The sequence below is a fragment of the Paenarthrobacter sp. NPDC090520 genome, assembly GCF_044769205.1.
Lineage (GTDB): Bacteria > Actinomycetota > Actinomycetes > Actinomycetales > Micrococcaceae > Arthrobacter.
Genome location: NZ_JBIVXM010000016.1, coordinates 1 through 57532, shown reverse-complemented (window position 1 = coordinate 57532; position 57532 = coordinate 1). Strand labels below are relative to the sequence as shown.

At 64.8% G+C, this 57532-nt stretch carries 50 protein-coding genes and 1 pseudogene (1 of these 51 cut by a window edge); 25 read left to right on the top strand and 26 right to left on the bottom strand.

What is annotated here, in order from left to right:
* The 3 genes from ACIQTZ_RS17745 to ACIQTZ_RS17735 all read left to right on the top strand — a co-directional run.
* Window positions 1-1187 carry the 3' portion of an amino acid permease gene (locus tag ACIQTZ_RS17745; protein ID WP_402982588.1) on the top strand. The gene continues 268 nt to the left of window position 1, outside the view, so the window shows 1187 of its 1455 coding nt (coding positions 269-1455); the start codon falls outside the window, past its left edge; it ends in the stop codon at window positions 1185-1187.
* 84 nt (window positions 1188-1271) lie between these two features.
* The gene (locus ACIQTZ_RS17740) at window positions 1272-1505 is read left to right on the top strand and encodes an antitoxin (protein WP_402945904.1); all 234 of its coding nucleotides are present in this window, start codon (window positions 1272-1274) and stop codon (window positions 1503-1505) included.
* A gap of 119 nt (window positions 1506-1624) precedes the next feature.
* Window positions 1625-2839, top strand: coding sequence for a benzoate/H(+) symporter BenE family transporter (locus tag ACIQTZ_RS17735; protein WP_402945902.1), 1215 nt, complete (start codon window positions 1625-1627; stop codon window positions 2837-2839).
* A 66-nt stretch (window positions 2840-2905) separates the two neighbouring features.
* On the opposite strand, the gene zapE is transcribed toward ACIQTZ_RS17735, so the two are convergent.
* Entirely contained in the window at window positions 2906-3943 is a 1038-nt protein-coding gene (gene zapE / locus ACIQTZ_RS17730) for a cell division protein ZapE (RefSeq protein WP_400334745.1), read from the bottom strand.
* Between the two features lie 212 nt (window positions 3944-4155).
* Between zapE and ACIQTZ_RS17725 the strand changes: the two genes are divergently transcribed.
* The 3 genes from ACIQTZ_RS17725 to ybaK are packed head-to-tail and all read left to right on the top strand — an operon-like array spanning window position 4156 to window position 6088.
* Entirely contained in the window at window positions 4156-5082 is a 927-nt protein-coding gene (locus ACIQTZ_RS17725) for a sulfurtransferase (protein ID WP_402945901.1), read from the top strand.
* 37 nt (window positions 5083-5119) lie between these two features.
* Window positions 5120-5587 carry a SufE family protein gene (locus tag ACIQTZ_RS17720; RefSeq protein WP_400334501.1) on the top strand — a complete coding sequence of 156 codons (468 nt, stop codon included), beginning with the start codon at window positions 5120-5122 and terminating at the stop codon, window positions 5585-5587.
* Window positions 5588-5590: 3 nt separating this feature from the next.
* Window positions 5591-6088, top strand: coding sequence for a Cys-tRNA(Pro) deacylase (gene ybaK / locus ACIQTZ_RS17715; RefSeq protein WP_402982586.1), 498 nt, complete (start codon window positions 5591-5593; stop codon window positions 6086-6088).
* Here the strand turns inward: ybaK and ACIQTZ_RS17710 are convergent.
* Window positions 6078-7358, bottom strand: coding sequence for an alpha/beta hydrolase family protein (locus tag ACIQTZ_RS17710; protein ID WP_402945897.1), 1281 nt, complete (start codon window positions 7356-7358; stop codon window positions 6078-6080). The two genes, ybaK and ACIQTZ_RS17710, sit on opposite strands and share 11 nt — an antisense overlap.
* Window positions 7359-7470: 112 nt before the next feature.
* Between ACIQTZ_RS17710 and ACIQTZ_RS17705 the strand changes: the two genes are divergently transcribed.
* The 9 genes from ACIQTZ_RS17705 (at window position 7471) to ACIQTZ_RS17665 (ending at window position 17469) form a co-directional block, all read left to right on the top strand.
* Entirely contained in the window at window positions 7471-7962 is a 492-nt protein-coding gene (locus ACIQTZ_RS17705; RefSeq protein ID WP_400334507.1) for a hypothetical protein, read from the top strand.
* Between the two features lie 14 nt (window positions 7963-7976).
* Window positions 7977-8405: a peptide-methionine (R)-S-oxide reductase MsrB gene (gene msrB / locus ACIQTZ_RS17700; RefSeq protein WP_400334509.1), complete on the top strand. Its 429-nt coding sequence runs from the start codon at window positions 7977-7979 to the stop codon at window positions 8403-8405.
* A gap of 185 nt (window positions 8406-8590) precedes the next feature.
* Window positions 8591-9958 carry a DUF6421 family protein gene (locus ACIQTZ_RS17695; protein ID WP_402945895.1) on the top strand — a complete coding sequence of 456 codons (1368 nt, stop codon included), beginning with the start codon at window positions 8591-8593 and terminating at the stop codon, window positions 9956-9958.
* Complete coding sequence (locus ACIQTZ_RS17690; protein ID WP_402982584.1) at window positions 9958-10686, top strand: SDR family NAD(P)-dependent oxidoreductase; 729 nt, start codon at window positions 9958-9960, stop codon at window positions 10684-10686. The genes ACIQTZ_RS17695 and ACIQTZ_RS17690 overlap by 1 nt, the downstream gene beginning before the upstream one ends.
* A gap of 43 nt (window positions 10687-10729) precedes the next feature.
* Window positions 10730-11809, top strand: a complete 1080-nt coding sequence (locus tag ACIQTZ_RS17685; RefSeq protein ID WP_402982643.1) for a threonine aldolase family protein — start codon at window positions 10730-10732, stop codon at window positions 11807-11809.
* A gap of 59 nt (window positions 11810-11868) precedes the next feature.
* On the top strand, window positions 11869-12528 hold the full coding sequence (locus ACIQTZ_RS17680) for a DUF3000 domain-containing protein (RefSeq protein WP_400334517.1): 660 nt from the start codon (window positions 11869-11871) through the stop codon (window positions 12526-12528).
* Window positions 12529-12587: 59 nt separating this feature from the next.
* Window positions 12588-13913, top strand: a complete 1326-nt coding sequence (locus ACIQTZ_RS17675; RefSeq protein WP_402982583.1) for an HRDC domain-containing protein — start codon at window positions 12588-12590, stop codon at window positions 13911-13913.
* A 161-nt stretch (window positions 13914-14074) separates the two neighbouring features.
* Entirely contained in the window at window positions 14075-15328 is a 1254-nt protein-coding gene (locus ACIQTZ_RS17670) for a thiolase family protein (RefSeq protein WP_402982581.1), read from the top strand.
* Entirely contained in the window at window positions 15325-17469 is a 2145-nt protein-coding gene (locus tag ACIQTZ_RS17665) for a 3-hydroxyacyl-CoA dehydrogenase NAD-binding domain-containing protein (protein ID WP_402982579.1), read from the top strand. Before ACIQTZ_RS17670 ends, ACIQTZ_RS17665 begins: the two co-directional genes overlap by 4 nt.
* Before the next feature lie 148 nt (window positions 17470-17617).
* Here the strand turns inward: ACIQTZ_RS17665 and ACIQTZ_RS17660 are convergent, their stop codons facing one another.
* The 8 genes from ACIQTZ_RS17660 to ACIQTZ_RS17625 form a co-directional block, all read right to left on the bottom strand.
* Window positions 17618-18595, bottom strand: coding sequence for an aldo/keto reductase (locus ACIQTZ_RS17660; RefSeq protein ID WP_402945882.1), 978 nt, complete (start codon window positions 18593-18595; stop codon window positions 17618-17620).
* Window positions 18596-18648: 53 nt separating this feature from the next.
* Entirely contained in the window at window positions 18649-18882 is a 234-nt protein-coding gene (locus ACIQTZ_RS17655) for a hypothetical protein (protein WP_402945880.1), read from the bottom strand.
* 44 nt (window positions 18883-18926) lie between these two features.
* Window positions 18927-19487: a hypothetical protein gene (locus ACIQTZ_RS17650; RefSeq protein ID WP_402982578.1), complete on the bottom strand. Its 561-nt coding sequence runs from the start codon at window positions 19485-19487 to the stop codon at window positions 18927-18929.
* Window positions 19484-20053 (bottom strand): DUF402 domain-containing protein, encoded by a 570-nt coding sequence (locus ACIQTZ_RS17645; RefSeq protein ID WP_402982576.1) that lies wholly within the window; start codon window positions 20051-20053, stop codon window positions 19484-19486. The genes ACIQTZ_RS17650 and ACIQTZ_RS17645 overlap by 4 nt, the downstream gene beginning before the upstream one ends.
* Complete coding sequence (dxs, locus tag ACIQTZ_RS17640) at window positions 20050-22023, bottom strand: 1-deoxy-D-xylulose-5-phosphate synthase (RefSeq protein WP_402982574.1); 1974 nt, start codon at window positions 22021-22023, stop codon at window positions 20050-20052. Before dxs ends, ACIQTZ_RS17645 begins: the two co-directional genes overlap by 4 nt.
* 187 nt (window positions 22024-22210) lie before the next feature.
* On the bottom strand, window positions 22211-25018 hold the full coding sequence (gene acnA / locus ACIQTZ_RS17635; RefSeq protein ID WP_402982573.1) for an aconitate hydratase AcnA: 2808 nt from the start codon (window positions 25016-25018) through the stop codon (window positions 22211-22213).
* A gap of 189 nt (window positions 25019-25207) precedes the next feature.
* Window positions 25208-26575 (bottom strand): class I SAM-dependent RNA methyltransferase, encoded by a 1368-nt coding sequence (locus tag ACIQTZ_RS17630; protein ID WP_402982571.1) that lies wholly within the window; start codon window positions 26573-26575, stop codon window positions 25208-25210.
* Window positions 26572-28548 carry an APC family permease gene (locus ACIQTZ_RS17625; protein WP_402982569.1) on the bottom strand — a complete coding sequence of 659 codons (1977 nt, stop codon included), beginning with the start codon at window positions 28546-28548 and terminating at the stop codon, window positions 26572-26574. The genes ACIQTZ_RS17630 and ACIQTZ_RS17625 overlap by 4 nt, the downstream gene beginning before the upstream one ends.
* Before the next feature lie 113 nt (window positions 28549-28661).
* Between ACIQTZ_RS17625 and ACIQTZ_RS17620 the strand changes: the two genes are divergently transcribed.
* Together ACIQTZ_RS17620 and ACIQTZ_RS17615 are read left to right on the top strand one after the other, a co-directional pair.
* Window positions 28662-29333, top strand: a complete 672-nt coding sequence (locus ACIQTZ_RS17620; RefSeq protein ID WP_400334539.1) for a potassium channel family protein — start codon at window positions 28662-28664, stop codon at window positions 29331-29333.
* Entirely contained in the window at window positions 29333-30070 is a 738-nt protein-coding gene (locus ACIQTZ_RS17615) for a potassium channel family protein (protein ID WP_397322803.1), read from the top strand. Before ACIQTZ_RS17620 ends, ACIQTZ_RS17615 begins: the two co-directional genes overlap by 1 nt.
* Here the strand turns inward: ACIQTZ_RS17615 and ACIQTZ_RS17610 are convergent.
* The 4 genes from ACIQTZ_RS17610 to dut all read right to left on the bottom strand — a co-directional run bounded on the left by ACIQTZ_RS17610 (window position 30037) and on the right by dut (window position 32551).
* Window positions 30037-30804 carry a DUF3159 domain-containing protein gene (locus ACIQTZ_RS17610; protein WP_402982568.1) on the bottom strand — a complete coding sequence of 256 codons (768 nt, stop codon included), beginning with the start codon at window positions 30802-30804 and terminating at the stop codon, window positions 30037-30039. The genes ACIQTZ_RS17615 and ACIQTZ_RS17610 overlap by 34 nt on opposite strands.
* Window positions 30801-31178, bottom strand: coding sequence for a hypothetical protein (locus ACIQTZ_RS17605; protein WP_400334543.1), 378 nt, complete (start codon window positions 31176-31178; stop codon window positions 30801-30803). Before ACIQTZ_RS17605 ends, ACIQTZ_RS17610 begins: the two co-directional genes overlap by 4 nt.
* The gene (locus ACIQTZ_RS17600; RefSeq protein ID WP_400334544.1) at window positions 31171-31905 is read right to left on the bottom strand and encodes a DUF3710 domain-containing protein; all 735 of its coding nucleotides are present in this window, start codon (window positions 31903-31905) and stop codon (window positions 31171-31173) included. Before ACIQTZ_RS17600 ends, ACIQTZ_RS17605 begins: the two co-directional genes overlap by 8 nt.
* Before the next feature lie 109 nt (window positions 31906-32014).
* A complete protein-coding gene (gene dut, locus ACIQTZ_RS17595; RefSeq protein ID WP_402982566.1) occupies window positions 32015-32551 on the bottom strand; it encodes a dUTP diphosphatase in 537 nt (178 codons plus the stop codon).
* A gap of 54 nt (window positions 32552-32605) precedes the next feature.
* Here dut and ACIQTZ_RS17590 point away from each other — a divergent pair, with 54 nt between their 5' ends.
* Window positions 32606-33106 (top strand): DUF3093 domain-containing protein, encoded by a 501-nt coding sequence (locus ACIQTZ_RS17590; protein ID WP_400334547.1) that lies wholly within the window; start codon window positions 32606-32608, stop codon window positions 33104-33106.
* On the opposite strand, the gene ACIQTZ_RS17585 is transcribed toward ACIQTZ_RS17590, so the two are convergent.
* The gene (locus tag ACIQTZ_RS17585; RefSeq protein ID WP_397322811.1) at window positions 33103-33402 is read right to left on the bottom strand and encodes a DUF4193 domain-containing protein; all 300 of its coding nucleotides are present in this window, start codon (window positions 33400-33402) and stop codon (window positions 33103-33105) included. The two genes, ACIQTZ_RS17590 and ACIQTZ_RS17585, sit on opposite strands and share 4 nt — an antisense overlap.
* Window positions 33403-33690: 288 nt before the next feature.
* On the opposite strand from ACIQTZ_RS17585, the gene sepH reads away from it, so the two are divergent.
* Entirely contained in the window at window positions 33691-35070 is a 1380-nt protein-coding gene (gene sepH, locus ACIQTZ_RS17580; protein ID WP_402982565.1) for a septation protein SepH, read from the top strand.
* On the opposite strand, the gene ACIQTZ_RS17575 is transcribed toward sepH, so the two are convergent.
* The 4 genes from ACIQTZ_RS17575 to ACIQTZ_RS17560 form a co-directional block, all read right to left on the bottom strand.
* Window positions 35067-35789: a thymidine kinase gene (locus tag ACIQTZ_RS17575; RefSeq protein WP_402982563.1), complete on the bottom strand. Its 723-nt coding sequence runs from the start codon at window positions 35787-35789 to the stop codon at window positions 35067-35069. The genes sepH and ACIQTZ_RS17575 overlap by 4 nt on opposite strands.
* The gene (locus ACIQTZ_RS17570) at window positions 35782-36960 is read right to left on the bottom strand and encodes an alkaline phosphatase family protein (RefSeq protein ID WP_402982561.1); all 1179 of its coding nucleotides are present in this window, start codon (window positions 36958-36960) and stop codon (window positions 35782-35784) included. The genes ACIQTZ_RS17575 and ACIQTZ_RS17570 overlap by 8 nt, the downstream gene beginning before the upstream one ends.
* A 29-nt stretch (window positions 36961-36989) precedes the next feature.
* Complete coding sequence (locus tag ACIQTZ_RS17565) at window positions 36990-37715, bottom strand: DUF5998 family protein (RefSeq protein WP_400334554.1); 726 nt, start codon at window positions 37713-37715, stop codon at window positions 36990-36992.
* A gap of 78 nt (window positions 37716-37793) precedes the next feature.
* Window positions 37794-40481 carry a GNAT family N-acetyltransferase gene (locus ACIQTZ_RS17560; protein WP_402982560.1) on the bottom strand — a complete coding sequence of 896 codons (2688 nt, stop codon included), beginning with the start codon at window positions 40479-40481 and terminating at the stop codon, window positions 37794-37796.
* Window positions 40482-40536: 55 nt separating this feature from the next.
* On the opposite strand from ACIQTZ_RS17560, the gene ACIQTZ_RS17555 reads away from it, so the two are divergent.
* Window positions 40537-43062, top strand: coding sequence for a DNA topoisomerase (ATP-hydrolyzing) subunit A (locus tag ACIQTZ_RS17555; protein WP_402982558.1), 2526 nt, complete (start codon window positions 40537-40539; stop codon window positions 43060-43062).
* 57 nt (window positions 43063-43119) lie between these two features.
* Here ACIQTZ_RS17555 and ACIQTZ_RS17550 read toward each other — a convergent pair whose 3' ends face one another.
* Window positions 43120-43512, bottom strand: coding sequence for a VOC family protein (locus ACIQTZ_RS17550; RefSeq protein ID WP_400334560.1), 393 nt, complete (start codon window positions 43510-43512; stop codon window positions 43120-43122).
* A gap of 126 nt (window positions 43513-43638) precedes the next feature.
* Here ACIQTZ_RS17550 and ACIQTZ_RS17545 point away from each other — a divergent pair, with 126 nt between their 5' ends.
* Window positions 43639-44157 carry a DinB family protein gene (locus ACIQTZ_RS17545; protein ID WP_402982557.1) on the top strand — a complete coding sequence of 173 codons (519 nt, stop codon included), beginning with the start codon at window positions 43639-43641 and terminating at the stop codon, window positions 44155-44157.
* Window positions 44158-44166: 9 nt separating this feature from the next.
* Here ACIQTZ_RS17545 and ACIQTZ_RS17540 read toward each other — a convergent pair whose 3' ends face one another.
* The 4 genes from ACIQTZ_RS17540 to ACIQTZ_RS17525 are packed head-to-tail and all read right to left on the bottom strand — an operon-like array spanning window position 44167 to window position 51267.
* Window positions 44167-45192 carry a GNAT family N-acetyltransferase gene (locus tag ACIQTZ_RS17540; RefSeq protein WP_402982556.1) on the bottom strand — a complete coding sequence of 342 codons (1026 nt, stop codon included), beginning with the start codon at window positions 45190-45192 and terminating at the stop codon, window positions 44167-44169.
* Window positions 45193-45201: 9 nt separating this feature from the next.
* Window positions 45202-48561 carry a thiol reductant ABC exporter subunit CydD gene (cydD, locus tag ACIQTZ_RS17535; RefSeq protein WP_402982555.1) on the bottom strand — a complete coding sequence of 1120 codons (3360 nt, stop codon included), beginning with the start codon at window positions 48559-48561 and terminating at the stop codon, window positions 45202-45204.
* 6 nt (window positions 48562-48567) lie between these two features.
* Complete coding sequence (cydB, locus tag ACIQTZ_RS17530; protein WP_400334568.1) at window positions 48568-49665, bottom strand: cytochrome d ubiquinol oxidase subunit II; 1098 nt, start codon at window positions 49663-49665, stop codon at window positions 48568-48570.
* Between the two features lie 18 nt (window positions 49666-49683).
* On the bottom strand, window positions 49684-51267 hold the full coding sequence (locus ACIQTZ_RS17525; RefSeq protein WP_402982554.1) for a cytochrome ubiquinol oxidase subunit I: 1584 nt from the start codon (window positions 51265-51267) through the stop codon (window positions 49684-49686).
* 296 nt (window positions 51268-51563) lie between these two features.
* On the opposite strand from ACIQTZ_RS17525, the gene ACIQTZ_RS17520 reads away from it, so the two are divergent.
* Together ACIQTZ_RS17520 and ACIQTZ_RS17515 are read left to right on the top strand one after the other, a co-directional pair.
* Complete coding sequence (locus ACIQTZ_RS17520; protein WP_397322825.1) at window positions 51564-51950, top strand: BlaI/MecI/CopY family transcriptional regulator; 387 nt, start codon at window positions 51564-51566, stop codon at window positions 51948-51950.
* A gap of 5 nt (window positions 51951-51955) precedes the next feature.
* Window positions 51956-52945 (top strand): M56 family metallopeptidase, encoded by a 990-nt coding sequence (locus ACIQTZ_RS17515; protein WP_402982552.1) that lies wholly within the window; start codon window positions 51956-51958, stop codon window positions 52943-52945.
* Between the two features lie 28 nt (window positions 52946-52973).
* Here the strand turns inward: ACIQTZ_RS17515 and ACIQTZ_RS17510 are convergent, their stop codons facing one another.
* On the bottom strand, window positions 52974-53513 hold the full coding sequence (locus tag ACIQTZ_RS17510) for a Chromate resistance protein ChrB (protein ID WP_402982551.1): 540 nt from the start codon (window positions 53511-53513) through the stop codon (window positions 52974-52976).
* A 34-nt stretch (window positions 53514-53547) separates the two neighbouring features.
* On the opposite strand from ACIQTZ_RS17510, the pseudogene ACIQTZ_RS17505 reads away from it, so the two are divergent.
* A pseudogene (locus ACIQTZ_RS17505) lies at window positions 53548-54738 on the top strand (MFS transporter).
* Here ACIQTZ_RS17505 and ACIQTZ_RS17500 read toward each other — a convergent pair.
* Entirely contained in the window at window positions 54735-56843 is a 2109-nt protein-coding gene (locus ACIQTZ_RS17500) for a type IIA DNA topoisomerase subunit B (RefSeq protein ID WP_402945840.1), read from the bottom strand. The pseudogene ACIQTZ_RS17505 and the gene ACIQTZ_RS17500 overlap by 4 nt on opposite strands.
* A gap of 255 nt (window positions 56844-57098) precedes the next feature.
* Between ACIQTZ_RS17500 and ACIQTZ_RS17495 the strand changes: the two genes are divergently transcribed.
* Window positions 57099-57320, top strand: coding sequence for a hypothetical protein (locus ACIQTZ_RS17495; protein WP_021473125.1), 222 nt, complete (start codon window positions 57099-57101; stop codon window positions 57318-57320).
* The last annotated feature ends 212 nt before the right edge of the window (window positions 57321-57532 follow it).

The window sequence follows — 57532 nt, the reverse complement described above, 5'->3', positions numbered from 1 at the left end:
CCGAATTCGCGGGAATGATTCCGCGGGCCGGTTCTGCCTACACCTACGGGTACGTCGCCCTCGGGGAGATCATCGGCTGGTTCATTGGCTGGGACCTCCTGCTGGAGTACATCGCGATCGTTGCCGTCGTCGCCATCGGCATCTCCGGCTACTTCGACGCCTTCCTGTCAGGCATTGGCATTCACATGCCCACGTGGATGACTTCCACTGCGGATGAAGGCAAAGGCGGCGTCATCAACCTGCCCGCCATCCTCGTGTGCCTCCTGGTCACCTGGATCCTCAGCCGGGGAACCAAGGCCTTCGGCCGTTTTGAACTCGTGGCGGTAGCCATCAAGGTGGTCCTGATCCTGTTCATCATTGGACTGGGCATCTTCTACATCAACACCGAGAACTTCAACCCGTTCATGCCCAGCGGCTTCGGTCCGGTCCTGGCCGGCGCAGCCACGGTCTTCTTCGCCGTGTTCGGCTACGACGCCATGAGTACGGCCGCCGAGGAAGCCAAGGATGGCAAGAAGCACATGCCCAAGGCAATCGTGCTGTCACTGATCATCGCCATGTTGCTCTACGTGGCCGCCACCCTGGTGCTGACAGGAATGCAGAATTACAAGGACATCGATCCCAAGGCCGGCTTCGCTTCGGCCTTCGCAGGAGTAGGCCTGCCCGTGATCGCCACGATCATCTCGGTGTTCGCCGTCCTTTCCATCCTCACGGTAATGCTCACGTTCCTTCTGGGCGTCACGCGCGTCTGGTTCTCCATGAGCCGGGACGGGCTCCTGCCGGGTTGGTTCGCAAAGACGGACAAACACGGTACCCCGCAGCGCGTCACCTGGATCGCCGGCATCGGTTCAGCCTTCCTTGCCGGGGTCTTCCCCATCAAGGAAGTCGCGGACCTGACCAACATCGGCATCCTTGCGGCCTTCGTGGTGGTCTGTGTCTCGGTGATCGTCTTCCGCTACACCAAACCCAATGCACCCCGGACCTTCCGGCTTCCCCTCATGCCCGTGGTCCCCGCGTTCGGTGTCTTGGCGTCGGCCTTCCTGATGGCCCAACTGCACTGGCAGACGTGGCTCCGCTTCGGCGCATGGCTCATCATCGGTTTGATCATCTACTTCTTCTACGGCAAAAAGCACTCCTTGATGAACCCGGACAGTCCACGTCATCTGGAGTCCAGTAAGCCCTTGGCGTAGCGGACTACCGGATCCTTGGCACCCCCGCCGACTGGTGTTAGGGTCACTCTCGGAGGAGCGAACTGGCTCCGCGACGGAAAGGAGGTGCCCGTGGGATTAATTGACGACCTGAAGGGCAAGGCTCAGGGTCTCATTCAGGGCAACGAAGAAGCCATCCAGAATGGCATCGAAAAGGCCGGAGACTTCATCGACGAAAAGACCGGCGGCAAGTTCGCCAACCAGGTCGATGCTGTCCAGAACGCCGCTTCCGATTTCGTGGCCAAGTCAGATGGGGACGCCGGACAGGCTCCCGTCGCGGATGAGCCAAAGCAGCCATAGCTGCCTGAGCCGCCACACCAGATACGTCAAGGGGGCACCGGTCCCGCCGAGAGGCGCCGCCGGTGCCCTTGGCGTTTAACGAACCGCACCAGGGCAGGCCCTCGGGTAGTTTGGAGAGTATGCCTTCACCCTCTTCAGCGGTCCAACGCCCCACCAGCAAAGAGGGACTCGGCCCACCCCTTTCCGCCGGCATCGTGACGGCGCTGGTCGGATTCACCTCCTCCTTCGCCGTGGTCCTCGCAGGCCTGCGCGCTGTGGGCGCCAACCAAGAGCAGGCCTCCAGTGGCCTCCTGGCGCTGACCCTGACCTTTGGACTTGGCATCCTATGGCTGTCGTGGCGGTCCAGGCTCCCCATAACCCTTGCGTGGTCCACCCCTGGCGCGGCGCTCCTCGCCTCTGCAGGAATGGTCGACGGCGGCTGGCCCGCGGCAGTAGGAGCCTTCCTGGTCGTCGGGGTGCTGATCCTCCTGACAGGCCTGCTTCCCGTGCTCGGACGGCTGATGACCAGGATTCCCACAACCCTCGCCCAGGCCATGCTTGCCGGCGTCCTGCTCCCGTTGTGCCTTGCCCCGTTCAAATCACTGGGCTCCGCTCCCCTCCTGGTTGGCCCCGTGGCGCTGTGCTGGTTGCTGATGATGAAGTTCGCGGCACGCTGGGCGGTCCCTGCTTCCCTGCTCGTGGCACTGGGGGTCATCGGCATCCATATGGGGTTGAATGGCGTCCAACTCCCCCTCGATTCACTGATGCCACGGCTTGAATGGACCACACCGGCTTTCACGGTGGAAGCCGCAGTCGGCATTGCCCTGCCTCTGTTCATCGTCACCATGGCGTCGCAGAACATTCCCGGCGTTGCGGTCCTGAAGTCGTTTGGATTCACCACCCCGTGGCGGCCGTCCATGCTGGTGACGGGAGCCGGAACACTTGTGGGTGCGCCCTTTGGCGGCCACGCCATCAACCTTGCTGCCCTCAGTGCCGCCTTGGCGGCTGGGGAGGAAGCCGGACGGGACCAGGGCAGGCGCTGGATCGCCGCCTTCACCTCCGGCGTGGCCTATCTGCTTCTGGCAGTCTTTTCCGCGGCCCTTGTCACGGTGGTGGCCGCCGCGCCTTCGGGCCTCCTCGAGGCGGTTGCGGGCCTGGCACTGCTCGGCACCCTGGCCTCCTCCATCTCTTCGGCACTGGCCGTTGCCGAAGACCGCATTCCCGCATCGGTGACCTTCCTCCTCGCTGCCTCCGGGCTCAGCTTCGCCGGAATCGGTGCGGCTTTCTGGGCGTTGGCCGGCGGCATCCTCATCCGCTTGTTGCTGAAGTCAAGGGAACCACTGCAACCGCGGTAACGGTGGCCAATGAAATGACCGCCCGGGCAAAGCCCGGGCGGTCATTTTGAGTCAGGTCCTGAGGGATCAGGCGGGCTCGTGGTTCTGCCCCTCACGGGCCAGCGCGGTCAACCTGGAGACCGCCCGGAAGTACTTCTTCATGTAGCCGCCACCCATCATTTCTTCGGTGAAGAGCTTGTCGAACGGGACACCGCTGGCGAGGATGGGCACATCCTTGTCATACAGGCGGTCGGCAAGGACAACGAACCGCAGGGCGACGGCCTGCTCCGTAATTGTTTCCACATCCCGCCAGACCACGGCCTCGATCCCGGAAATCAACTGGCGGTAGCGGCTCGGGTGCACGCCGGCGAGGTGGTCCACCAAGGTGCGGAAATCGTCCACCGCCACGGTCTTGCCGTCGAACTCTGCCTGCATGCGGTGCTTGAGTTCTTCGGTCTTGAGTGGCGCAGGAGCGGCGGGCAGGCCGCGGTGCCTGAAGTCTTCGCCATCGATCCTCACCACATCGAATTGGTCGGCGAGGACCTGGATTTCCCGCTGGAAGTCAACAGCCGCGAAACGGCCTTCACCCAGGGAACCCGGCAGCGTGTTGGACGTAGCAGCGAGCTTCACGCCGGCGTCGGCCAGTTCCCGCATGAGGCGGGACATCAGGACGGTGTCACCGGGGTCGTCCAGTTCGAATTCGTCAATGCACACCAGTTTGTAGCTGCTGAGCGCCTCCACCGTCTTCCGGAAGGACAACGCGCCAACCAGGTTGGTGTACTCAACGAACGTACCAAAAGCCTTCGGACCCGGGGACCTGTGCCACAAGGAGGCCAAAAGGTGGGTCTTGCCCACACCGAAGCCGCCGTCGAGGTAGATTCCAGCCCGGGTGGCAGCTTTCTTGGCAAACAACTTCTTGAAGAGCCCGCCGTTGTCATCGGCTCCGACGCTGTCGGCAAATGCCGAGAGCAGCTTGACCGCGTTGGCCTGGCTGGGCTGCGAAGGGTCCGGTCGGTAGCTGTCGAACGAAACCTCGCCGAACCGCGGAGAGGGGTAGAACCCTTTAAGGAGCTCTTCCACTGAGACTGCCGGTGTGCGGGCAGCCAATTGTTCGATCTGTACCACGGTGGTCCGTTCTTCAGGTTGTGGGTCCCCAGCAAGAATACCGGCATCGGGGGCTCCACGAACGGGCACGTGACCAAAGCCATGTTTCACCATGTGAACAGCCGGGAAGCATTGGCTGCGGCCCGTGGTTAGTGTTGGGAGCAAGCCGGGCAGGCAAGTGCAGCACCATCGAAGTGCCTGGCTCCGTCCAATGTCAGTGAAAGGCCACCAGCATGTCCTACCCCGTTGAACAGAACGAAAAGTTCGCCGCTTACGCGAACCCCGAACGACTCGTATCCACCGAATGGCTCGCCGCAGCACTGGCAGAGGGCGCCCTCGCCGACGGCAAGCTGGTGGTCGTGGAGTCCGATGAGGACGTCCTCCTGTACGAAACCGGGCACATCCCCGGCGCCGTCAAGATCGACTGGCACACCGACTTGAATGATGAAGTCACCCGCGACTACGTGGACGGCGCAGCGTTCGCGGCGTTGGTTGCCGCCAAGGGCATCTCCCGCGACAGCACGGTGGTTATCTACGGCGACAAGTCCAACTGGTGGGCCGCGTATGCCCTGTGGGTCTTCACACTGTTCGGCCACGAGGACGTGCGCCTCCTCGACGGTGGCCGCGACAAGTGGATCGCCGAGGGCCGCGAACTCACCACCGACGTCCCTGCCCCGGCTGCCGGAAGCTACCCGGAAATCGAGCGCAACGACGCCCCCATCCGCGCCTTCAAGGAAGACGTCCTGGCCCACCTCGGCAGCCCGCTGATCGATGTCCGCTCCCCCGAGGAGTACACGGGCCAGCGCACCCACATGCCCGCGTACCCCGAGGAAGGCGCCCTCCGTGGCGGCCACATCCCCACTGCCGCATCCGTTCCCTGGGCCAAGGCAGCAGCCGAGGACGGCACCTACCGCACCCGTGAAGAGCTCGAAGCCCTTTACCTCGGCGACGCCGGACTGCAGGCGGGCGACGACGTCGTGGCCTACTGCCGCATCGGTGAACGCTCCAGCCACACCTGGTTCGCACTGAAGTACTTGCTGGGCTTCGACTCCGTACGCAACTACGACGGTTCCTGGACCGAATGGGGCAACGCGGTCCGCGTTCCGATCGTCAAGGGCGCGGAACGCGGTTCTGTTCCTGCAGCCCTGGTCCGTAACTAGCGCGTCATCCGGCGGAGCAGTGCGTAAGCTGGAAGTGATGAGTACCAACACTTTGCCCGCCGCGTTGGCGGAAATCGTCGATGACTTCCAGGCACTGTCCGAGCCGGAGCGCCTGCAGTTGCTGCTTGAGTTTTCCCGTGGACTGCCGGAACTGCCGGAGCGCCTCACCAACCATCCGGAATTGCTGGAGCAGGTTGTCGAGTGCCAGTCCCCGCTGTTCCTGACCATCGAGTCCGAGAAAAACGGGACGGACCCGGCTGGTGCCCGTGCCTACCGGTTGTTCTTCAAGGCACCACCGGAGGCTCCCACTACGCGTGGGTTCGCCGGTGTCCTGCATGAGGGACTCGATGGCCTGACGGCACAAGAGATCCTTGCGGTTCCGGACGACATGCCGGAACTGCTGGGATTGACCCGGGCCATCACTCCCCTGCGCATGCGCGGAATGACGGCCATGCTGGGACGCATCAAGCGGAAAGTGGCAGCGGCCAGCAGGCTGGAACGCTAGGCCATGGCCAAGAAAACGGCTTCACAGGGAACGCCGGCCACAGCAGCTTTGACTGCGGCCGGCGTTCCTTTCGTTGCGCACCCCTACGCCCACGATCCCTCGGCCGCCAGCTACGGGCTGGAAGCCGCGGAAGTCCTGGGCATGGACCCTGCCAGGGTCTTCAAGACGCTCATGGTGGAAGTCGAAGGCCGGCTCGCTGTGGGCATCGTTCCCGTGTCCGGCAACCTGGACCTCAAGGCCGTGGCGGGTGCGCTCGGCTCCAAGAAAGCCGCCATGGCCGATCCCAAGGCCGCCGAGCGTCGCACGGGCTATGTCCTCGGTGGGATCTCCCCCTTGGGGCAGCGCCAGCCTTCCCCCACGGTGCTGGATGAGTCGGCGTTCGCCTTCGACACGATCCTCGTTTCAGGTGGCCGCCGCGGCCTGGACCTTGAACTGTCTCCGGCCGACCTCGTCCGCCTGACCCAAGCCGTCACGGCAAGGATCGGTACCGTCAAGAACTGAGGTCCCCCGATCCCGGCCGCGGTGCGGGGTCTCCCGGGTTGTTGCGGGGAGCCAGTTGCCGTTGCAGCCAGGACGCGACAAGGCGTTCCCACTTGCCCGGGTCGACGTTCCATTCCTTGGTGTGGCGCGCCCCGTGGAAGGGTTCGAACGTCACCATTTCCGGGTTCTTCTCCGCCAGGCTCGCTGAGGGTTCAAAGGGCACATAATCGTCGTCGACGCTGTGGATCACCAGTGTGGGCGTTCGCAGCTCAACTGCCCTGGCTTCCCAGTCCATCGCTTTGAGGTCAACGGGTGCGGCGAGGCCGGTCAGTCTGCGTCCCAGCGGATGGGTGAGCATCAGCTGACCGTACCTGCCCACGTTGTAGGGAATCTTGTTCATCTCGGCGTGGTGGGCCATGACATTGACCCAGTTGATGACCGGGGCATCGAGCACCAGCGCACGGATCAGGTGCCTGTGCTTGGCAAGGTCTGCTGCCTGAAGGCTGATGGCTCCGCCCATTGACCATCCAAACAGAACCACTTCTTCGGCCCCATGTTCCAGGGCGTACTCGATCGCGGCTTCCACATCGCGCCATTCCGTAGAGCCAAGGCCGTACCTGCCGTCCAGGGCGGAGGGCGCCAGGCCGTCGTTCCGGTAGGAAACCAGCAGGCTGTCCAGGCCCAATGCCTTGGCCGTCCGCACCGCCCGCAGTCCCTCAAGCCGGTTGGCACCCCGGCCATGCACCATGATCGCCCAGACTTTCGCGGGTGCCGCCGCGTCCGCCCTGACCAGCCAGGCCGGAGCCTTGCCGCCGTCCACTGCAATGTCCACGTCCTCGGCAGCCAGCCCGATCGCTGCCGGGTCAGGATAGACGGCACCGCTCCACCAACCGCGCCTTGCCCCGGAAAGGTCTCCACTGTAGACCTGCTCCACCTCGCGGAGCACGGTCTGCTCGGCCGGCGAATAGGACACGATCCTGCCGATCCTGGCATGCCCCCTGCCGCCGTCGAAGAAGAGGCTGAAGACGCCGTCGATCGTCGTGTCCGGCGTGGCGGCGAGGATAACCTGTGGCCCCTTGTCCCCCCGGATCACCGCCAGGACCTCCTGGTCCTCGTTACGTGCCGCCGGCGTAATGACCCGGCGCGCGAAATAGACCGCGAGCGCCGAAGACCCTGCTCCCACCAAGGCCGCGAGGGACCCTCCGGTGAGGATTCCCGCGATGGCCCATTTGGCGCGAAGGGAGAGGGTGGAGTCTGCAGAGTCGCCCGCTGGCGTGTTCTTCGATGCCATGGCTCCATTCTCTCTGCTCGGTCGCCCTGGTGCGCACACGCCTGCGTCGGGCGGAGGAGAATTGCTGGTCAAAAGCCTGCGGTGTGGAGTTCGGCGGGTCTACGCTGTAGCCATGAGCGATCCCATCGTCATCCTGACAGAAGAGCCCCTGGGGCACGACGACCGTGCGAACATTGCCAAACTGCTCGACGACGGCGACGCGCCGATCGTCGTCCTGGTTCCGGCCAACACTGAGCGGCATCTCCTGGTGGACTTCCTGGAGAACCTTTCATTGCTTGATATCGCCAAGGCGTTCAAGGAACTTGGCGCGAAGTCGCCGGACCCGCAGGTTGAGCGGGCGGAGGCTTCGGAGGCGCTGGCAACGTCGTTGGCTGCCCTCGCCGGCTTGGGCAGCGGCGTCACCGGCGAGATCGTGGACGGCGGTGCCGTGGCCGGCCTGGTGTCCAAGGTAAGGTCCCTTGAGGCCGCCCAGGCGGTAGTGGTCACCCGTCCGCATGCCATTGCCGACACTTTCCATACGGACTGGGCCAACAAGGCCCAGGACCAGCTGGGACTCCCGGTGCTGCATCTGTATGCCGGTTCGGGATTTATCGGCGACTCGTGAGCGTTGCATAAGACATGACGTCATCTGAGAACACCAGCGCGCCCGTGGAGAAGTCCGATGCCCAGTGGCGCGAGGAACTGACCCCTGACGAGTACCGTGTGCTGCGGCAGGCCGGAACCGAGCGTCCCTACACGGGCGAGTACTGGGACACCCACACAAAGGGCGTCTACCAGTGCCGTGCCTGTGGCGCCCAACTGTTTACCAGCGGCGAGAAATTTGATTCCCACTGTGGCTGGCCCTCCTTCTGGGCGCCGCTGGCCGAGGGAACTGTCCGCTATTTGCACGACCGGACCCTTGGCATGGAACGCATCGAGGTGCGGTGCGCCAACTGCGATTCCCATCTTGGCCACGTCTTTGAGGGCGAAGGCTATGACACCCCCACCGACCAGCGGTTCTGCATCAATTCAATTTCGCTTCGCCTGGTGGAGACCGACGCCTCCTGATCGCTCCGGTGCGGGCTCCGGTCGGGAGCCCGCACCTTTCAGTGGCTTCCGCTGGAGCTTGAGGGTCCACCGTCTACGTTTTGCAACAGTATCTCTTATGCTCCACCCGATTTTGAATAAGCGATGCTTCTCCCGTTGCTACGCTCGCCTCAGAAGCATTACCTACTTCGAAAGGGCTGAGTTCCATGACAACCATCGCTACCTCCACCCTTCCGCTTGTCACTGCCGACAACGCGGACTGGAAAGCACTCAAGGCCGCTGCCACGGCCCTCCAGTCGTACCAGGAGCAGGACGGTTCCATCGCCGATCCCGCGGTCCACGCCGAAGCTGCTGCCCTCGTGGCCGCCCTCACCGAGGCAATCACCAATCTGGCACCCAGCTTCCCGCACGACGCCCTCTACCTGGAGCTCCTCGTTGCCGACTTCGCACGCTGGGCCAAGGACGGCTTCGGCGTTCCGGACTTCCTCGACTCGCTCCAGGCCTTCCAGCCGCAGCAGCAGCGCATCGACGGCCTGCAGCACCTGGTGGTGTTCCCCATGTACACCCAGAACGGCAGCACCAACCGTCTGGTGGAGGCCGTCCTGATCGAGGTCATCTGGCCGGAGTTCATTGGCGGCCTGGAAGCCGGCGAGTACTCCAACAAGCTCTTCGTACCGATCCGGTTCGTCGATTTCACCGCCGGTTACGACACCAACTCCGCCGTACTCTTCCCGGAAACGGTCGCAGTCCGGGAGACCCCGACGTTCACGTGGGGTGCCATTTTTGCCGACCGCGAAGCGGCCCGTTTCCGGCGCGTCCTGAAGGCAGCTGCCGCAACCACCTCCCTGGAACTGCCTGAGGACGCCGCCCAGCTCCTCGAAGACCAGGAGCTGACCCAGCGAACCTTTGTCATGTGGGACCTCATCCACGACCGCACCCACATGCGCGGCGACCTGCCGTTCGATCCGTTCATGATCAAGCAGCGGATGCCCTTCTTCCTCTACTCCCTCGAGGAACTCCGCTGCGACCTGACCGCCTTCCGCGAAGCGGTCCGGATCGAAAAGGACGAAGAGGCCGACGCGGACGCACGCAAGCACGCGAAGCTGGTCCAGTACGCAGTGATCTTTGACCGGATCTTCCGGTTCGCCATCACCGGCAACCGCGTCCGGAACTACGACGGCCTGGGCGGCCAGCTGCTGTTTGCGTGGATGCACCAGCACCGCGTGCTCCACTGGACCGACAGCAAACTCAGCATCGACTGGGAGGAAGCTGCCGCCGTCGTGGTTGAACTGGGTGCCCGCATCGAGGACCTGTACTGGCGCTCCATCGACCGGCCGAAGGCCGCACACTGGATTGCCGCCTACCAGCTCATCTCCGAGACCGTCACCCCGCACCCAGCCTCGGTATGGGCCAAGGGCCCCGACGCGCTCCCCCTCGCCGGACCGCCGCGGGCACTGACCGACCAGGTCCTCGACGACGAATTCCCGCTGTCCATGTTCTACGAGGCACTGGAGAAGAAGATGCGCCCCGTCATCGAGTCCACCACCGGCATCACAGGTGCGATGGCGGCCTGATGCCACCACTGACAGTCCTTGTGACCGGCGGTAGCAGCGCTTCGGGTGTAGCCACCGCGCGGGCGTTGGCGGCCGCCGGCCACAAGGTATTCACTGTCGGCTCAGACTCCGCCAGGATCGGCGCGGCCGCCCACGACGCCGGACACGGCGTAACGCCGCTGACATGCGACCTGGCGAGTTTGGCGGCCGTCCGCGAGCTTGACGCGACCCTTCGCGGACTGGGCGTGGAACGTGTGGATGGACTCATCCACCTGGTGGGAGGCTGGCGGAGCGCCACCGGCATCGAAGACCAGGGCGACGACGATTGGGCGGACCTGGAATCCAGCGCCATCACCACCGTGCGCAACGTCTCCCGCGTCTTCTACCGGCAGCTGGCATCCTCACCCACCGGGCGGTTTGCCATGGTGTCATCGACGACGGCGGCAGCTCCCACCGCGGCAACGGCAAGTTACGCCGCAGCCAAGGCAGCGGCCGAGGCGTGGACCCTGGCGGTTGCGGAAGGGTTCGCGCGGGACCAACAAGGCGACGGCACCGGCCCGGCGGAGCAACGGAGCGCAGCGGTGGTCTTCGTGGTGAAATCCCTCGTGGACGCCGGCATGCGGCGTGCCAATCCCGGCCGGGAGTTTCCCGGCTATACCGACGTCGAAGACCTGGCGACCGCCGCCGTCGGGCTCTTTGACCAGCCCGCCGACTCCCTGAACGGCCAACGGATCCTCCTGGCGAAATAGACTTGAAAGCGTGAATGAACAAGTGACGAGCACAACAGAAGCTATCCACTCCGCAGGCAGCACAACGGATAACGGCCGGCTGCACAACCCCGCGGTCCGCGGATTCGCATCGGACAACTACTCCGGCGTCCACCCCGAAATCCTCACGGCCTTGGCAGGAGCCAACGGCGGACACCAGGTTTCCTACGGCGAGGACGTTTACACTGCCCGCCTGCAGGAGGTCATGGAACAGCAGTTCGGTCCCGGCATTGAATGTTTCCCGGTCTTTAACGGCACGGGCGCCAACGTCCTGTCCCTGCAATCGCTCCTGCCCCGCTGGGGAGCCGTGGTGTGTGCGTCAACGGCGCACATCAACATGGACGAAAACGGTGCGCCCGAACGCATCGGCGGCATGAAGCTCCTCCATGTTCCTACCCCCGACGGCAAGCTCACCCCGGAGCTCATTGACCGCGAAGCTTGGGGCTGGGGTGACGAACACCGGGCACAGCCATTGGCCGTTTCCATCACGCAGACCACGGAACTGGGTACCTGCTACTCCCCGGAGGAAGTCCGCGCCATCGCCGACCATGCCCACGCCAAGGGCATGAAACTGCACATGGACGGCGCCCGGCTGGCGAATGCGGCGGCGCACCTGGGTGTCCCCCTGCGCGCGTTTACCCGCGATGCCGGTGTAGACATCCTGTCCTTCGGCGGGACCAAGAACGGCCTGCTGTTCGGCGAAGTGGTGGTTGCCTTGAACCCGGATGCTGCGCACGGCCTGAAGTACCTGCGCAAAATGAACATGCAACTGGCCTCGAAGATGCGCTTTATCTCCGCTCAGTTCATCGCCCTGCTGGAGGACGGACTCTGGCTGCGCTCCGCCGGCCACGCGAACGCCATGGCGTCGCGTTTGCGTACCGCCATCAACAGCATTGACGGCGTGGAGCCCACCCAGGAGACCCAGTCGAACGGCGTCTTTGCTGTCCTTCCGGAAGGCGTTGCGGACCGGCTCCGAACCTCGTTTGCCTTCTACGACTGGGACGCAGCCCGGCGCGAGGTGAGGTGGATGTGCTCTTTCGACACCACCGAAGATGACATCGACGCGTTCGTCTCTGCCATCAAACGGGAGCTGGCCGCCGGATAATGCCGTATTCCGGGGCGGCGAGCCTGCACAGGATCGCCGCCCCGGGCACATAATCTGCGATGGTGAACGCCCTCGCACAGGTTCCCGCGGATTTTCTCTTTGCCTTGGGAACGCTTCGAAAAGCACAGTGCCGCAGCGAATTGCGGCTGGACGAGATCCCCGCTCCCGCCCGGTTGGCGCCGTATGCCGTTGCCCTTGGCGCAGAGGTCTTCCGGCCCACCGCCGCCACGCGCCGCGTCCCCGTCCACGGACCAGCCGCCAAGGCCTTCGTCGACAACACCGGCGGGAGCCCGTCTGACGACGAAGACGACGAACTGGCTACCGGCCGCTTCATCCTGCTCCATGATCCGGACGGCTCTGCGGTCTGGGAAGGCGAGTTCCGGATCGTTACCTACATCCGCGCCCAGATGGATGCGGAAATGGGCAATGACGCGATGTTGGGCTCGGTCGCCTGGACCTGGCTGGTTGAAGCCCTTGAGAACCACGCCGCACCATACCGGGCGGCGGGCGGCACTGCCACCCGCATCCTGTCGGAAAGCTTCGGCACCCTGGCCGAACGCCCGGACACCATCGACATAGAACTCAGGGCGTCCTGGACGCCCGCAAACTCCAACGTCCAGGCTCACCTGGAAGCGTGGTCGGACATGGTTTGTACCTTCGCAGGCCTTCCCCCCTTGCCTCCCGGGGTGACCGGCCTGCCCAACAGGAGGCTCAATTGACCCCTGCCGCCACCCCTGTCCCGGCCGTCTCCGGCGGGTATCGGTAAGCTTAAGCAATCATGACCCCTGAAAACCTGGAAAAAACCACTGCCGGCGACCCGGTTGCTGATCCCACAACACACATCAAGGTTGAAGGCTTCGACGGCCACGTACCTGTTGTCATTGAGCTGGACACGCCTCGAGAGGGCGTGCCGTTGGTCATTGACACCCCGTCCGGCCTGGAGCGCTGCGCAGCTGCCATCGCGGCAGGGACCGGACCGGCCGGCGTCGATGCAGAACGGGCGTCCGGTTTCCGCTACGGCCAGCGCGCCTTCCTGGTGCAGATCCGCCGGGAAGGAGCCGGAACCTGGCTCATCGACCCCGAACCCTTCGACAACCTGGACATCGTCAACGACGCCCTCCGCGGTGTTGAGTGGATCCTCCACGCGGCCACACAGGACTTGCCGTGCCTGTCTGAACTGGGGATGTGGCCGGACAAGCTGTTCGATACCGAATTGGCCGCCCGTCTGGCGGGACTCCCCCGCGTAGGACTCGCCGCAGTCATCGAGCAATTGCTTGGCTTCGGCCTGGCCAAGGAACACTCTGCGGCAGACTGGTCCACCCGGCCCCTCCCTGAGCCGTGGCTGCGGTACGCGGCCCTCGACGTGGAAGTCCTCGCCGAACTCCGGGAGGAATTGATCGAACTCCTCGAAGCCGACGGTAAGCTCGACTTCGCCGAGCAGGAGTTCGCCGGAATCCTCGCCGCAGGCATCGCCCCGCCGCGGGTGGATCCCTGGCGCAAGACCTCAGGCCTCCACCAGATCCGCGACCGACGTCAACTGGCCGCGGTCAGGGAACTCTGGCTGGAAAGGGACCAATTGGCGCGCAAACGCGATGTTGCCCCCGGCCGCCTCATCCCCGATTCCGCATTGGTTGCCGCAGCCAAAGCCCTGCCCACCACGGTTCCCCAGTTGCTGGCCACCAAGGGCTTCCACGGCAGGTCCGCACAGCGCGAGGCCCCCAGATGGCTGCGCTGCATCAGTGCAGCACGCACCCTGACCGATTTGCCGCCCCTGCACCTGCCCACCAATGCTCCGCCACCCCCGCGTGTCTGGGTTGACCGGGATCCCGAAGCCGCAGCACGCCTGGCCACGGCCAGGCCAGCCCTGCAGGCAAAAGCGGACACGCTGAAGCTGCCCGTCGAGAACCTGCTCACCCCGGACTACCTCCGCCGCGTCATGTGGCGGCCGCCGTCGGATGCCTCACTCGAAACAGTGTCCACGGAATTGCGGACACTGGGTGCACGCGAGTGGCAGATCGCCCTGACCGCGCCCATCCTGGCCGAGGCCTGCCTCAACCCGCAGCCGCTTCCACCCAAGGAGCCAAAAACCAAGGACGCATCCTGACTCCATGCCAAAGGGAGGCCCGCTTCCGAACCCCGGTTCGGAAGCGGGCCTCCTGCGTTTTCCCAGCCTTGCATGCTAAGTTACTGATGAGTAACATAGCAGCAATGCCACCCGGTAACCGCCCCGCGGTCCCGGCACCATGTCTCGATGAGGAGTACCGCATGAGTCCCACCCGCACCGCTACACGGAACATCCGCGACGTCGTCTTCGTGGACGGCGTCCGCACGCCCTTCGGCAAGGCCGGAGAGAAGGGCATCTATGCCGGAACGCGCGCCGACGACCTCGTGGTGAAATGCATCCGGGAGTTGCTCCGCCGCAACCCCTCCCTCCCGGCCGGCCGTGTTGACGAGGTAGCCATCGCGGCTACTACCCAGACCGGAGACCAAGGCCTGACCATCGGCCGCACCGCCGCCCTCCTCGCGGGGCTTCCGCGAACGGTTCCGGGCTTCGCGATCGACCGCATGTGCGCGGGCGCCATGACCGCAGTCACGACGACGGCGAGCGGCATTGGTTTTGGCGCGTACGACGTCGTCATCGCCGGTGGCGTGGAGCACATGGGCAACCACCCCATGGGCGCCGGAGCCGATCCCAACCCCCGGTTCATGTCCGAACGGCTGGTGGATCCGGCAGCGCTCAACATGGGCAACACAGCTGAGAACCTGCACGACCGCTTTCCCGCGATCACCAAGGACCGGACGGATGCCTATGCGGCCGCCTCGCAGGCCAAGCTGGCCGCAGCCTACGGCAAGGAACAGATCCAGGGCGACCTGGTGCCCGTGGCCACCCTCAAGCCCGGCCAAGGCTGGTCCCTCCACACTGTGGACGAGCCACCGCGTCCAGGCACCACTGTTGAGGATCTGGCCGGGCTGCGGACACCGTTCCGTTCCCACGGCCGGGTCACCGCCGGCAACGCCGCCGGATTGAACGATGGCGCCACCGCCGCGCTGCTCGCCGCCTCCGACACTGCCGAAGAGCTCGGCCTGCCGGTCAAGATGCGGTTGGTCTCCTACGCATTCGCAGGGGTCGAGCCGGAAGTGATGGGCATCGGACCCGTTCCGGCCACCGAAAAGGCCCTCAAGAACGCCGGACTTGGCATCGACGACATCGGGCTGTTCGAAATCAACGAGGCCTTCGCCGTCCAGGTCCTGAGCTTCCTGGATCATTTCGGGATCGCGGACGACGATCCCCGCGTCAACCGCTATGGCGGGGCGATCGCCGTCGGGCATCCCCTGGCCTCCTCGGGAGTCCGCCTCATGAACCAGTTGGCACGCCAGTTCGAAGAAGATCCATCGGTGCGGTTCGGCATCACCACCATGTGCATCGGCCTCGGCATGGGAGCCACTGTCATTTGGGAGAATCCGCACCACGCCGACTACGGAACCAGCACGCACACCACAGAAGGAGCCGCCGCATGAGCGCCAACGACTTCCGGAAACTAGCCGCCCTGTTCCCGGACGAGGTAGTGACACACTCCTACGTGCAGGACATCGCTCTGCCCGGTGGTGCCGGAACCTTTGCCCTCGTCACCTTGGACAACGGGATGGACCACTCCAAGCCCACCACGCTGGGCCCCAACACCCTGGTGGAGCTCGGCAACGTCCTGGAGGCACTCCGGGAACGCGCCGGCCGCGGCGAGATCGTGGGCGTTGGCGTCACCGGCAAACCCTACTTCCTTGTGGCGGGCGCGGACCTCTCGGCAGTGAAGAACCTCAAGGAACAGGACCACGGCCTCTGGATGGCGCAACTGGGCCACGATGTCTATGCGACCCTGGCCAACCTCGGGGTGCCGAGCTTCGCGTTCATCAACGGCCTGGCCTTGGGCGGCGGTCTGGAAATCGCGCTGCAGTCGAACTACCGGACGGTGTCAACCGGAGCAGGCGCACTGGCCCTGCCCGAAGCTTTCCTCGGACTGGTTCCCGGCTGGGGTGGCGTCTACATCCTCCCCCGCCTGATCGGTCCGGAGAACGCCGTCAAGGTGATGATAGAAAACCCACTGAGCAACAACCGCACCTTGACCGGACCCCAGGCTTTCGAGCTGGGAATCGCCGATGCCATGTTCGAACCGGCCGATTTCCTGGAGCAGTCCCTCGCATGGGCTGCGAGCGTTATCACCGGCCACACCACACCCGTGCGGAAGAACGCCATCGACCCTTCCGAAGAAGCCGTGGCCGGCCGTTGGGCCTCCGCAGTGGAGGCAGGACGGGCGTTCGTGGAGTCCAAGACCTCCAACGCTTCCCCGGCACCGGCAAAGGTCCTGGACATCATGGAAGCCAACCGGACCATGAGCCAATCCGAATCGGCCGCCCTTGAGTGCGAAACGCTGGCGTACCTGATGCAGACGGATGAGTTCCGTTCCACCGTCTATGCCTTCCTTGACCTCGTCCAGAAGAGGTCAAAGCGCCCGGCAGGCGCTCCCGACCGGAAACTTGCCCGGCCCGTCACGAAGGTGGGCGTAGTGGGCGCCGGCCTCATGGCGAGCCAACTTGCCCTCCTCTTCGCCCGGCAACTCAAGGTGCCCGTGGTCATGACGGATATCGACCAGGCCCGCGTGGACAAAGGCGTGGCCTACGTGCACGCCGAAGTGGATAAACTGCTGGCCAAGAAGCGCATCAAGCCCGACGCCGCCAACCGCACCAAGGCGCTGGTCACCGGTTCGGTCTCGAAAGCAGCCTTCAGTGACGCCGACTTCGTGATCGAGGCCGTGTTCGAGGAACTGAACGTCAAGAAGCAGGTCTTCGCCGAAGTGGAAGCCATCGTTTCCCCCGAATGCATCCTGGCCACGAACACCTCTTCGTTGTCCGTCACCGCCATGGCGGAGGACCTTCAGCATCCGGAACGCCTTGTGGGATTCCATTTCTTCAACCCCGTGGCCGTCATGCCGCTCCTGGAAATCGTCAAAGCCCCCGCAACGGACGACGCCGTCCTGGCAACGGCCTTCGAGCTCGCCAAGGGCCTGAAGAAGACTGCGGTACTGGTAAAGGACGCGGCTGCCTTCGTGGTGAACCGTGTCCTCCTCCGCCTCATGGGCGAAGTCATCGCAGCCTTCGACGAAGGCACACCTGCCGATGTGGCAGACACCGCACTGCGCCCCATGGGCCTGCCCATGACACCGTTCACCCTGAGCGCCATGGTGGGCCTCCCCGTCGCCCAGCACGTCCAGGAATCGCTCCATGCAGCTTTCGGCGACCGGTTCCCCGTGTCCCAGAACCTGCAGAAGCTGATCGACAACGGGATCACCACGTTGTGGGTTCCGGACGCCGCCGGAACGCCCGCCATCCCCGCGGAGACCCTCGCCATCCTTTCCTTTGGAAGCACCCCGTCCACCGGCGCAGACGTCCTGCGCCGGACGCAGGATGCGCTGGCGGAAGAGATCGGGCTGATGCTCACCGAGGGTGTGGTTGCTGGACCGGAAGACATCGATCTTTGCATGATCATGGGCGCCGGCTGGCCGATGTTCCTGGGCGGGATCACGCCGTACCTGGACCGCGTGGGCGCCTCGGAAAGAGTGAACGGCAAGCGGTTCCTGGCCCCCGGGGTGGCCTCCGCGGCGGTCTAGTGGCGCGGCGGCGGCCTGGCGGCAGCGCAGGGTCCGCCACAGACGCCGGAAGGGCCGGGGAACGGATTTTCCGTTCCCCGGCCCTTCGCTGCCTACGAGGCGCTTCTGCATCGCTCCGCCGGGTGGCCGTCCACCACCTGACTGTCCGCTAAAACAAGGCCACCTTCGGAGACTTCGGGAAGATCCCATCCAGTTCTTCGCGTTCCTCCTGCGTGGGCACCCACCGCACGGCTTCGGCATTCTGGCGAATCTGCTCCGGCTTGGTGGCGCCTGCGATGACACTGGCCACGCCCGGCTGCGCGGCAAGCCAGGAGAAGGCAAGCTCCAGTTCGCTGAGGTCACGTTCCTTGGCAAACTGGCCGAAACGGCCCAACTGCTCCCAGTCGGCGTCGTTCACCAGGTTGGTCCGGGTGTGGCTCAACCGCGAACCTTCCGGTGCCTTGCCTGCCGAATACTTGCCCGTCAGCAGACCGTTGGCCAGGGGAAAGTAGGGCAGGACGCCCAAGGAGAACTCCACCGCCGCGGGCAGGACTTCCAGTTCGGCCCGGCGGTCCAGCAGGTTGTAGTGGTTTTGCGTGGAGATAAACCGTGCTCCGCCCAGCTCCCTTGCGACGTACTCGGCCTGTGCGATCTGCCATCCCGCGAAGTTGGAGTGGCCTATGTACCGGACCTTGCCGCTGCGCACCAGGTCGTCCAGCGCGGCCAGCGTCTCCTCGATGGGCGTGGCGGCATCCGGGGTGTGGAACTGGTAGAGATCGATCCAATCGGTGCCGAGGCGCCGGAGGGAAGCCTCCACGGCCTGGACGATGTACCGGCGGGACCCCCGGGCGCCGAAGTCGTTCCCGTTGGCACCGCGCATGTCCATGCCGAATTTGGTTCCGATCACCACGTCGTCCCGGCGGCCCTTCAGCGCCTTTCCGAGCATGGTTTCGCTCAGGCCCGCCTCCCGGCCGTAGACATCGGCGACGTCGAAGAAGGTCACGCCAGCGTCGATCGCGGCATGGACTACCCCGTCCGTGCCTTCCTGGGACTCCGTGGGAGTATTGGCCCGGCCCAGGTTGTTGCAGCCCAGCCCAACAGCTGAGACGGTCAGTCCTGAGTGGCCAAGGCGTCGGTATTCAGTCATGAAGCCAGCCTATAACGCACACCCCGGACACATAGTCACCCGAGGCAACAATGTCAGGTGCCAGGGGTGCCAGGCGTTCCGTAGCCGATCCCGGACTCCTCCATGGCATCCTCCAGTTGGGCAATGGCCACTGGTCCCATGCCATGCAGCTTCGAGGTCTCCAGCTCGCCGAACTCGGCCAACTGCTCCAGGGTTTCAATGCCTTGGTGGGCCAGCGCACGTCTGGCAGGAGCCGCCAGGCCCTTGGGAAGCGGTGTGTGTCCTGGCCAGTTGCTCTTGTGCGGCATGGGAGATCCCTCTTTGTACGGTTGCGGCCTGCGATGGCTGGTACTTAGAGCGTAAAGCCAGCGCCTTGCTTGGGCGAGTGCTTCACCTTGAATGCAGTGGGATCACCGTGCGGAGCCGCCGCGATGCTGAGCTTGGTGAAGTCCAGATCCTCGTTGCGGATGCAGACCTTGATGGCGTTGACCGCTTTGGTGACATCCGGGCACAGGCAGAAAACGTTCAGGCGGGAATTGCCGATGTCCGTGCGGTCAACAACCCCGAGACCCCGCCAGGCAAGCTCGCCCGTCAGCGCAGCCTTCACCTTGCGTTCCAGATACCTGTCCCGCTCGGTCCCGTCCTTGCTCTTCAACGCGAACTGCGCCACCACCCAGAACTGTTCGGCTTCGGGAATCACGGCGTAGCCGTCTTCCGCGCACTGGGCCGCGAACGCCGCCATGAGCCCTTCCGGGGACGTCTCGCCGTCGATCCCCGATTCTTCGGTGCGGCTCTGGTGGCCCACCACGCCGTAGTTGACCACGAAGTGCTGATCGTCCTCGTCGTACCAGGCCTCACGAAAATGCAGGACGGCGTCCTCGTCCCGCTTGTAGGTGCGGATGATGCCGCTCATGCCCGTCCTTTCCTGAACCACTCCGCGCTGGCGCTCTCCGGCGCCGAAACGTCGAAGGGGGCTTCCATCGTGCTTACTGCGGCCACAAGGGCCGCACATTCGTCCCGCATTACCGCCACTGTTTCAACGGGGTAGTCCATCCGTACCAAGTGGTCCTCGAACTCATCCTCGTCGTCAACGAAGACTCCGCGGGTAGCTGAGCGGATCACATCGAGATCCATGTCCACCATGTGAAATTCCGTGACGCCGGGCCGGATGGTTTTCCAGTGGTGGGCTGTAGCAAGATCCACATAGATCCTGAAGTCCCCCGGATAGGTGTCGTCGTAGAACGTTGCCACATACTCCCCTGCGCGGGGCACCAGCAGGACGGCATCGGATGCCGTGTAGGAGGCAGCCCCTGGCCGGGAACAGAACTCCCCTTGGCCCTGGAAGATCCACCAGCCGTGGATGTCCTCGCCAAGGTACCGGCCCGGCACTACCCAATGGGCCGTGCCGTCCCATTTTCGGTTGCGCGCCACCACGAGGTCGCCCGGCTGCAACGCACCCGGTTCGCGTCCGGCGGTCACAGCGTGGGCAGGCTTCCCGTGGTGGGGTGTTCCTGCCCCGGGAGGGGCCTGGCAAACGGAACCTTCGTCCCCAAAACCTGCGCAACGACGTCGTGGGCTATCTTTTGGGCCGTCAGCCCAACCCTCTCCAGCACCTGGCTGCGGGAGCCATGGACCAGGAATTCCACGGGCAGGCCTACCTCGTTGAGGGCCGTGTCCACGCCGGCAGCGCGCATTTCCTGCCGGATGCGGGAACCCACGCCGCCGGCACGGACACCGTCTTCGATGCAGATCACCAGGCGGTGGCGGGCAGCCAGGGCAATGATCGACTTCCGCACCGGGAGGACCCATCGCGGGTCGACCACAGTGGAACTGATGCCTTGAGCGCCCAAGCGGCCTGCCACATCCAGGGCGAGCTCGGACATGGCTCCGACGCTGACGATCAGGACGTCGTTTTCGGTTGAGCCCTCGGGCCGGCGGGCAAGGATGTCCACGCCGTCCTTCAAGCGTTCGATCGCTTCAATTTCCGTTCCGACGCTCCCCTTGGAGAAACGCACCACCGTGGGGGCATCGTTCACGGCAACGGCTTCCCGGAGTTCCTCGCGAAGGCGCGTGGCGTCGCGTGGCGCGGCAAGATGCAGGCCGGGAACAATCTGGACCATGGCCATGTCCCACATGCCATGGTGGCTGGGACCATCGGGGCCCGTCACGCCGGCCCGGTCAAGCACCACAGTGACGCCCGCCTTGTGGAGGGCCACGTCCATGAGCAATTGGTCGAAGGCGCGGTTGAGGAACGTAGCGTATACCGCCACTACCGGATGCAGCCCGCCGTAGGCCATCCCGGCCGCGGAGGTCAGTGCGTGCTGCTCGGCTATGCCGACATCGATCACGCGCTCCGGGTGCCGCTCGGCAAACTTGTGCAGGCCGACAGGAATGAGCATGGCGCCAGTGATACCGACGATGTCCTTCCGCTCATCGGCAATGTCGGCGATTTCCTCAGCGAAGACCGACGTCCACGAACGCGCACCCGGAGTCTCGGCCGGCTCGCCCGTTTCGGGATCGATGATGCCCACGGCGTGGAACTGGTCGGCCTCGTTGGCCAGGGCAGGAGCGTAGCCGTGGCCCTTCTCCGTCATGGCGTGGACGATCACCGGTCCCCCGTACGCCTTGGCCGTGCTCAGGGCATTCTCCAGGGCCTGCAGGTTGTGGCCGTCCACCGGCCCGATGTACTTCATGCCGAGGTCCTCAAACATGCCCTGGGGCGCCCACCAGTCCTTGACGCCCTTCTTCATGGCATGGAGGCTCTTGTAGGTGAACTGCCCCACCGGGCCGCCGTTCTGGAGCCGCTTCTTCCACCAGTCGAGCATGCGCTCATACGCCGGGGCCGTCCGCAGGGAATCGATGGTGGGCCGCAGGGACGCCAGGTAATCGGCCAGGCCGCCTACCGTCGGCGCGTAGGAACGGCCGTTGTCATTGACCACGATCACCACGCGGCGGCGCTTGTCCGCGGCAATGTTGTTGATGGCTTCCCAGGTCATGCCGCCGGTCAGGGCACCGTCGCCGACAACGGCGACGACGAAACGGTCACCTTCTCCAGTCAACTGGCGGGCACGCGAAATGCCGTCGGCCCAGGACAACGACGACGACGCGTGGGAGCTTTCCACAATGTCGTGTTCGGATTCCGCGCGGTCAGGGTAACCGGAGAGGCCGCCTTGCTGCCGGAGAGTACTGAAGTCCTGCCGTCCGGTCAGCAGTTTGTGGACATACGACTGGTGGCCGGTGTCGAAAACGATGCTGTCCCGCGGCGATTCGAAAATCCTGTGCACGGCCATGGTCAATTCCACAACGCCCAGGTTGGGCCCCAGATGTCCGCCGGTCGCGGCCACGTTGGTAATCAGGAAGTCCCTAATCTCTCCTGCCAGCTGGTCCAGCTCGGAACTGGACAATTCAGCCAGATCCTGTGGATCCTTGATGGTTTCCAAGAGTCCCAAGGGCCCTCCTTACGGTCAATGACGTGCTTGTTAACTTTAGCGCGTTGCCGGTGGCCCAGTGTTTAGTGCCAGGGCGCGCCTCCTGGCTTCCCTTTATCCCCGCTTTATCCCCGCAAACGCAGCGAGCCCCGGCTGGTCTGGTGACCAGCCGGGGCTGCCATGCGGAATCAGCTGTGCAGCCGGTTCCTTATGCCGAGATCTGGCGCAGGACGTACTGCAGGATGCCGCCGTTGCGGTAGTAATCCGCTTCACCCGGGGTATCGATGCGCAGGACAGCGTCGAAGGACTTGGTGGAACCGTCCTCTGCCGTTGCCGTCACCTTGAGCGTCTTGGGCGTGGTGCCGTTGTTCAGTTCGGTCACGCCTTCCACAGCGAACGTCTCCGTGCCGGTGAGGCCGAGGGTTGCTGCGGACTCGCCCGCCGGGAACTGCAGGGGAAGGACGCCCATGCCGATCAGGTTGGAGCGGTGGATGCGCTCGTAGCTCTCGGCGATGACGGCCTTGACACCCAGGAGGGCCGTGCCCTTGGCTGCCCAGTCACGGGAGGAGCCGGAACCGTACTCCTTGCCTGCCAGCACAACCAGCGGCGTTCCTGCAGCCTGGTAGTTCTGGGCGGCATCGTAGACGTAGGCCTGCGGGGCACCTTCCTGGCTGAAGTCGCGGGTGAAGCCACCTTCGACGCCGTCCAGGAGCTGGTTCTTGATGCGGATGTTGGCGAAGGTACCGCGGATCATGACCTCGTGGTTGCCACGGCGGGAACCGTAGGAGTTGAAGTCCTTGCGCTCAACACCGTTGGCCAGGAGGTACTGTCCGGCCGGGGTGTCCGACTTGAACGAGCCGGCCGGGGAGATGTGGTCCGTAGTGACGGAATCGCCAAGCTTCAGGAGCACGCGGGCACCCTGGATGTCCTGGACCGGATCCGGCTGCGCCTTCATGCCCTCGAAGTATGGGGGCTTACGCACGTAGGTGGAGTCCTCAGCCCAAGCGAAGGTGTCGCCCGCGGGGGTGTCGAGGGCCTTCCAGCGCTCGTCGCCCTCGAAGACGCCCTCGTAGCCCTTGGCGAACATGCCCTCGTCGATCGAGGAGTCGATGACTTCCTGCACCTCGGTGGGGTTCGGCCAGATGTCCTTCAGGAACACTTCGTTGCCGTCGGAATCGGTGCCCAGGGCATCGGCGTCGAAGTCGAAGTCCATGGAGCCTGCCAGGGCGTAAGCGATGACCAGCGGCGGGGAGGCCAGGTAGTTCATCTTGACGTCCGGGTTGATACGGCCTTCGAAGTTGCGGTTGCCGGAGAGGACTGCCGTCACGGAGAGGTCGTTCTTCTGGATGGCCTCGGAGATTTCGGGCTCCAGCGGGCCGGAGTTACCGATGCAGGTGGCGCAGCCGTAGCCGACGATGTAGAAGCCGAGCTTCTCCAGGTACGGGGTCAGTCCGGACTTCTCGTAGTAGTCGGTGACCACCTTGGAGCCGGGAGCAACGGAGGTCTTGACCCACGGCTTGGCGGTCAGGCCCTTGTTGACGGCGTTGCGGGCCAGGAGGGCCGCTGCCAGCATGACGGACGGGTTGGACGTGTTGGTGCAGGACGTGATCGACGCGATCGACACAGCACCGTGGTCCAGCTCGAATTCGCGGCCGTCAGCAGTGGTGACGTGCACCGGCGAGGACGGGCGGCCGTGCGCACCGTTAGCGGCGGATGCAACACGTGCCGTGTCCGTGGTGTGGGAATCGGCGTGCGTGAAGGACGGGGCGTCCGAGGCCGGGAAGGACTCATCCAGGGACTCATCCACGCTGCCGTCTTCGATGGCGACGTAGTTGTGGATGTCCTTGCGGAACTGCTCCTTGGCATCGCTGAGCTCGATGCGGTCCTGCGGACGCTTCGGGCCGGAGATGGACGGGACAACAGTGGAGAGGTCCAGCTCAAGGAACTCGGAGAAACGCAGTTCGCGGGAAGGGTCGTGCCAGAGGCCCTGTTCCTTGGTGTACGCCTCCACCAGGGCAACGTTCTCCTCGGAGCGGCCGGTCAGGCGCAGGTAATCGAGGGTGACGTCGTCAATCGGGAACATGGCAGCCGTGGAACCGAACTCCGGGCTCATGTTGCCGATGGTTGCGCGGTTCGCCAGCGGCACCGCGGCGACGCCTTCACCGTAGAACTCGACGAACTTGCCCACCACGCCGTGCTTGCGCAGCATTTCGGTGATGGTCAGGACGACGTCGGTAGCGGTGGCACCGGCCGGGATGCTGCCGTTGAGCTTGAAGCCAACAACGCGGGGAATCAGCATGGATACGGGCTGGCCGAGCATGGCTGCCTCGGCTTCGATGCCGCCAACGCCCCAACCAAGGATGCCAAGGCCGTTGACCATGGTGGTGTGCGAGTCGGTACCCACACAGGTGTCCGGGTAGGCACGGACGACGCCGTCCACTTCGCGGGTCATGACGGTGCGTGCCAGGTATTCGATGTTGACCTGGTGGACGATTCCGGTTCCCGGAGGAACAACCTTGAAATCGTCGAAGGCGGTCTGTCCCCAGCGCAGGAACTGGTAACGCTCGCCATTGCGCTGGTACTCGATCTCCATGTTGCGCTCCAGCGCGCCGGCGTTGCCGAAGGCGTCGATCTGGACGGAGTGGTCGATGACCATTTCTGCAGGTGCCAGCGGGTTGACGCGCTTGGGGTCCCCGCCGAGTTCCTTGACTGCTTCGCGCATGGTGGCGAGGTCAACCACGCAGGGAACACCGGTGAAGTCCTGCATGATGACTCGGGCCGGGGTGAACTGGATTTCGGTATCGGGTTCCGCATTGGGGTCCCAACCGGCCAGGGCGCGGACGTGGTCAGCCGTAATATTGGCGCCATCCTCAGTCCGCAGGAGGTTTTCAAGCAATACCTTGAGGCTGAACGGAAGGCTGTCTGCGCCCTCTACGGAGTTCAACCGGAAAATTTCATAATCGGTGCCGGCTACATTCAGTACGCCTTTGGAACCGAAGCTGTCCACAGTGCTCATGGCAGGACTCCTCTCGCAACAGGTTTTATCTTTGTCGCGTGGTTGGCCGCTAGCCAGTTAGGCGCACCTTACTTAGCCCGGCGGCACTTTCTCTTGGTCACCCCGGTCCGGAGGCGCAGTGCGGCAGTGGACCGGGGCTACTACGCCCATCGTAGTGGCATGCATCCCGTTTGCCGCACTGTTCCCTGCCTAGCTGGCCGGAACCAGGAGCCCCACCGTCTCAAGGTGGTGCGTGTGCGGGTAGAGGTCGAAGGCCCGCAGGCTTTCCAACCGCCAGCCCCCCTGGTGGAAGTAACCCAAATCACGGGCGAACGATGCCGGATCGCATGACACATAAGCGATCGCGCGGGGTCCGGTTTCCATCAACTGCCGCACAACGGCCTTGCCGGCACCGGCCCTCGGCGGATCGAGCACCAGCGAATCGAAGCTCCTGGCCCTCTGGTGGAGAACGCGCTCAACCCTGCCCTGGACAATCTCCACCTGCGGTTCGCCGTGCAGGTTCTTGCGGGCATCGCGGCTGGTCCCCGGGGCGCCTTCCACCGAAAGAACGGATCCGGTCACGCCGACGGCGTCCGCCAGTGGTGCCGTAAAGAGGCCTGCCCCGGCATACAGGTCCGCCACCGAGGCACCCGGCTGCAGGTACCCGCCACCGCTGAGGTAGCCGGTTACTGCGTTCACCAGGGTTTCCGGAGCATCTTTGTGGATCTGCCAGAAACCCTCCCCCGTCACACGGTATTCGTGCCCCGCTGCCGACTCCTGCACCCAGGTGCGTCCGCGAAGTTGCAACACATGGCCCTTGGTGGTGTCGAAGCTCGCCACGGAAATGTCCTGCGGCAGCCGCGTCAGGATGCCATGCAGGCGCTTGGGGCTGGTTCCTTCCTCCGGAGCAAGCAGGACCAGGGGCCGGGAGCCGTTTGCCGGAACAGCGACTTCCACCCGGGCGATTCCCGTCAGGTCCAGGTCCCACAGCCGGAGGTCATTGATTCCAGGATGGGCCAACGGCATTTCGTGGACCGGGATTACGGCGTCGGAGCGGTGGGCATGCATGCCCAGGCGGCCCTTGGCCGTGACGGCGAAACTGGCGCGCGTACGCCAGCCGAGTCCGGCGTCGTCCGCATCTCCAACCGGTTCCACCTCGGTGGCGAGGTCGAGGCCGGCAAGCCGCTTGAGTTGCTCCGCCAACACTTCGGCCTTCAGCGATCGTTGCCGACCGAGGGAGACGTGGCCGAGTTCGGCGCCGCCCACGGGCGGGCCGCCACGGCGCCAGGATCCTGGCGAGTCGGCTGGCTTCCAGAAGTGCTGCACCCGGTCAGGGGAAGCTTCCAGGACGTCGACGACGTCGGCCCGCCAGAAACGCGACGAGTCGCCGGAGTCGGTGAGCCGGATCCGCACTTTCTCGCCGGGAATGCCGTGGCGGACGAAAATAACCCGTCCCTCGTGGCGGGCGACGAAGTGGCCGCCGTGGGCGATCGGACCAACGTCCACCACCAGCTCAGTGCCGGGCCCCTCGTGCTTGCCCGTGGCTGCGGAGTGGGGGGAAACGCTGTTGGAACTCATTGGGTATCCTGCAATGCCTTTGCTTCTTCGGAGGACTTCAGCTGCCACGGAACGCTGGCGACCATGACGCCGGGTTCGAAGTGGAGCCGCGTCTTGATTCTGAGTGCGGTTTGGTTGTGGACCAGTTGTTCCCACCATTTGCCCACGACATATTCGGGGATATAAACAACGATCAGGTCGCGGGGCGAGTCGCGCCGCATGTTCTTGACGTACTCCATGATGGGCGTGACCGTCTCACGGTAGGGACTGGCCAGAACAGTCAAGGGTACGGGAATTTCCAGCTTCTCCCAGTCACGGACGGTGTGTTCGGTCTCTTCTGCGTTGATGTCCACCGTGATGGCGTCCAGGCGGGACGGCCTGGACGCACGGGCGTAAGCCAGTGCCCGGAGGACAGGCTTGCGCACATGGGAGACCAGGAGCACAGCGTGGACGCGCGTGGGCAGGGCCCGCGGCGAGGAGTCCTCGTCCACGGCCAGTTCCTTGGCCACATTGTCGTAGTGGGCCCGGATGCTCCACATGATGAGGAACAACACGAACATGGCCAGCAGGGCGATCCAGGCGCCCTGCTCGAACTTGGTGATCAGGACGATCACCAGCACCAGCGCGGTCATGCCGAAGCCCACCATGTTGATGGTGCGGGACTTGATGATCCTGCGGCGGATGGCCTTGTCCCGGGCCAGCTTGAGTTCGCGGCCCCAGTGCCGGACCATGCCAAGCTGGCTGGCGGTGAAGGAAATGAAGACACCCACGATGTACAGCTGGATCAGCTTGGTGACGTCGGCGTTGAAGGACAGGATGAGCACCAACGCGCCTGCGGCGAGGGCCAGGACACCGTTGCTGTAAGCCAACCTGTCGCCACGGGTCCTCAACTGGCGAGGGAGGTAGCCGTCCTGGGCCAGGATGGAGCCCAGCACCGGAAAGCCGTTGAATGCCGTGTTGGAAGCGAACACCAGGATGATGCCCGTTGCCGCCACCACGACGTAGAACGGAATCGAGCCCGCACCAAAGATGGTGTCGGCGATCTGGCTGATGGCAGGGTTCTGGATGTACCCTTCCGGCAGCGGCTTGCCGTCCACCAGGAACTCGGTGGCCGGGTCCAGGACGATGTGGACCTTCGTGGCGTTGGCCAGGTACAGGATGCCGGCAAGCATGGCCGCTGCAATCGCGCCGAGGAGCAGCAAAGTGGTGGCGGCGTTCTTGCTCTTGGGCTTCTGGAAGTTCGGGACACCGTTGCTGATGGCCTCGACGCCGGTCAGCGCCGCGGCGCCGGATGAGAATGCCCGGAGCAGGAGGAAGGCGCCGGCCAGGCCTACGAGGCCTTGGTCGAAACCGGCTTCCGGAACGATCGTGAAGTTGGCTGACGGAGCTTCGCCGAGTTGGCCGGTGAGGGCCTGGAAGATGCCCACCACGGTCATGCCCAGGATGGAGGCCATGAAGATGTACGTCGGAACAGCAAACACCGTTCCCGCTTCCTTGATGCCGCGGAGGTTGACCAGGGCCAGGATCACCACGCCAATTGTGGCGATGAGGGCCTGTTCGCCGTGCAGTGCAGGAATGGCCGTGGTGAGGTAGGCGGCCGCCGAGGACATGGACACGGCCACGGTCAGGACGTAGTCCACCAGGAGGGCCGACGCCACGGTCAGGCCGGCGTATTTTCCGAGGTTCACGTTGGCGATCTCATAGTCGCCGCCACCGGAGGGATAGGCGTGCACGTTCTGCCGGTAGGAGGCCACCACTGTGAGCAAGACCACCATGACGGCCAAGCCAACCAACGGGGAGAATGCCACGGCGCTGACGCCTGCCAACGCCAGTGTCAGGAGGATTTCGTCGGGTGCGTAGGCCACGGACGACAGGGCATCCGAAGCGAAGATCGGCAAGGCGATGCGTTTAGGCAACAGGGTGTGGGACAAGCGGTCGTTCCGGAAGGGTCGGCCCACCAACACCCGCTTCACCGCATTCAGTATTGTCAGCACTCCGCAAAGCTACTCTGAATCCCCCGCGATGTCATGACGGCGGTCGCCTGCTTACGCCCGTCGCACCGGTAAAGTCATACGCAGCGGCACGGACAAGGACAAAAGGAGACACGGTGGCTCACTTCGTGATCATGGGTTGTGGCCGCGTTGGCGCAACCCTGGCACACACTTTGGAGGATTCAGGGCATTCCGTAGCCATCATCGACCAGGATGAGCGCGCGTTCCGCCGGCTGCGCAACACCTTTACGGGACGCAAGGTAACTGGCGTCGGCTTCGACCGGGACACCCTGAAGCAGGCGGGCGTCGAAGAGGCCTACGCCTTCGCCGCAGTCTCCAGCGGCGACAATTCGAATATCCTGGCCACGCGCGTAGCCCGGGAAACCTTCCACGTGGCCCACGTCGTGGCGCGTATCTACGACCCCGGCCGGGCCGAAATCTACCAACGTCTCGGCATCCCCACCGTTGCCGCCGTGCGTTGGAGCGCGGACCAGGTGTTGCGGCGCATCCTTCCGGAACAGCACCTCTCAGGCGATTACCGCGAGCCGTCGGGCCGGCTGGTGCTGGCCGAAGTGGACCTTCACGAGGGGTGGATCGGCCACAGCCTGGACTCCATCGAGGCCGCGGCCGGCATCCGCATTGCGTTCCTCACCCGCTTCGGCGAAGGCCTGCTGCCCCAGGCCGGTACGGCCTACCAGGAAGGCGATACCGTGCACGCCATGCTAAGCCTGGACCGGTCCTCGGATATCAGCCGGATCCTCGCCAAAGCCCCCGCCAAGGAGAATTAGTGAAAGTCGTCATCGTTGGAGCAGGCAGCGTCGGCTCGTCGATCGCCCGTGAACTGCTGGCCCACAACCACCAGATCCTCCTCATCGACCTCAAACCGGAAGTCATCGGGCGCAGCGGGCTGCGCGGTGCACGCTGGTTGGTGGGCGATGCCTGCGAACTGAGCACGCTGCAGGACGCCAAGCTGGAGGACGCCGACGTCGTGGTTTCAGCCACGGGAGACGACAAGGTCAACCTGGTGGTCTCGCTCCTGGCCAAGACCGAGTTCGGCGTGGGCCGAACGGTTGGCCGGGTCAACAACCCCAAGAACGACTGGATGTTCAACGACTCCTGGGGCGTCGACGTCGCGGTCAACACGCCCCAGCTCATGACCGCCCTGGTGGAGGAGGCGGTGGAAATCGGTGACATCGTCCGCTTGCTGACCTTGCAAACCGGTGTGGCGTCCATCGTCGAGTTCACCGTTCCCCATGACTCGCACGTCATCGGGAGCACAGTGGGTGACATCGAATGGCCCGAGGATTCAACGCTTGTGGCCATCCTGCGCGACCAAGCACCCATTACGCCCAGCAGGGATGATGTCCTGGACGGTGGCGACGAGTTGTTCTTCGTCACCACCATCGCCGCGGAGGACGGCCTCCGGGCGCTCCTGTCTCCGGACTCAATGGCCGGGCAGGGACCACGCGACGGGTCGGCGGAAGTTTCGGATCAGTCCGCGGACGACGACGGCTTCGACGGCTGAGGCGCGGGCTTGGTCACAAGCCAAGCCACCCACAGCCCCAGGATGTACAACGGCGCTCCCATGATGAGGCGGGTAGTAGCGAGGGCCGTCAGTCCCGCCTCACCCATGAAGTACAGCGGAACCTGGACAACCAACCGCAAAGCCAGCACGGCCACCACAATCCAGGTGCCCAGGCGGTAGGCCCGCAGCCGCTCGGGGTCCTTGCGCCAGTCCAGACCCTCGTTGCGCACAAAGCCGAACAGGAGTCCGGCGATGGGCCACTTCAGGACAATCGAAAGCACCATGCCTGCGATGTAGGCGATGTTCGTGAAGAAGCCCAGGACATAGAAATCTTCAGCCTTGCCCGTGGTGTTGGCGAGCCAGGCGGAAATTCCGACGCCGACCACTCCGGCCAGTGCTTGGGTCAACGGCCGCTTCTGGATCAGCCTGGCCACCGTAAAAACGGCGGCAACCGCCAAGGCGGCAACCAGGGAGGCTGTCAGGTCCCGCGTAATGGTGAAAGCCACCAGGAACACCAGGCCAGGAAGGATGCTCTCCGCGATGCCCTGCACACCCCCGGCTGATTTGAGCAGGTCCACGTGTCCGGAGCTGTTACGGTGCAGTCCTGCTTTCTCCGCATAACCCGCGGCAAGGCCGGCCATCGTCTGCGCTTCCGGCGACGGTGGCTGCGCGGGATCGGCGGCAGGGTTTGCCCCGGCAGGGTCCTTGGGGTCCGGTCCATTGGCGGAGGTCATCGGTGCTCCTGACGGGAAAGTATTTCGTAGCGTGGATTGAACATGGCCGGCAAGCCGTCGACTTCGGTTACCATGCCGTTCAGCCGCAACTGGACGCCGGCCTCGATGCCGGGAACCCGGTTCCTGCCGAGCCAGATGACCCGAAGCCGCTCATAGGGCTTCCTGGCGCTCCCACTGAGCGTGGACAGCGAGCTGTGTTCCAAGGCGTCAACCACGATTGCCGAAAAGAACGGCTGTTCGCTGGGCGGCTGATGGGTTACCGATTCGATAAAGCCTGTGCACACGGCCCGGCCACGGACGGGGAGGTCCCTGACGCCCGGCGGGGTGCCCTGCCGTTGGGTGCCCTGAACGGGCTGTCCTGCGGTTTCAGCCAATCTGGGTGATCTCCGGACCCCGCTCCGGCCGTTGCACGGAGGGTTCGTCGTGCGGGGCGGCCGGCTGTCCCGAAGCAGTGGCGTCCTTCGGCAGCCGCAGCTGCAGGAGTTCGCGCGGAGGCATGGGGTTGTCCCCGCGAACCACCACAACCTGGCGGAACAATTCTTCCAGCCCGGCCGCGGCCTCCTTCTCCAGCGCGGCGGCGCCGCCAAGGACACCGCGAAGGAACCAGCGCGGACCGTCCACGCCCATGAAACGGGCCGCCCGGAAGCCCCGGCTGCCATCGGCAGCTTCGGCCGGAAGCTTGGCGACAAGCTCGGTGCCGAACGTACCGGAGACTTCCTCTGTCTCGCCGCCTTGGCTGGCCACGGATTGGCTGATCTGCTCGCGGATCTCCTCCCACAGACCTTCCGAACGGGGAGCCGCAAAGGCCTGCAACTGAAGGCTGGAGCCTGCCAGGTCCATGGTCACGGCCACCACGCGCTGGGTGGCTTCCTCGACTTCGAGCCGGAGCTGCAGACCTTCGGCAGGGGCGATCAGCAAGGCTCCGAGATCGACGTAACCGTCCCGGTCCTCGATCTCGTCGCTGTCCCAGGGACCCTTGGACAGCCGAAGGTCGCCCTTGGCGGGCTCGGCGCCTGCCTGCCCCGGGGCTGCGTTCTCCTCGTCGATGACAGCCGCTTCCGGCCGCTCAGTCTTGGACTTCTTGCCGCGCCCAAAAACCATTGGGTTTTCTCCTTAGTAGTGGTCTATCCCCAAGTAAACCGCACCCATGCCGAAGTACGGCAATGCGGCGGGCAACAGCCTGCGCACCTGCCTGGTTGGGTGTGGATGGTCAGGCCACCGGGGCGTTGAAGCCTCCGGTGGAACCGAAGCCGCCGGTCCCGCGGACAGAATCGGAAAGCTCGTCAACGGCGACGAAGCGGGCATATTCCACGCGCTGGATCACCATTTGGGCAATCCTATCCCCGCGCTTGAGCTCAATTGCCTGGCTCTGGTCGGTGTTGAGCAAAGTGACGGCGATTTCGCCCCGGTACCCGGCGTCGACCGTTCCCGGAGCATTCACCACCGTCAGTCCGTGCTTGGTTGCCAGGCCGGAACGGGGGTGGATCAGCGCAACAAAGCCGTTGGGGAGGGCGATCGAGACACCGGTGGGAACAAGTTTCCGCTCCCCCGGAGCCAGGAACACGTCTACGCGGGCCCGCAAGTCAGCACCCGCATCACCCGGGTGGGCATATGAGGGCGCTTCCAAGCCCGCGTCGAGCATTTTCAGCTGTACCTCGAGGGTTGGCGCGCCGTAGGAGGCGGTGTCACCGCTTTCGGCTTCCGGGGAAAGGGAGTCATTACTGAATACTGCGGTCTCGTTGCTCACAGTGGTCCATTCTACGTGGAGCGACCTCCCCTCGACGGCGGATAAGCTGGACCCATGCCTACGCCTGACCAGTCCGCCCCTTTGCCTGCCCGGAACTCCTCCACCCCAGGAGAGGTCCTGTTCAAGGAAAAGCTGTGGCCCACCATCTGGATCTGGATTGTGGTGGTTGGCCTCTCAAGCGCAGGAATCCTGATGTTCGCTCCCATCAGCCCTGCTGCAGGCGTCATCGCCGCACTGGTGCTCCTGGCGATCATGACCACGTTGCTGGTGCTCTCCACCCCCACGATTTCCGTCACCAAGGACACCCTTCGGGTGGGCCGGGCCAGCATTGACCGGAAGTTCGTCGGATCCGTTGAGGCGTTTACCAAGGCCGAAGCAACCGCGGAACGCGGTCCGCGCCTCAATGGCCTGGCCTACATGTGCTTCCGGGGCTGGATCGATCCCGTGGTCAAGATCGAAATCACCGATCCTGCCGACCGCACGCCTTACTGGATTGCTTCGTCCCGCAGGCCACAGGAACTGGTTGCCGCACTGGACCGGCAGCAGGTTTCCTAGCTTTCGCACTCCGTGCAGTACAGGTGGCCGTTCCGCTCCGCAGCGATCTGCGAACGGTGCTTCACCAGGAAGCAGTTGAAGCAGGTGAACTCGTCGGCTTGGGCCGGCATGACCTGGATGAGCAGCTCTTCGCCTGAAAGATCGGCTCCCGGCAGTTCGAAGCCGTCGGCCAGTTCCGTTTCATCCACGTCCACAGCCGAGGATTGCTTTCCCGACTGGCGCGTCTTGAGTTCCTCGATGGAGTCCTCGCTGACGTCTTCCTCGGTCTTCCGAGGGGCATCGTAGTCCGTGGCCATGGTCTTTCTTATCCTCGATGCTTGATGCGGTTGGGATCCCGCGGTGGGTTTCGCGGCCCGCAGCGGTTGTAGGGATGTAACGTCGGACTCCCCGGATTTGTGCCCGGTATCGGCCAGATTTTCCTCCCCTGACCCACGATTGTCCATAGCTCCGCCAGCGGCCCCTCCCACGAACTGAGAAGGCTGTTTTCGCCGGAATATCACGGCACGCCCTTTCTCCTAGTAGGAAAAGGGCACCGTGGGTGGCAGAGTTTCGAATGTCAGTTATGCCATGTGGTGGAGGGTGTTATGCAGGATCTACGGCTGGTAGGCGTCCACGACGACGGCGGGCATCTCCTCTTGAGCGGTCCCGGCGGTGCCATGTTCCAGCTTCCGATCGACGAGGCCTTGCGGGCCGCGGCGAGCCGGACCCCTGCCCAGGTCGCAGCACGCGCCTCCATCACTCCCGTGGCCATGTCGCCGAGGGATATCCAGGCAAGGATCCGCAGCGGTTCAACCGCCGCGGAAGTGGCCGAGCTGTCCGGCCTGCCCCTCGCGAACGTCCAGCGCTACGAAGGACCGGTCCTCGCCGAACGCGAGTACGTGGCACAGCAGGCACGCAACGTGGAAGTGGCTGCTCCCTCCCCTGGCCATGACGTCCACCGTTCGGCCTTCGGGGACAACCCCGCCACCCTGGGCGAGATGGTAGCCCACAGGTTGTCGGCCCACGGCATTGACCCTGCCACTGTCGAATGGGATTCCTGGCGCCGCACCGACGGCACCTGGACCGTCGTCGCGCGCTTTGAAACCGTACCCGGCTCCGACGGGACCATCGGCGAAGAACCGCCTGCCATGTGGACCTTCAGTCCACAACGGAAGTCCCTGCACAACGCCAACCGCTGGGCCCAGCAGTTAAGCGAACTTGAGCCGCTGGACGGCCCTGTTCCGGCGCGCCGGCTGGCTGCCGTCTCGGACCGGCCTTTCGACGTCGAAGCAGACGGCGGCGCTTCCGTGCGGGCGTCTGCGAAGGACTCGGACAACCTCCTGGAGATGCTTCGCTCGCGGCGTGGACAGCGCCTCGGAGTGGACGAAGACGCAGACGACGCCTTGGCCGTCCTGTTGAGCAACGTCCCGGCGGCGCACCCCCGCCCCGACGACGAAGGCCAGGACCAGCGCGACGAACCCAGCGGGGATCACACCGCACCCGATACCCAGCCGGCAACCGAACCTGCGGCTCGGGACGGCCGCCCGTCCATCCTGTCACGGCTCAGCCTCGCACCCCGGCACGTTGAATCCGACGACGCCGACGATTCCCTCCGGCTGCACGACGGCGTCAGTACTGAAACACGGGAGATTACCGTCGTCGCCGGCCCCCTGCGCCCGGTTCCCGCGCTTGACGAACTGCCGACGGCGGCCGATACACCCGTCGCGGACGACGAGACAGACGGCACAGGTGACATTCCAGGCCAGGGCCCCGTCCAGAGGGCAGGCCTCGATGAGTTGCTGGGTGGTCCAGCCTCGGCCGGATCCCGGCGCCACCCCGCGCCGACCGATGGCTCCGCTGCCGGATCCAAGGAACGCCCCGCGCCGAAGGCAGACGAAGCACCGGCCGAACGCCAGCCTTCGCGGCCCAAGCGGTCCAGCATCCCCAGTTGGGACGAGATCGTCTTCGGGGCCCGGGGAGACTAACTCCGGCGCAGTTCCCCTGCCCCCGGCCACAGGCAGGCTTCGATGTCGAACGGCAATGTCTGGTCGGAACCTGCCATGAGGTTGGCACCATGGGCCGTGACGCGGCGCATGTAGTGCCTCCTGCAGAGCGTCTCGTACTCCACCACTCCCGCTGTCGGCACGGCGTCATCCATCAGTGCGTCATCCCCCGGCGCGACGTCGCCAACCATGACCTGTTCGCCCTCCACCACCATGATGCCGTCCAGGGTCCGGGCATTTTGGGTGGCGCGGCGGCCGCACCAGCACAGGGCCTCGACCTGCAGGACCTGGACTTTGTCCGCGAGTTCAATCAAGCGCTGCGAACCGGGAAAGAGCCTGGTACGGAAGTCCGAGGTAATTCCGAAGGCGAAGACATCAACATCCATCTCGTCCACCAGGCGGGCCAGTTGCTCCACTTGGGCCGCGGAATAGAACTGGGCTTCGTCGCAAATCAGGTAGTCCACCCGGAGTCCGCCGGTCCGCCGGACCACCACCTCATCCCAAAAATCGGTGGAGCCGTGCACCTCCACGGCGTCGGTCTGCAGCCCAAGCCTGCTGGAAATAATGGATTCCCCTGCCCGGTCATTACAGCTGAAACGCACGCCACCCCGGCCCCGTGCCCGGTGGTTGTGGTCCATCTGCAGCGCGAGCGTCGATTTCCCGCAGTCCATGGTGCCGGAGAAGAAGACCAGCTCAGCCACGGGCACCCTTCTTGCCGGTGGCGGAAAAGCAGAGGAACGGTACTTCGCGTTCGGCCTTGGTCAGGGAGCCGTGCTGACCCACTACTTCGAGGGATGTCGGCCGGACACGCCTGGTGTCATACAGCGCGAGCGTGTCCCGCGCCGCCACCATGATGTCGCCGATGCGGGCAGACACCTGCGCCTCGACGTCGCCGAACAAACCGGCCGAGACGGCCTGTTCGCGGGTGAACAACCAGATCCGCTCCCCGAACCGTTTACGCCACGCTGCCAGGAGTGACTCCCGCGTGGTCGGGCCTGCGTCAGGTTCAAGGTACAGATGAACCATGCGCGGCTCGCCGGCCGTGTGGCGGACGCCGGCCACCAAGGACGCATCTGCCGCATAATCGATGCGCTGGGACTCGGGAACGTCGAGCATTCCGTGATCTCCCGTGACCAGGATAGTGGTGCCCGCGGGGAGGGACATGGACAACCGCTTCACTGTGGCGTCGAGCTCTTCGAGTTGGTGCTCCCAGCGCTCGGACTGGCAGCCGTGGCGGTGGCCCGCCTTGTCCAGCTCATTGACGTAGAAGTACATCAACGACGGGCCGCCGGACGCCATCGCCTCGGCAGCAGCAGCCGTCCGTGCATGGAGTGTTGTGCCACCGACAAAGCGGCTGCCCCGAAGTGCGGCCTGTGTCATGGGCGAGTTGCCGAACTGCGGGAGGCTTACCGTCACGACGTCCACCTCGGCGGACACCCGCTCAAAGATTGTGGGGTGGGGCTGCCAAAGGGCGGGATCCACGTGGGCATCCCAGTTGCCGAGCAGGTTGACCACTTTGTCCTGGGCGGGATCCAGGACGTCGTAGCCCACCATGCCGTGGCTTCCGGCCGGCAAGCCCGTCCCCAGGCTGGAGAGGGATGCCGCGGTGGTGCTCGGAAAAGCCGAGTCGATCCACGTGGGGACCCGGCCCTGGCCTGCTGCGAGGACCGAGCGAAGGAACGGTGTGTGCGATGCCTTTTGTTTCAGCAGCGCACGGCCCAAGCCGTCAGCCAGGACCACGCAAACCCGCTTGCTGGCCGGAAGCTGGAGCTTGTTGGCAAACCCCTGGACGCCCAGGCTGGCGGCTGCGCTGGTCAGGACCTCAGCAATCGACTTGTCGCCGAACAGCGGCGGTGAGGGTACGTCGGACACGGCGTTGGTGCTGTTTGGCCCCGCTATCCTCAACGCTGGTGTCCGCGACCCAGGCGGTTGCTGAAGACACCTGAGCGCGGCCGTGGCGCAGGTATGCCGGCATGCGGAACGGGTGTGGGAACACCCGTATTCACGGCGCGTAAAGCCCGGGCGAAGACCTTGGCGTCCTGGACTGCCTGAAGCCCGTCCGCCTCGGCACTGATGCGCAGCACAATGTCCTCCTGGGCAATGGTTCCCGTATAGCCGTGGTCCGCCTCGCACTGCGGATCGCCGCAACTGGCCGGGCCCATGTCCAGCCTCTGTCCACCGGACCAGGCGATGGAGAGCGTCAGCTCGCGGACAGGATCGGACGGTTTGTAGTCCTGGGGTTGGGAGTACATGTAGCTCAGCACGACGGAACGGATCTGGGCCACAGGCACCGACTCCGTGGAAATCTGCGCGACAATCTGCTCGCCGGCCTCATCCAATTGCTGGTCGTCCACGTGGGTGATGACCAGCATGTCCTCCGTCAGTACCAGCACGGTGATGTGGCGCCGGACCTCAGCCCGGTCGAAATGGGTTTCCAGGTGCACCAGGTGGGACAGGCAATCACGGCCGTCCAAGGCATCATCGACGACGTCGGCCACCAGGCGCGGGTAGAAACCTGCCTGCTGCAGGGCCTGGTCCAGGCTCTGTGCTTGGGAGCTGTGGTTGCGCGCGGTGTGGTGCCCGGTGTTTGACGGGCGGGATTGAGGCGTCGGAGACTGGGTGCTCATTCCCCCATTTTCACAGATCGCTTGGTGACTTCCTAACCGCATCGCACGGCACAAACGCATGCCGTGCGTGGTCAGGGGCTAGTTCCGCATGGCCCGGCGCGCGCTGTCCGTCCGTTGCGCCGCATTGCCGATCCACACTTCGGCCCCCAGGATGGTTGCCCCCTTGGGGCCCGCCAGCACGGGGTTGAACTCGATCAGGGCGATTCCCGGGTGGTCGTCCTTGAGTTTTGCCAACCGGGCCGCCACGTCTTCCAAGGCCGGGACGTCCACCGCCGGCAGGCCCTGGTATCCGAACAGCTTCCGGGATGCCCGGGGCGACCGGATGACGTCGTGCACGTCGGCTGCGGACAGGGGCGGAACCCGGTGCGCCCAATCGTCCAGGAGGTTCACGGCGTCCCCTGCCAGGCCGAAGGACACTACCGGCCCCAGCAGGGGGTCCTCCATGGCCCTGAAGGTGCAGGCCTGGCCTACTGGAGCCATGGCCTGGACTTCCAGCGACGAGGATCCATACGGTTCCAGCGCCCGGCGCATTTGTTCGATGTTCTGGCGAAGCGATGCAGCGTCCTGGATGTCCAGGCGCACCCCGCCCAGGTCCAGCCGGTGCCTCAGCGCAGGGTCCGTGGTCTTCAGCACCACCGGCCATCCAATCGATTCGGCTGCCTTGACAGCCTCATCGGGCGTGCCGAAGCCGATCGCCGGCACCACCCCGATTCCGTAACCGGCCAGCAACGCCGCGGCAGCACCGGCGTCGAGCTTTCGCAGTTTCTCCCCTGTCACCCCGGACAGCATCGACGCCAACGCCGCCCTGGTGCCCTCGACGTCGCATCCGTCCGGTTCGACGAACAGACCCTGGTCGCGATCGCGCCATTGCGCGTAACGGACGATCGCGGACAATGCGGCCACAGCGGACCCCGCATTGGAGTAGCACGGCAGTTGCGGCGTGCCGTCCTGCCCCACCATGCCCTCAACCTGCACGGAAGGATCCAGGATTCCCGTAAACGCAGCCACCACTGGTTTGCCGGCCTCCGCAGCACACTCGGCAAGGACTTCTGCGAGCGCCGCCACCGTCACCCCCCGCGCCGGCAGGAGCGCGGCAATGAGCGCCTGTACCGATTCGTCGGCGAGGATGTCCCGCAGGCTCCTCCGGAAAGCCGGCAGCGCAAGCGACATCCCGGCGTCGAGGTCAACGTCAGTGATGGTTCGCCTGACGTCGAGTCCGGCGGGGGCCGCGGCGTCCGCCACCACCGTGGCAAGAGCCACCGAATTGGCGAAGACCGCCACTCCGGGTCCGGCCGGGAGCGACTGTGTGGAGACGATCTGGGCGATGTCCATGAGCTGCTCTATGGTGTCCACGCGGATCACGCCGGCTTGGCGCATCATGGCATCCACGGCCGCCGCGGGCGCCTGGGTGGTCCGGACTTCGTGCCCGGGCGGAAGCCGGAGGCCGGTGACGTCGGACTTCGCGACGATCACGGGCTTGCTGCGGGACAACCTTCGGGCAAGACGCGAGAACTTGCGCGGGTTGCCAATGGATTCAAGGTAAAGCCCGACGGCGGAGGTGTCCGCGTCGTCTTCCCAGAACTGCATGGCATCGTTGCCGGAGACGTCGGCCCGGTTGCCTGCCGAAAGGAACGATGACAACCCGAGGCGGCGCCGGCTTGCGGCCGCATAGACTGCCACCCCCACTGCTGCGGACTGGCTGAAGAGGCCAAGCCCTCCCCTGGGCGGCATGGTGGGAGCCATGGAGGCATTGAGGGAAATGTCCGGGTGGGTGTTCAGGATGCCCAGCGACTCAGGCCCGATCACGCGCATGCCGTTGGCGCGGGCACGCCTGACCAGTTCGTGCTGGCGGGCGAGGCCCCGCTCGCCGTCGTCCGCGAAGCCCGCCGTGGCCACCACGAGTCCCTTGACGCCGGCGGCCGCGCACTCGTCCACCACTCCGGGGACTTCCTCGTAGGGAACCGCGATGATGGCGAGTTGCACCGGTCCTGGTATCTCCGAGAGGCGGGCGAAGGAGATCATGCCCGCCAGTTCGAACGCCTCCGGGTTGACGGCGTAGACGGGGCCCTTGAAGCCACCTTCGATCACGTGTTCGAGGAGTTGGTAGCCGATGGTTCCCCATTTGCGGCTGGCACCGATGACGGCAATGGACGACGGCGCCAGCAGGTCGCGCACGCTGCGCGCCTCTGCGCGGTGCTCGCGCGCCTCCATGACAGCCCGCGACTTCTCGGTGGGGTCGATGTTGAATTCGACGCTGACGACGCCGTCGTCGAACTGGCGGGTGAGGTCGTAACCGGCGTCCGCGAAGACCATGAGCATTTTCCGGTTCTCCGGCAGGACTTCCGCGGTGAAGCGCCGGATGCCGTTTTCGCGGGCAGCAACGGCCAGGTGCTCCAGCAGGATGGAGCCAATGCCGCGGCCTTGATGGGCATCGGAGATGTTGAAGGCGACTTCCGCCTCGGCGGGGTCGTCCAGGCGGTCGTAGCGCCCGACGCCCACGATCTCGCCACCGATGGTGATGACGAACGCGACCCGGTTGACGTGGTCCACTTCGGTAAAGCGACGGACTTCCTTGCCGGAGAGCTTGGCCTTGAAGGAGAAGAACCGCATGTAGATGGAGGCTTGTGACTGGCCTGCGTGGAAGGCCTGCAGCGCGTCCGCGTCCTCCGGGCGGATGGGGCGAAGGTGGGCGGTCCCGCCGTCGCGCAGGACGACATCGGCCTCCCAATATTCCGGATAAATGCCGACCCCGGGCTGATCCACCATAGGCTTAGCCTAGCTAAAACATCCGCAGTACAACTTTCAAGGATCCACCACACCCATGGCCCGCAGCCAAACTTCAGCACGCAAAGGCGAGCCCCTCGGCGATTTCACCGAGACGATCGTCGACATTGACGTCACTTCCGAGATGGAGGGCTCCTTCCTGGAGTACGCCTATTCGGTGATCTATTCGCGTGCCCTTCCCGACGCACGTGATGGCCTCAAGCCTGTCCAACGCCGCATCCTCTACATGATGGCCGATATGGGCCTCCGCCCCGACCGAGGCCACGTCAAGAGTGCCCGCGTGGTGGGCGAAGTGATGGGCAAGCTCCACCCGCATGGTGACGCCGCGATCTACGACGCCATGGTGCGCATGGCGCAGGATTTCTCCCTTCGCCTGCCGTTGATCGACGGCCACGGCAACTTCGGTTCGCTGGACGATGGTCCGGCCGCGCCCCGGTACACGGAGGCCCGGCTGGCCGCCGCAGCCCTGACCATGACCGACCACCTCGACGAAGACGTGGTGGACTTCGTTCCGAACTACGACAACCAACTGACCCAACCCGAAGTCCTGCCGGCCGCGTTCCCCAACCTCCTGGTGAACGGAACCACTGGCATCGCCGTGGGCATGGCCACCAATATGGCTCCGCACAACCTGGTGGAAGTCATCGCGGCCGCACGCCATCTGATCGCCAACCCCGAGGCGACGCTGGATGACATCATGAGGTTCATCCCGGGGCCGGACCTGCCCACGGGTGGGCGGATCGTCGGCTTGGACGGCATCCGCGACGCGTACGCCGGAGGACGCGGTTCCTTCAAGACCCGGGCCAAGGTGGAGGTGGAGCAGCTCACTGCCCGGCGCACCGGCCTGGTGGTCACGGAGCTTCCGTACATGGTTGGCCCGGAAAAGGTGATCGAGCGCATCAAGGATGCGGTCAACGCCAAGAAGCTGACCGGCATCAGCGACGTCGTGGACCTGACGGACCGCAACCACGGCCTGCGCCTGGTGATCGAACTGAAGAACGGCTTCAATCCCAACGCCGTCCTCCAGCAGCTCTACCGGTTCTCGCCGATGGAAGATTCCTTCGGCATCAACAACGTCACCCTGGTTGACGGCCAGCCGCAGACGCTTGGGCTCCTGCAGCTCCTGCAGGTGTACGTGGACCACCGCCTTGACGTGGTCCGCCGGCGGACGGCGTTCCGCTTGGGCAAGAAGAAGGACCGCCTCCACTTGGTGGAGGGCCTTCTGATCGCCATCGTGGACATTGACGAAGTCATCCAGATCATCCGGTCTTCCGATGAGGCTTCCGCGGCCCGCGAACGCCTGATGTCCATCTACGACCTCACCGAGATCCAGGCCAATTACATCCTGGAGCTCCGCCTTCGCCAGCTCACCAAGTACTCCCGCATCGAGCTGGAGAAAGAGCAGGACGAACTGCGCAGGGAAATCGAAGCCCTCGAGGCGATCCTGGGCAGCGACCAGTTGCTTCGCGAGCTGGTTTCCGGCGAGCTGGCCGAGATCGCGGAGAAGTACGGAACTCCGCGCCGGACAGTCCTGTTGGAATCCGAGGCTGTGTCTCCTACGGTCGCCGCCGCCCTGGCGTCTGCCGCTCCGGGCCCCAAGGGCAAGGCCGCCGCGCTTCCCTTGGAAATTCCGGACGACCCCTGCTGGGCGTTGCTCAGCATGTCCGGCCAGATCGCCCGGACCTCCAACCAGGAACCCCTCGCCGAATCGGGTCCGCGCGCAAAACACGATGTGTTCCGTTCGGTGGTCAAGACCACGGCCCGCGGCGAAATCGGCGCCGTGACCTCCACCGGCCGGATGCTCCGGCTCCAAGTGATGGACATGCCTGTGCTTCCGCCGGTGAGCGGTTTGCCCAACCTGGCCGGCGGTGTGCCGGCCAGGGAATTCATCACGCTGCTCAAGGGCGAGGCCCTGGTGGCCTTCGTCCCGCTGGACCAGATCCTGGCGATCGGCACAGTGCAGGGCGTGGTGAAGCGCGTCCAGCCCGACTATCCGTTGAACCGCGAGGACTGGGAGATCATCTCGCTCAAGGACAAGGACACCGTCCTCGCCGTGGAACCGGCGCAGGAGGACGACGTCGATCTCGTCTTCCTGACCAAGCAAGCCCAGTTGCTGCGGTTCAGTGCGTCCAACGTCCGGCCGCAGGGCCGCACGGCAGGGGGCATGGCGGGCATCAAGTTGGCAGCGGGAGACGAAGTGATCCACTTCGGTGCCGTGCGCCCGAACGATCCGGCCGCCGTCGTGGTCACCATCGCCGGAACCGTTGGCGCCTTGCCCGGAACGGCGCCGGGCACGGCGAAAGTGACGGCGTTCGACGAGTACCCGGCCAAGGGCCGCGCCACCGGCGGTGTCCGCGCCCACCGTTTCCTCAAGGGCGAAGACACGCTCCTGCTGGCGTGGGCGGGGCATGGCCCGGCCAAGGCGTCGACCAGCGCTGGCGTTGCCCGGGCCCTTCCGCATGAACACGGCCGAAGGGATGGGTCCGGCGTGCCGTTGTCCCAACCGGTGGAGGCGATCGGTCCGAGCATGGCGTGGCCCGAAGCCGCTCCGGACGGCGCGTAGGCGAGGCAAAGGAAAGGCCGGCGGCCTCAGGAAGCCGCCGGCCCGTCCCGTTGGGCGTCAGCCGTTCCGGCCCATCTGGTTCAGGCTGAGGATGTTTCCCTCGGTATCGAGGAACCAGGCCGCTGCGGTGCCATCGGGCATGGTGGCGATGCCATCCTCTGTCTTCAGCCCGGGGAAGTCGTAGTCTTCGAAAACCACGCCCTTTCCGCGGAGTTCGGCTACTGTGGCGGCAAGATCATCCACATTCCAGCCCATCTGGGTGTTCTTGGCCGTTCCGGCGTTCGGCGTTTCGTAGAGCAGGAACGCCGTTCCGCTGCCACAGCTGTACTGCAGGTTGTCGGCAGCATCCGGATTGTCGGGTTCAAGACCGAGTTTCTCGCTGTAGAACCCGCGGGCCCTGGCCAGATCCTGTGCCGGCAGAACGGCAGCTACTTGCTGATCTTTGAGCATGATTCTCTCTTTCCGGCTCTCCTCCCGGAACGAACTCTACTCCTGCGCCGACGCGAAGCAATCGGCAAACGGGACCTGTTTAACCGCCTGCGCAGTACAAGGCAAGGAGCCGCATAGACTGGCGGTATGCCGATCATTCCTGAGGACAAAGACTGGACGTGGGTGCTCACCGAGCCCTGCCCCGAATGTGGATTCGATGCTTCGACGGTCACGCCGACGACCGTACCCGGAAGCGTCCTGAGCATGCTTCCCCGGTGGCGTTCGGTCCTCAAGCGCGAAGATGCAACAACCCGGCCCAATGACCACACGTGGTCCCCCGTGGAATACGCGTGCCACGTCAGGGATGTCTTCGAGCTGTTCGGCCAACGCTTGAACCTGATGCTCACGCAGGAAAATGCAGCCTTCGACAACTGGGACCAGGACCAGGCAGCCATCGATGGCGACTACGGATCCTCCGACCCCAGCCAGGTCGCCGACGAACTGGTCACCGAAGGCGAACAGGTGGCTGAGTCGTTCGCACGCGTAGTCCAGGATGAATGGGAACGGACCGGCACGCGAAGCAACGGCTCGGCCTTCACGGTCCTGACGTTTTCGCAGTACTTCCTGCACGACGTCGTCCATCATCTGCACGACGTCGACGGCTGAACGACAGCGCTACAATAACTTCTCCCACGTGATGCTCCGGTTTACCGGCGTGTAACCCATGCCCACGTACAAACCGAGCGCTCCCGTGGGATTCGCCGAGTCCACATCCAGCGAGGCCATGTCCATGCCGGCCGCCGCGAACCTGCGCATGGCATCGGCCAGCAGGGCCTGGGCGATCCCCCTGCCGCGGAATTCGCGCCGTACACCGAGCAGTTCCGTGTAGCCCTCGGTGAAACCGCGATCGGCGGCGGCGTCGGGGTCGAAGCTGGCCAGCTGGTATCCCGCCACCGTCCCCGAGGCCGTATCGATCGCCACCGTGCTCCAGTCGTGCCGGGCCGTGGGCTCTTCCATGGTGAATCGCCATGATTCCCGATCCCTCGGTTCACTGCCCCAGTGGTCCCTGAAAGCGTCGTTGTGTGCCAAACGGACCGGCTCGTGCAGCGAGGAGTCCAGGGTGCGCAGTTGAAGTCCCGGAGGGAGCGGCGCCAGGGGCAGGGGAATCGACAGTGGACGGTGCATCTCATTGAACCAACGCACAGCCGCATACCCGCGCGATTCCAGCAGCACCGCCTGGTGCCGGTGCTGCTCCTCCGTCCGCACCCGGAGCCGGGGTGGTGACGCCAGGTGCCCTGACCCGGCGTCGGCGGTGAACCGTTCGATGGTCCGTGCTTCCTGCCAGGCAAGGACGGCCGAGCCGATCCCCCGGCGCTGCCAGCCAGGATCGACGCAGCCCATGCCAGTGGCCTTGTCCCCGTCCGGGTTCTTGATGATGCGGCCGTAGGCCCGGGCCACTCCGTCGCCATCGAGGCCCAGAAGAGTGTTGATCCGGGCGTCGTTGGTGGTTGACTCCAGGATGTGGACCAGGTCACCGGACTTCTCGAACCACGCAGGATGCTCGACGGCGGCCGTCCGGGCGATCAGTGCGGCCCAGTTGTGGAGCTGGTCCACGGTGGCGGCTTGCCACCGCAGGCCCGTAGCCTCGGCTGTCGGTAGATCGTCGCGCGGCGGAACGTCATGAGGGTGCTCTACGGCCATGCCAACAGGCTACTGAGCAGTGCGGCGACTCACCAGTTCAGCTGCGACCCGGGACTTTCCCTGCAGCTCCAACCGGGCGTCCGTGGGATCGATGTCCGCTGGATTGTGCGTCACCAGCACTACGGTCACATCCCGAAGTCCGCGCCGAAGGGTCGCCATCATGTCGCGGGCGGAGGCGGCATCCAGGTGGGCAGTCGGTTCATCGAGCAGCAGGACCTGCGCCCCGGTCAGGAGCGTCCTGGCCATGGCAAGCCGCTGCCGTTCACCCCCGCTGAGGAATGCCCCGCCTGGACCGATCCTGGTATCGAGTCCTTCCGGCATGCCGCCAACCAACGAGTCCAACCCCACGTCCGCGAGGGCCTTGTACATCTCCGCTTCGCCCGGTTTGTCTCCCGAGGGCCTGGACAGGAGGAGATTGCCACGGATCGTGGAGTCGAAGAGGTGCGCTTCCTGGGGACACCACGCGGCGCTTCCGGTCAGCCGGACAGTCCCCGAGGACGGTCGGAGGAAGCCAAGCAGAACCGACAACAGCGTGGACTTGCCGGACCCCGACGGCCCGGTGACGGCCAGCCACTGTCCGGGCTCAGCCTCAGCGGAAAGCGCGGAGAAGACCTCGGGGCCGCCCGGCCATGCTGCGGAGAGGTCCATCAGCTCGAGTCCCGGGCCGCCGTCCCGGTCGCGCAGCGGGTGGATGCCGCCGTCGTCGTTCGGTCCCTCAACGGTGGAGTCCAGCGCTCCCGCGTCGGCCACACGGCGCAGGACGGCTGCGAGCGCAGGGGCTTGGCGGACGGCAGGCACCACTCCGGCGTATGGTTCCACCAAGGCGAGCTGCATGAGGACGATCACGGCCACCAGGGCGGGGCTGACAGTACCGTCCATGGATGGCGCTGCGCCCAGGAGTCCGGCCCATAGGGCAGCCACTGAGCAGGCCAGGACGATGACGGCCTGGCCCAGCCCTTCGGCCCACGCGGATCGCTGTGCTGCGAGGGTGGCTTCGCGGTCTTGCTCCTTGAGCGCCTCCAGGACAGGTTCGGCCACACCGTTGGCCGAGAGTTCGGCGCGCGCGTCCAGGGCCGCCGCGGTTCCGCGCAGGACGCCCGCGTGGAGTTTCTGCTCGGCCGTCGCGGCGTTCCGGTCAGCGAACAGTGCCAGCAAGGGAGCCGCCACCAGTCCGAATACGGCCGCCACGAGCGTGGCCGGCAGCGCGGCGGGAAGCACCAACGCAGTGGCAATGATGGAGCCTGCCGCTACGCCCGCGGCTGCCAGGGGCGGAAGCACCACCCTGGGCAGGAGGTCCCGGAGGGTGTCGATGTCATCCACCACCGAGCCCAGGACGTTTCCGCCCTGCAGCAATCTGCGAAGGGCCAGCGCACGGCGGCTCAACGCCGCCCACAAGGAGCCACGCAAACGGCTCATCGCCGCGAACACGGCGTCGTGGGTCAGCAGCCGTTCGGTGTACCGGAGCACGGCCCGGCCAATGCCGAAGAAACGGACCCCTACGATCGCGCCCAGCAAGTAGAGGATGGGAGGTTGTTCGCTCGCCCGGATGATGAGCCATCCGGACAATCCGGACAACGCCACCGCGAAGAGGGCGGCAAGTACGCCCACCACGGCGGCTCCGGCGAATTTCCAGCGGACCGGCCTCAGGACTGCGCCCAAGGATGCAGGAATCGCCCTCCGACCGATAACGGGAACACCGTTGCCCTCTTGAGCGGTGGCGTCCGCCCCCGGGTCCCCTGTACCGCTGGCAGTCAGGAGGGGTTCCGGCAACTGGGCCGCTGGTTCGCCGGCCCGCCCCAGGAAGACGGTGTGGTCCGCGAGCCGTCGCGTGGCGGCGTCATGGGCCACCAAAACCACCGTGGCATGGCTGCGCAAGGACCCGATGACGGATCGCACCACGGCTGCTGACTGTTGGTCCAGGTGGGCCGTTGGTTCATCCAGGAGCAGCAACGTGGCCCCTGACTCAAGGCGTGCGAGCCCACGGGCCAAGGCAACCCGACGCAGCTCCCCCGGGCTCAGTTCAGCTGGATGTTTGCCTGCCAAGTGTCCTGCCGCGGCCTTCTCCAGCAACCGGGCAGCAAGCGCGGGATCCTGCGATGCTTCGCCGAGATAGAGCAGGATTTCGTCCTGCACGGTTGCGCTCGCCATGACCGGATGCTGCGGGACCCAGGCAACCGTCCCGGCGCCCGCAACCGTGCCGGCCACGGATGCTTCGGCTCCGTTGCCCACCAGGCCGGCCAGGACAGCCAGGACAGTCGTCTTGCCGGCACCGCTTGGACCGTCCAAGGCAGTAACCCGCCCGGCGGGTGCGGTGAACGTCAGAGGCCCGACGGCGGGTCCCGGCCTTCCCGCATAGCCCACCACCAGATCGGTAACCACGACGTCGGCTGGCCCGGACGTACCGGGACCGTCACTCGTGACCGGGGTGCTGGCGGGTGCGGCCAGCACGGCGTTGGCGGTTTCGAGGGCCTCCCGGCCGTCGTCGCTGGCGTGGTGGGCGGTACCGAGCTCGCGCAGTGGCAGGTAGCAGTCGGGTGCCAGGATCAGTGCCAGGAGTCCTGCTTCGAGGGCCATGTCCCCACCCACCAGCCGCACGCCGATGAACACTGCCACCACCGCCACGGAGATCGTGGCGATGAGTTCAAGGGCCAGGGCCGACAGGAACGCGGTACGCAGTGTGGCCATGGTCCGGGACCGGTACTGCTCGGAGATATCCTCCAGGGCAGCGCGCTGGTCGCCTGCCCTTCCCAGGCCCACCAGGACAGGCAGGCCCTTGGCCAATTCCAGGATGTGGCCGGACAGGGTGCGCAGCGTGGTTTGGGCCTCGCGGACCTTGTCCTCGGTGTGCCGCCCAATGAGGACCATGAAGAGCGGCACCAACGGGACCGTCAGGACGATGACCACGGCGCTGACCCAGTCCGCCCACAGAATCCTGGCACCCACCAGCAGGGGTATGGTCGCACAGTTGACCAAGGCAGGGAGGTACTGCGTGTAGTAGTCGTCCAGGGCGTCCAGGCCCCGGGTAGCAAGAATGGCCAGTCCGCCATCGTTGACCCTGGCACCGGTGGAGGCTCCGCCGTCGGTCAATGCTTTGCGCAGGAGTTGCGCGCGCAGTTCCTCTTTGACGCCCAGGGCGGCACGCCGGGACGCGATTCCTTGGCCCCATACGGCGAAGGACCTGAGCACCGCACCCACGGCACCCCACACCAGGCCGCCATGCCAGTCCGAATCACCTCCTGCAAGGCCCGCGAGCATCCCGGCCACGGCCTGGGCCATCAGGACCAGGGCCAGTGCCTTGAGTGCAGACAGGACGCCTGTTCCGTAGAGCGCGGCGCGGGTTGCAGGACCGGAGGGGAACACGGGCTTCATGGAGGGCTAGGCTCCTGGGCTGGAGGCGTTGCCGGGCTGCTGCCGATCCTGCTGGGGAGCCGCGTTCAGCAGCACCTTGGAGGCGATGGCAGGCAGGAAGCCGTGGGCCTCGGGAATGTGCGACGAGCTGACCCGCCTCCGGAAGACCCAGTACGTCCAAGCCTGGTAAGCGATGACCAGCGGGAGGCCCACCGCAGCCACGACGCTCATCAGGCCCAAGGTGTAGTCCGAGGATGAGGCGTTGGAGATGGTCAGGTTGAAAGCGGGATCAAGGGTGGATGGGATGACCACGGGGAACGCTGCCCCAAAGATCGAGGCAGTTGCGCACACAACGAACGCCCCGGTGGCCCCAAACGCCCGTCCCTCGGCACCCTTCCGGGCCCACAGCCATGCCAGGACCACGGCCACCACTCCGGCGACCACCAGCACCCAGGTCCATGGCTTCCCGCTCAGGAACTGCACGGCAACCATCCACCCGAGCAGCGGCAATGCGGCCACGGCGACCAAACGCACGAACCAGCGGCGCGCCCGGTGCCGCACTTCGCCGTCGGTCTTCAAGGCGAGGAAAGCCAAGGCATGGACCAAGGCGAACGCCACCACAGCGAGGCCGCCCAGCAGCGCGTACCCGCTGAACCAGGCCAGCGGACCTCCAGTGCGGTCGCCGTTGGCGTCGATGGGCAGGCCCGTGGTGGTCAGTGCCAGCGCGGCGCCGATCCCGAAGGCGGCCACGAAGGAACCCAAAGCGATGGCCCAGTCCCACCCGTTGCGCCAGCGTTCGGTGTCCACCTTGCCGCGGTATTCGAAAGCCACCGCCCTGAAGATGAGGGCCACCAGGACCAGCAGCAGGGGCAGGTAAAGCGTGGAAAACAGGGACGCGTACCAGAGGGGGAACGCCGCGAAGGTCGCTCCGGCCGCTGTGAGCAGCCACACCTCGTTACCGTCCCATACGGGTCCGATGGTGTTCAACAGCACGCGCCGGTCCGTGTTGTTCCGGGCAAAGAGCTTCATGAGCATCCCGACGCCCAGATCGAACCCTTCGAGGAAGAGATAGCCGGTCCACAACACAGCGATGGCCACGAACCAGATAGTTGGCAACAGTTCCATTGGTGGTTTCCTCTGTCTCTAGTAGGCGAAGGCCAGCACGTCGTCGCCCTTGTCCGGGGCGGAAGAGTCATGGTCGTCGCCGTCGTCCTTGCTGTGGGCCAGTTCCGGCATGGCCGAAGCGACACCGCCGCGGACGTACTTGACCAGCAGCCTGACCTCCACCACCAGGAGCACAGCGTAAATGGCAGTCAGGACCACCAACGAACCCATGATTTCGCCGGCGCTCACGCCCGGGGAGACGGCGGCGGCCGTGAACATGAACACCTGGTCGATGCCGTTCATGTCCGGGTTCGGTGCCACCACGAAGGGTTGGCGGCCCATTTCGGTGAAGATCCACCCGGCCGCATTGGCACCAAACGGGGCAAGGATGCCAAATACAGCCAGGCGCATGAGCCACCGGGACTCGGGAACAACTCCCTTGCGGGTCACCCAGAGGGCAAGAAGGGCTGCCAGAGCAGCGACGCCACCGAATCCGATCATCATCCGGAAGCCCCAGTAGGTCACTTCCATAACAGGCACATACTGGATCTCCTGGCCTGCACGGTCACCGTACAACGGGTTGTCCGGCAGGTGGGTGCCGTACTTCTCCTTGTATTCGCCCAGGAGGCTGTTGACGCCCTTCACCTCGGTGGTGAAGTCACCCTTGGCGAGGAAGGAGAGGATTCCGGGAACCTCGATCACCGCCACAATGTCGTCACAGTTCTTGGCCCCCAGGTTGCCCACACTCAGGACGGAGAAACCGGTCCCGTCGTGGCACGCGGCTTCAGCCGCGGCCATCTTCATGGGCTGCTGCTCGAACATGAGCTTCCCTTGCAGGTCGCCGGTGATGGCTGTACCGGCAAAGGAGATCATGGCCACTACTGCGCCGATGCGGAGGGAGCGCATCCACACGGTGTAGTCGGTCCTGTCGCGGCCGGGGATGGCAGCCTCGCCCGGTACCAGCTTCCCGTCCTTGCCCACCACGTCAATGCCGTCGTGCCGCCTCCGCCACAGGTGGTACCAGGCGATACCCAGCAGGAAGGCCCCCGCCACGCCCAGCGCCCCGAAGAGCGTGTGTGGAACGGCTACCAAGGCCGTGTTGTTGGTGAACACCGCCCAAGCGTCCGTCATGACGGGCCGGCCATCCACCATTTCCACTCCGACGGGGTGCTGCATCCAGGAGTTGGCGACAATGATGAAGTAGGCAGAGAAGATGGAGCCGATCACGGCGATCCACAGGCACGCCAGGTGCACGCCACGCTTGAGCTGCTTCCAGCCGAAGATCCACAGCCCCAGGAACGTGGACTCCACGAAGAAGGCCAACAGTGCTTCCAGGGCCAAGGGGGCGCCGAAGACGTCACCGACGAAACGGCTGTACTCACTCCAGGCCATGCCGAACTGGAATTCCTGCACAATACCGGTGGCCACGCCCATGATGAAGTTGATGAGGAAGAGCTTTCCCCAGAACTTGGTCATCCTCAGGTACTCCACTTTTCCCGTGCGGTACCAGAGGGTCTGGATGATGGCCACCACCAGGCCAAGTCCAATGGTGAGGGGAACCATCATGAAGTGGTAGACGGTGGTGATACCGAATTGCCAACGTGCAATTTCCAAGGCGTCCATGGCTGTCCTTTGTCCGGCGGCCCATAGCGGGTGCTTAGTTCTACGTTGCGTAGAAAACTAATCTTCTACACAGTGTAGAACAGATGCGGCAAGCTCAGTCCAATTCTTCAAGTGGCGTTACACGCCCGCAAGGGGGCAGCCCGGCACCGCATCCGGCGACTGCCGGGAGGTGCGGCGCGCCGACAGTTCTACTTCGCGTAGAATGGAGGCCTGAAAAGCGGTAGATTTATCGTGGAATGTTGGATCGTCGCGGTTTGCCAGAAGGATGGCGGGACGCGGAAGGTAGGGACGTATAGATGGCGAGTCTTGGGGAACTGGAACGGGCAGTGATGGATCTGCTCTGGGCGGGACAAGAAGCCGCAACCGCCAACACGCTGCGTGACTTGCTGGCCCAGGACTCCGAAGCGGGGGATGGCTCCGCCGGACACCAGGGCAAGGACCTTGCCGTGACCACGGTCCTGACCGTGCTGTCCCGCCTCGAAAAGAAGGGCCTAGTGGAGCGCGAACGCGGCACGCGTCCGCACCGCTACCAGGCCGTTTCCAGCCGGGCGGACCACACAGCCGAACTCATGCACGAGGTCCTCGGCTCAGCACCGGACCGGGAAGCCGTCCTGGCCCGCTTCATTGGCTCCGTCTCAGAAAGTGAAGCCGCGACACTGCGCAAATTGCTCGGCTACAATTAGCCACTATGTTCTGGACCTCATATCTCCTGGCGGTCCTGGCATTGATTTTGGCATGGCCTGTGCCTGTCCTACTTTCCCGGGCACAGTGGCCGGCGCGCTCCCCGTTTACCGCCATGGTGCTCTGGCAGGCGATAGCCCTTGCCGGTGGATTGTCGATGATCGGCGCCATGCTGGTCTACGGACTGGAGCCTATCGGCGACACCCTGATCGCCGGGCTGAAGGGCCTGGCGGGGATGGTCTTCAACAACGAACCAACCACAGCGTTGGGGTTCTGGCACCTCTTTGCGCTCTCGGCGGCCGCCCTGCTGACGGCCCACTTGGTCTTCACGCTGTTGCTGACCTACTACAAGATCGAACGGCAGCGGCGCAGGCACCGTGAATTGCTCGCCCTTCTCGCTTCTCCCTCCGCCGATGGCCCCGGGACTGTAGTCATCAACCACGACTCCCCCGTGGCTTATTGCCTCCCGGGCGGAGCCCGCTCGGTGACAGTCCTCTCCGATGGCCTGATGGCGGCTCTGGAACCGGCGGAACTCAGGGCGGTCCTCATCCACGAAAACGCCCACCTCTCCCAACGGCACGACCTCCTCCTCTGGGCCTTTGCAGCCTGGCGGCAGGCGTTGCCCTGGTTTCCCACCACCAGGCTGGCGCAGACCGCGGTGAATTCGCTGATCGAAATGCTCGCCGACGACGTCGCCCTGCGGACCGAAAGCAAGGGCACGCTCATCAAGGCCATCGCAATAGTCTCCAGCGGCTCGGCGTCGCCTGGCACCCTTTCAGCCGGCTCGCTGGCGGGAGGCAGCGGAATCATCGAGGGCGGATCCGTCAGCGCCACCGGCGGGGCCGACTCCCCACGCACGACGGCGTCACGCGTCAGCCGCCTGCTCTCGCCTCAGCCACCACTCGCCAAGGGATTGCGAACGCTGGTTTTGGTGGTCTCGGCGCTGTTGCTCGCGGTCCCCACAGCGCTGCTGATTGTTCCGGGATTGCTCGGCTGACCCCGGGCTTCCTGCCGCTTGGGACCGGCTACGTGAGGGTGGCCTCGTAGACCAGTTCGGCAAAGCCATCCAAGTCTGCAGAGCACCGTGCCAAGCGATCGGCGGCCTCCGAGGCCTGCGGCAAACGCAAGACATCCCGTGACTTCAACTCCCGGAACCATCGACGCAGGCGCTCCAGGCTCTGCTCTTCTTCCTCGAGTTCTGCGAGTGTGAACTTCTTGCGTGAGATCTCCTTGGCGATCTCCTGCTCGAAATTGCCGCAGTCAGCCGCAAACTCAGTCCATTCATCGGCCCGCGCCGCCACGAACGCGTCGCGGAAGGCGGAACCTCCGTCTCCTCGCGGAACGGCATCCACAACTGTCCAGGTACCTGATCCCTTGTCAACGAGCTGCTGGACCCGGCCGAGTCCTTCCTCGAACGCGGGATGTGCGGGTAGGACCCAGGTTCCTGGCGACAGCGGCACTGCCCCGGTCTTCCGCAGCTCCCTCCACACGGCCACCCGATGCCGCGAGGGCTGGGCCGGAACCTGCACTAAAAGCAGGAGCCATGCAATGTCGTTCTCAATCACATTATCGAATGTATCACCTGTTACATTGACTGATGTGAACGCTGAATCCCCCGTTTTCCACAACAGCCATCGATGGCCGCTCTACGCAGCCGGTTTCACCACAGCCTTTGGCGCCCACGCAGTGGCGGCCGGATTGGGTGCCTAAAGCGCCGACATCGGCCTCAACCTGCTGGGTTTGGGCGTCCTGCTCGCCCTCTACGACGTCGCCGAAGTCTTTCTCAAACCGGTCTTTGGCTCACTCAGCGACCGGATCGGACCCAAGCCGGTCATCGTCGGGGGTCTCGTAGCCTTCGCCGGCGCCTCCCTCATCGGGCTGTGGGCCGAACAGCCGCTCATGCTCGCAGCTGCGAGGCTGGGGCAGGGAATGGCGGCCTCGGCATTCTCGCCTGCGTCGTCGGCCAGCGTTGCGCGGCTGGCAGGCAGCAGGACCGGACACTACTTTGGCCGCTATGGCTCCTGGAAGGGCTTGGGGTACGCCATCGGCCCGCTGCTGGGCGCCCTCGCCATCATCACGGGTGGCTTCAGTTTGCTGTTCGGAATTTTGGCCATGGTGGGCCTGGTGGCCGCAATCTGGGTTGCTGTTGCCGTACCTCGCCTCCAGCCGCTCCCGCGGCCCCGATACACGATCCTGGACGTCTGGAGGCAAAGCACGCAACGGTCTTTTCTTGGCCCAACGATCGTCCTGGCCGCCAGCACAGGGGCATTGGGAGCGGCCGTCGGCTTCCTTCCCGCGTTGGCGGCCAGGGAAGGACTCGGCACGGCGGGGAGCGTCGCCGTCGTCACCGTCCTGGCCGTAGCATCCGCGCTCATCCAGCCGCGGATCGGAAAGCTCCGGGACCGCGGAATCCTGCACGACCGGCCCGGCATGGTATCCGGCCTCCTGGCAATCGCAGCCGGGACGCTAGCAGCGGCGCTGCTTCCCGGCCCGGCCGCCATTTACCTCAGTGCTGTGTTGGTCGGTGCCGGCATCGGCGTCGCGACGCCGCTGGCCTTCGCGCACCTTGCAGACTCCACACCGGCCGAGCGGCTGGGCCGCACCATGGGCTCGGCCGAACTCGGGCGGGAACTTGGCGACGCCGGAGGTCCCCTTCTGGTGGGCGGCATCGCCGTCGTTGCCGGCCTGCCGTGGGGGCTCGGCGCGCTTGCCGCCGTCGCAGCGGCCGCCTCCCTGGCCGCGCCGTCGGCAATAGCAGCCGACGATGCCGTTCGTTCCCCGCAACGCTAGGCGTCGATGCGTTCCCGGTCCAGCGTCGCGGCACCGGCGATGATGAACTCCTTGCGCGGTGCTACGTCGGAGCCCATCAGCAGGTCGAAGACTTCCTCGGCACGCTGGGCACTGTCGATGCCCACCTTACGCAGCGTGCGGTGCCTCGGGTCCATGGTGGTCTCGGCCAGCTGCTGGGCATCCATCTCGCCAAGGCCCTTGTAACGCTGGATCGGTTCCTTGTAGCGCTTTCCTTCCTTGGCGAGGTTGGACAAGAGCACGTGGAGCTCGGCCTCCGAGTAGGTGTAGATCATCTCGTTCGCCTTCTGGCCCGGATTGATGACTTCAACCCGGTGCAGCGGAGGCACGGCGGCGAATACCCTCCCGGCTTCGACCATCGGGCGCATGTACCGGAAGAACAGCGTCAGCAGCAGTGTCCGGATGTGCGCACCATCAACATCCGCGTCGGTCATGAGGATGACCTTGCCGTAGCGGGCAGCATCGATATCGAAGCTGCGCCCGGATCCTGCGCCCACAACCTGGATCAGGGCCGCACACTCGGCATTGGAGAGCATGTCCCCCACAGAGGCTTTCTGGACATTAAGGATCTTGCCGCGGATAGGCAGCAAGGCCTGGAAATCGGAAGAACGCGCCAGCTTGGCCGTGCCCAGCGCGGAATCACCTTCCACAATGAACAACTCCGAACGCGCAACATCGTCCGTCCTGCAATCGGCAAGCTTGGTAGGCATCGAGGACGTTTCCAGCGCATTCTTCCGGCGTTGGGTTTCCTTGTGCACGCGCGCCGAAATGCGCGACTTCATTTCGCTGACGATCTTCTCAAGGAGCAGCGAGGATTGCGCCTTATCATTGCGGTTGGCCGACGCCAGCTTCGCTGAGATTTCCTGCTCCACTACCCTGGCCACGATGGCCCGCACGGCCGAGGTCCCCAGGATCTCCTTGGTCTGCCCCTCAAACTGCGGCTCGGCCAGGCGCACTGTCAGGACTGCGGTCAAACCGGCCAGGACATCGTCCTTCTCGATTTTGTCGTTGCCGGCCTTGAGCTTGCGTGCATTGGCCTCCACCGCTTTGCGGAACGTCTTGAGCAGTGCGGCCTCAAAGCCTGCCTGGTGGGTTCCGCCCTTTGGAGTTGCGATGATGTTGACGAAACTCCGCATGGTGGTGTCGTATCCGATGCCCCAGCGCAGGGCAATGTCCACTTCGCAATCGCGCTCGACTTCGGCGATCTTGCTGTGGCCATTCTCGTCCAGTACGGGGACGGTCTCCTTGAATTTTCCGGATCCGTGCAGGCGCCAGATATCGGTCACACCGGAGTCGGCAGCAAGGAAATCGACGAACTCGGAAATTCCGCCATCGTGGTGGAAGACTTCCTCATGCACGCCGGCCTCACCGGGGGTGCCTGGCAGTTTGCGTTCGTCGCGGACGGTGATTTTCAGTCCCGGCACCAGGAACGAGGTTTGGCGGGCACGGGCAACCAGATCCTCGTAGGAGAACCGGGCATCAGGCGTAAAGATCTGACGGTCCGCCCAGTAGCGGACGCGGGTGCCGGTGACTCCCCGCTTGGCCTTGCCGACGACGTCAAGAACCGAGCCCTCCACGAACGGTTCAAACGCCGACTCGGGACCGGTCTTGGCGCCCGAATCCTGGAAACGCCCCGGCTCGCCCCGGCGGAAGGACATCTGGTACGTCTTGCTGCCGCGGTCCACCTGGACGTCCAATCGGCTTGACAAAGCGTTGACCACAGAAGCGCCAACACCGTGCAGGCCACCCGATGCAGTATAGGAGCCGCCGCCGAACTTACCGCCCGCGTGCAGCTTGGTGAAGACCACCTCGACGCCTGTCAGGCCCGTCTTGGGTTCAACGTCAACCGGGATGCCACGGCCGTCGTCGTGGATTTCCACCGAGTTGTCCGCGTGCAGGATGACCTTGATGTCGTGGCCGAATCCTGCAAGCGCCTCATCCACCGCGTTGTCGATGATTTCCCAGAGGCAGTGCATGAGGCCACGGGAGTCCGTGGAACCGATGTACATGCCCGGGCGCTTGCGGACAGCTTCCAGGCCCTCAAGGACAGAAAGATGCCGGGCGTTGTATTCAGAACTCGGTGCCACTCGCGGTGCGCTCCTTCGGGTATATCTCAGGGTGTTTCTAGCAGCGTTTGTGTCCGCCAAAATCAAGGCAAACTCTGCCCATACTAGGGTAGCCGCCGGCGCCGCCGGGAACGGTTTGCCACTCCCGTAAGCGGCATGGCGGTCCCGTTACGTTACGCACATGTGATACGCGGACAGCGAAAGTGATCCATCCTTGCCATGGTTCTGCTTCGAATACTGGTTATATGGATGTACAGAACTACTAAGGAGGCCGACATGACAACAGCAGTTGCAGACCGCACGCTAAACGCAGCTGACCGATGCGATCGTTGCGGGGCTCAGGCATATGTCCGCGTTGTACTCGAGTCCTCCGGCGGTGAGCTGCTTTTCTGCGGCCACCACGCCCGCGCAGTTGAGGCCACGCTCCGGCCCCTGACCTCCGACTGGCACGATGAGACCGAACGCCTCAACGAGAAGGCACCCGTTCCGGTCGACTAGGCAGGACAACACACCGCAGCAGGGCCCCTCCCACCAGGGAGGGGCCCTGTTTTCGTTTACTGGCTTGTCCCGGCGGGCATGGATGTACGCAAGTAACTGGCATTTGTGGTTGTTCCCAGCGCTTCGAATCATGCGGTGATCGCAACACCTGATTATTGAAGGGTGTCGATTGCCGTGGTGAAGTTCTCGAATCGTTTGGTTTCTGAGGTTGT

Coding starts and splice junctions, on each gene's coding strand:
- ACIQTZ_RS17630 (WP_402982571.1), bottom strand. CDS start 26,575: ATGAGTTCCAACAGCGTTTCCCCCCACTCCGCAGCCACGGGCAAGCAC.
- ACIQTZ_RS17670 (WP_402982581.1), top strand. CDS start 14,075: ATGAGTCCCACCCGCACCGCTACACGGAACATCCGCGACGTCGTCTTC.
- ACIQTZ_RS17725 (WP_402945901.1), top strand. CDS start 4,156: ATGTCCTACCCCGTTGAACAGAACGAAAAGTTCGCCGCTTACGCGAAC.
- ACIQTZ_RS17550 (WP_400334560.1), bottom strand. CDS start 43,512: ATGCTCAAAGATCAGCAAGTAGCTGCCGTTCTGCCGGCACAGGATCTG.
- cydB (WP_400334568.1), bottom strand. CDS start 49,665: ATGGAACTGTTGCCAACTATCTGGTTCGTGGCCATCGCTGTGTTGTGG.
- ACIQTZ_RS17680 (WP_400334517.1), top strand. CDS start 11,869: ATGGTGAACGCCCTCGCACAGGTTCCCGCGGATTTTCTCTTTGCCTTG.
- ACIQTZ_RS17495 (WP_021473125.1), top strand. CDS start 57,099: ATGACAACAGCAGTTGCAGACCGCACGCTAAACGCAGCTGACCGATGC.
- ACIQTZ_RS17590 (WP_400334547.1), top strand. CDS start 32,606: ATGCCTACGCCTGACCAGTCCGCCCCTTTGCCTGCCCGGAACTCCTCC.
- ACIQTZ_RS17515 (WP_402982552.1), top strand. CDS start 51,956: ATGTTCTGGACCTCATATCTCCTGGCGGTCCTGGCATTGATTTTGGCA.
- ACIQTZ_RS17585 (WP_397322811.1), bottom strand. CDS start 33,402: ATGGCCACGGACTACGATGCCCCTCGGAAGACCGAGGAAGACGTCAGC.
- ACIQTZ_RS17555 (WP_402982558.1), top strand. CDS start 40,537: ATGGCCCGCAGCCAAACTTCAGCACGCAAAGGCGAGCCCCTCGGCGAT.
- acnA (WP_402982573.1), bottom strand. CDS start 25,018: ATGAGCACTGTGGACAGCTTCGGTTCCAAAGGCGTACTGAATGTAGCC.
- msrB (WP_400334509.1), top strand. CDS start 7,977: ATGACGTCATCTGAGAACACCAGCGCGCCCGTGGAGAAGTCCGATGCC.
- ACIQTZ_RS17565 (WP_400334554.1), bottom strand. CDS start 37,715: ATGAGCACCCAGTCTCCGACGCCTCAATCCCGCCCGTCAAACACCGGG.
- ACIQTZ_RS17695 (WP_402945895.1), top strand. CDS start 8,591: ATGACAACCATCGCTACCTCCACCCTTCCGCTTGTCACTGCCGACAAC.
- ACIQTZ_RS17675 (WP_402982583.1), top strand. CDS start 12,588: ATGACCCCTGAAAACCTGGAAAAAACCACTGCCGGCGACCCGGTTGCT.
- ACIQTZ_RS17720 (WP_400334501.1), top strand. CDS start 5,120: ATGAGTACCAACACTTTGCCCGCCGCGTTGGCGGAAATCGTCGATGAC.
- cydD (WP_402982555.1), bottom strand. CDS start 48,561: ATGAAGCCCGTGTTCCCCTCCGGTCCTGCAACCCGCGCCGCGCTCTAC.
- ACIQTZ_RS17660 (WP_402945882.1), bottom strand. CDS start 18,595: ATGACTGAATACCGACGCCTTGGCCACTCAGGACTGACCGTCTCAGCT.
- ACIQTZ_RS17525 (WP_402982554.1), bottom strand. CDS start 51,267: ATGGACGCCTTGGAAATTGCACGTTGGCAATTCGGTATCACCACCGTC.
- sepH (WP_402982565.1), top strand. CDS start 33,691: ATGCAGGATCTACGGCTGGTAGGCGTCCACGACGACGGCGGGCATCTC.
- ACIQTZ_RS17540 (WP_402982556.1), bottom strand. CDS start 45,192: ATGGCCGTAGAGCACCCTCATGACGTTCCGCCGCGCGACGATCTACCG.
- ACIQTZ_RS17690 (WP_402982584.1), top strand. CDS start 9,958: ATGCCACCACTGACAGTCCTTGTGACCGGCGGTAGCAGCGCTTCGGGT.
- ybaK (WP_402982586.1), top strand. CDS start 5,591: ATGGCCAAGAAAACGGCTTCACAGGGAACGCCGGCCACAGCAGCTTTG.
- ACIQTZ_RS17665 (WP_402982579.1), top strand. CDS start 15,325: ATGAGCGCCAACGACTTCCGGAAACTAGCCGCCCTGTTCCCGGACGAG.
- ACIQTZ_RS17705 (WP_400334507.1), top strand. CDS start 7,471: ATGAGCGATCCCATCGTCATCCTGACAGAAGAGCCCCTGGGGCACGAC.
- ACIQTZ_RS17655 (WP_402945880.1), bottom strand. CDS start 18,882: ATGCCGCACAAGAGCAACTGGCCAGGACACACACCGCTTCCCAAGGGC.
- ACIQTZ_RS17600 (WP_400334544.1), bottom strand. CDS start 31,905: ATGGTTTTTGGGCGCGGCAAGAAGTCCAAGACTGAGCGGCCGGAAGCG.
- ACIQTZ_RS17545 (WP_402982557.1), top strand. CDS start 43,639: ATGCCGATCATTCCTGAGGACAAAGACTGGACGTGGGTGCTCACCGAG.
- ACIQTZ_RS17520 (WP_397322825.1), top strand. CDS start 51,564: ATGGCGAGTCTTGGGGAACTGGAACGGGCAGTGATGGATCTGCTCTGG.
- ACIQTZ_RS17735 (WP_402945902.1), top strand. CDS start 1,625: ATGCCTTCACCCTCTTCAGCGGTCCAACGCCCCACCAGCAAAGAGGGA.
- ACIQTZ_RS17710 (WP_402945897.1), bottom strand. CDS start 7,358: ATGGCATCGAAGAACACGCCAGCGGGCGACTCTGCAGACTCCACCCTC.
- ACIQTZ_RS17610 (WP_402982568.1), bottom strand. CDS start 30,804: ATGACCTCCGCCAATGGACCGGACCCCAAGGACCCTGCCGGGGCAAAC.
- ACIQTZ_RS17650 (WP_402982578.1), bottom strand. CDS start 19,487: ATGAGCGGCATCATCCGCACCTACAAGCGGGACGAGGACGCCGTCCTG.
- ACIQTZ_RS17560 (WP_402982560.1), bottom strand. CDS start 40,481: ATGGTGGATCAGCCCGGGGTCGGCATTTATCCGGAATATTGGGAGGCC.